This is a genomic window from Streptomyces olivochromogenes (assembly GCF_001514115.1).
GTDB classification, from domain to species: domain Bacteria; phylum Actinomycetota; class Actinomycetes; order Streptomycetales; family Streptomycetaceae; genus Streptomyces; species Streptomyces olivochromogenes.
Window position 1 is genome coordinate 223,190 of sequence record NZ_KQ948461.1, and the last position, 57,671, is coordinate 280,860.

Here is a 57,671-nt window from a genome sequence, read left to right on the forward strand (position 1 = left end):
CCGTCGGTGACGTCCAGCGGGCACTCGCGGAGCTCGCCCGCCTCGTCGGCGAGGTGCCGGTGATTCTCGTGGGTCATTCGATGGGCGGCCGGGCAGCTCTGCGCGTCGCGGCGGCGACACAGGTGGGGGGAGTGGTGGCGCTGGCGCCCTGGTGTCCTGAGGGCGAACCGGTGGCCCACCTCCAGGACAAGAAGGTGATCGCGCTCCACGGTGACCGCGACCGCGTCACCGATCCGTCGGAGTCGATCGCGTTCGTCCGCCGGGCCAGGGAGGCCGGCTCCCGCGCGGGTGTGCTGCTGGTCAAGGGCGGTGACCACGCCATGCTCCGACGGTACGGAACCTGGCACGGCGCCACGGGGGCGGCCGTCGCCGAACTGCTGCGGCCCACGGAGCCGCCCGGTGGACTGCTCGCCCGGGCGCTCTCGGAGGCCGACTCCGGCCTGCTCTGACCGGACCTGCCCGGAATCCGCACATCGGGACCGGACCGGGACCCGCGACGCCGGGACCCGTCGGAGTTGTCGACGCCCGGACCTGTCGGAGTCGTCAACTCCGGTACCGGGCGAGGCGCGAGGAGCGAAATTCCGGTGCGCCGACCGACGCGCGCTCCCTACACTCACCCCACAACGCGCGCTCACCGCACCTGCGGAACATCACGGCGCGCGTCCTGACGAGTGAGGGGAGCCGGGCCGTGCGTCACCGCACCGCTGTCGTCGTTCCCCCTTCGCGCTACGAGGTGATCCTCGTGTCTTCGGATTCCCGGTGCCGGCTGCGCGGCCGACACCGGTGGTCCGTGACGAACATCTGACCTCTCTCCGCCCGTCGCCGGGCAGATCGGCTCCGTACGCCCCCATGGGGATGCGCCGTGGCCAGAGGTCCCCGTACGGCCCGTGGCACGACCGCGGGCCGCTTCGTCCGGGAAATCGCGCCGCCCCATCCGGATCATTCCGAAAGGCCATGGGCCGTGCGTACCGACCTGCACCGTTACCTCGACACCCCGCTCGCCGCCGTCCGCAACCTGGGCATCCTCGCCCACGTCGACGCCGGGAAGACCACCCTCACCGAGCGGATCCTGTACCTCACCGGGACCACCCACAAGCGGGGTGAGGTCCATGACGGCACCACCGTCACCGACTTCGACCCCCAGGAACGCGATCGTGGCATCACCATCTTCGCCGCGGCCGTGAGCTGTGCCTGGGACGCGCACCGGATCAACCTGATCGACACCCCGGGCCACGTCGACTTCTCCGACGAGGTGGCGCGCTCCCTGCGGGTGCTCGACGGCGCCGTGGCGGTCTTCGACGCCGTCGCGGGAGTCGAACCGCAGAGCGAGGCGGTGTGGCGCCAGGCGGACCGGTACGGCGTGCCGAGGATCGCCTTCGTCAACAAGCTCGACCGTGCCGGTGCCGACCTCGACACCGCGGTCGAGTCGATCAGGGAGCGGCTGCATCCGGCCCCGCTGGTCGTCCAGTTGCCGATCGGATCGGAGGCCGGGTTCACCGGTGTGGTGGATCTGCCGCGCATGCGGTCACTGGTCTGGTCCGAAGGCCGCGAAACGGTCGAGGAAGGCCCGGTGCCCGAGGCACTGAGGGACGCCGCGGAAGGCCGCCGCCGACAACTGGAGGAAGCGGTGGCGGAACTCCACCCCGGCGCGCTCGAGGAGTTCTGCGCGGAAGGGACGCTCTCCGCGCGGACCCTGACCGCCGCGCTGCGCGACCTGACCCGTTCCGGCGACGGCGTGGTGGTGCTGTGCGGCTCGGCCTACCGCAATCGCGGGATCGAGCCACTGCTCGATGCCGTGGTGGCCTATCTGCCGTCGCCGCTCGACGTGCCCGCGGTACGCGGCACCCGGGACGGTGGGGAACAGGAGCGGTTCGCCGACCCGGCGGCGCCGTTCGCGGCACTGGTGTTCAAGGTGAACGGGACCGCCACGGGGCGGCTGACGTACCTGCGTGTCTATTCGGGCACGATCGGGAAGGGAGAGACGGTGTGGGACTCGGGCACGGGGCGCACCGAGCGCGTCGGCCGGATCCTGCGGGTGCAGGCCGACCGCCACGCCCCACTGGAGCGGGCGGTGGCGGGCGACATCGTCGCGGTGGTCGGGCTGAAGTCGGCCCGCGCCGGGTCGACCCTGTGCGCCCCCGGGGCTCCGTTGGTTCTCGAACCGCCGACCGTCGCCGATCCGGTCGTCTCGGTGGCCGTCGAGGCCGTCGGCAGCGCTGAGGCGGAGCTGTTGGTGTCCGCGTTGACGCGCCTGGCCGAGGAGGATCCCTCGCTGGTCGTGCGCACCGACCCGGAGACCGGCCAGCTGGTCCTGTCGGGCATGGGCGAACTGCATCTGGAGGTGGCGGTGGAGAAGATCCGGCTCGCCCACGGACTGGACGTCCGGGTCGGCCGGCCGAGGGTGGCCTACCGGGAGACGGTCGTCCGGGGAGTGTCGGGGCTGGTCCACCGGCACGTCAAACAGGACGGCGGCGCCGGTGAGTTCGCCCATGTCGTGCTCGACGTGGAGCCGCTGGAGGACGTCCCGGACGAGGGCGGTGAGGGCGCGACGCGCTTCGAGTTCCGCTCGACCGTCGTCGGCGGACGGGTGCCACAGGAGTACGTCCGGGCGCTGGAGGCCGGGTGCCGTGACGCGCTGGCCGACGGGCCGCTCGGCGGGCACCTGGTCACCGGGGTGCGTGTCGTCCTCACCGATGGAGCGACCCATCCGAAGGACTCTTCGGAGCGGGCGTTCCGGACGGCCGGCCGGTTCGCGCTGCGGGAGGCACTGCGCGCCTGCGCGATGGTTCTCCTGGAACCGGTGGCGGACGTCACGGTCACCGTGCCGGACGACGCCGTGGGCGGGGTCCTCGGTGACCTGGCGGCGCGACGCGGGCAGGTCTCGGGCTCCGTCGCGCGGGCGGGCGTCGTGGTGATCACCGCGACCGTGCCGCTGGTCGAGCTGTTCGGCTATGCGACCCGGCTGCGCAGCCGGACCCGGGGCCGGGGAGTCTTCACCGCCCGGCCCGCCGGGTACGCCCCGACACCGAGCACGGCGTCGACCGGGACTGCGGCCCGGTGACGCACAGGACGGTCCCGCCCGACTTCGGGCGGGACCGTCCCGCGGCGCCCCGGTCGAACACTGTCCTGTTCGAAGACTGTCCTGGTCGAACGCTGCCCGGGGCGGCTGCGTCGGACGACCGCGGCGCGTCAGGCGACCGCGGGGTCGAGCAGCCCGGTGCGAAGACGCTTGATGATGCGCGTGATCAGACGCGAGACGTGCATCTGCGAGATGCCGAGTTCCTCGCCGATCTGGGCCTGCGTGCGCTCCTCGACGAAACGCATGTGGATGATCCGGCGCTGACGTTCGTCCAGTTCGGCGATCAGCGGGGCCAGGGACTGGAAGTCCTCGACGAGTTCGAGCGAGGGATCGTCCTCGCCGATGAAGTCCGCGAGCACGGTGTCCCCGTCCGCGCCGTCGTCGGCCGTGAGCGCGGCGTCGAGAGACGAGGAGTTGTAGCCGTTGGAGGCCTTGCGCGCCTCGATGACCTCTTCCTCGGAGAGAGACATCAGCGCGGCCAGCTCACGCGTGGTCGGGGTGCGGCCGAGGCGGGTGCGCAGTTCCTCCGTCGCCTTGGCGAGTTCGATCCGCGCCTCCTGAAGACGGCGGGGCACGTGGACGGCCCAGCTGGTGTCGCGGAAGAAACGCTTGATCTCGCCGACGATGTACGGAACGGCGAAGGAGGTGAACTCGACCTCGCGGGTCAGCTCGAATCGGTCGATCGCCTTGATGAGCCCGATCGTGCCGACCTGGACGATGTCCTCCATCTCGTCCTGGTTGCGGCTGCGGAAGCGGGCCGCCGCGTACCGCACGAGGGAGAGGTTCATCTCTATGAGCGTGTTGCGGGCGTACTGGTAGTCGTGCGTGCCTTCCTCCAGCACGGCCAGCCGGTCGAAGAACTGACGCGACAACGCGCGCGCGTCCTTCGGGCTGATCTTCAGCGGCTCGTCGATCAGGGGGAGTACCTCCTCCTGCGCCGTCCCTGCCTGCTGTGCCGTGTTGGTTGCCTTCGCTGCCGTCACGGCTGCCATGCGGTCCACCCCAGTTCGTTCGAAGGAATTGAAGACAGGGCTCGTCTGCCCCGTCTCAAGCCAGTCATGCCACCCAAACTTTGAAACCCGCGGAACGCCTCTGTTGCGCGGCCCGCCGGACGTGGCGCCAGTAATACTTCTCGCCGAAGCCCTCTCCCGGATGCACACCGACGGCAACCGCCGCCGCCTACAGTGGGATCCGAGGTGAGCCAGTGGGAATGGAGCAAGGAGAAGACGGAGCGCGGTCGCCCCTCGTCCGAGACCGGGCGGAGCCGTTCGCGCACCCGGCGCTCCTGTACCGCTCCGAGCAGGAGTACGCGCAAGGCACGCTGCCGTTCGTGTCCGAGGGCCTCGCCACCGGCCTGCCCGTGGCGGTGGCGGCACCTCCGTCTCGACTTGAGCTGCTCAAGGCGGAACTCGGTCCGGCCGCCCACGAGGTCCGCTGGATCGACATGACACGGGCCGGCCGCAACCCCGGCCGGATCATCCCGGCCGTCCTGCGATCCTTCGCCGACGCCCACCCCGGACGCCCTGTGCGCATCATCGGAGAGCCGATCTGGTACAGCCGGACGCCGCTCGAGTACCCGGCCTGCGTCCAGCACGAAGCCCTCATCAACGCGGCGTTCCACGGACGCGAGGCGACCATCCTCTGCCCCTACGACGCCCGAACCCTCTCCGACGACGTGATCGCCGACGCGCACGCCACGCACCCCGTGGTGATCAGCGACGGGCGGCAGGCCGTCAGCCACGCCTACGATCCCGAACGCGTCCTCGCGCGCTACAACGAGACCTTGCCGTATCCGCCGGGAGCGGCCACGGTCCGCTTCACCGCCGGACTGCTGCCTGCCGTACGCGACATCGCGCTGCGCGAGGCACGGGAGCGGGGGATGGCGCCGCCCCGGCTGCAGGATCTGAACCTCGTGGTCGCGGAGTTGACGACCAACAGTGTGGTGCACGGAGGCGGTTCGGGGACGCTGCGGATCTGGGCCGAGAGCGAGCAGATCGTCTGCGAGGTGCGTGACGAGGGACACCTGACCGACCCCCTGGCCGGCCGCCGCCCGGTGCGCCCTGACCAACTCGGCGGACGGGGCCTGCTCCTCGTCCACTTCCTGTCCGACCTCGTACGCGTCCACACCGCCGCGTCCGGAACGACCGTGCGCAGCTATCTCGCCCGAAGATGACCGCGGCCGCTTGGCCCGGGGCCGGCCGTGCCCCTGGCTACGCGCCGCACTCGCTCCACTCTCCGTACTCGCTCTACTCGCCGCGGTGCCGCCAGTACCAGACCAGCACCGCGACGAGCCCGCAGAGATAGACCAGGGGCAGGACCAGGCCCGGGACACGGGCCGCGTTCACGCAGCGGCTCCGACGGGAGAACAGGCCGATACGGCCGGGGTGTGTGCCATTGCTGTCTGCTTTCGATGAGCCGCGGGCCGATGGGGGCGTGTGCGGCGACAGCAGCAGACTGATCAGCACGCGCGGCCCGGGTGGTGGGCTCCATGATGACGTGTCGGCAGGATTCCTGGGGGCACTCGGACTCCACCACCACTTCGGAAGAGGAGAGTTCATGCTCGGAATCGTTGCGGCGATCGTGCTGTTCATCGCGTTCTTGATCAATGCCGCGGACCTCTCGACGAACGACGTCTTCACGTCGACCAACGTCATGCTCATAGGGCTGACCCTGCTCGCCCTGCACGTCTCCGGCGTCGGCGGCGGCTGGGCGACCCGCGGCCGCAGGCGCTGACATCTCGGGTGGACGGTTCAGGAGGAACAGCATGACGATCGACACAATCTGGTCGTACGCACCGGGGTTCGGCAGCCCCGAGGCGCTGGACCTCACCGGCTACACCGTCGAGGCGAGCGACGGGACGATGGGGCACGTCGACCGACAGGCCGGCGATTGCGGTATGCGTCACCTGATCGTCGACACCGGTGTGTGGGTGTTCGGAAAGAGTGTTCTGGTACCTGTGGGTGTCGTTGCCGACATCGACACCCAGGCGCGGAAGGTGACAATGGCCCGGACCCGGGAGGAGATGACCTCGGCACCGGTCTTCCGGACCGACCGCGAGACCCTGGACCCCGCATACCTGGACCGGGTCGGCAGCTACTACCGAAGCCTGCCGCCCGGACAGCTCGCCTGATGTCGTCGTCCCCGAGCGGACGACATCGCAGCCCAAGGAGCCCGTGTGACCTACGAGGTCGGCGCGTTGCGCGCCCAGATCCCCGCCCTGCGGACCGGTATCGCGTATTTCGACGGTCCGGGCGGCACCCAGACGCCGGCGCCGGTCGGCGCGGCGATCGCCGACGCGCTCACCCGCCCGCTGTCGAACCGGGGGAGCGTCACGGTGGGAGAGGCGAACGCGGAGGCGCTCGTCGGGGAGTTCCGGCAGACCATGGCCGACCTGTTGGGCGGGGAACCCTCGGGAGTCGTCTTCGGCCGCAGCGCCACCCAACTCACGTACGACTTCTCCCGGGCGCTGGCCAAGGACTGGGCCCCCGGCGACGAGATCGTGGTGAGCCGTCTCGACCACGACGCCAACATCCGCCCCTGGGTCCAGGCCGCGGAGCGGACCGGCGCCCGGGTGCGATGGGCCGACTTCGATCCGGTCACCGGCGAACTCCCGCCCTCGGCCGTGGGCGAACTGCTCACCGAACGCACTCGGCTGGTCGCCGTCACCGCCGCCTCCAACCTGATCGGCACGCTCCCCGACGTCGCGGAGATCGCCCGCCTGGTCCACCGCACGAACGCCCTGCTCTACGTCGACGGCGTGCACTACACGGCGCACGCGTTCGTGGACCTCGCACGGCTCGGCGCCGACTTCTTCGTCTGCTCGCCGTACAAGTTCCTCGGCCCGCACCACGGCGTGCTCGCCGCCGCTCCGGCCCTGCTGGAGACACTGCGTCCCGACAAACTGCTGCCCTCCTCCGACGCGGTCCCGGAGCGTTTCGAGCTCGGGACGCTGCCCTACGAGCTCCTCGCCGGCACCCGCGCCGCCGTCGACCTGCTCGCCGGTCTCGGGACCGGTCCCGCGGACGACCGGCGCGCCCGGCTGCGGTCCGCGTTCGCGTCGATCGAGCGGCACGAGCGAGCGCTGCGGGACCGGATGGAGAACGGCATTGCCGCACTCGCGGGCGTCACGGTCCGCTCCCGGGCGGCCGACCGCACCCCCACCCTGCTCCTGACCTTCGACGACCGCGACACGGACGACGCCTACCGCTTCCTGGCGGCGCGGAGCGTGCACGCGCCCGCGGGAACGTTCTACGCGCTGGAGGCATCGCGCCACCTGGGCCTGGGCGACACCGGGGGCCTGCGCCTCGGACTGTCGCCCTACAACGACGAGGACGACGTGGAACGGCTGCTGGAGGCCCTGGCGGCATTCCTGAAGTCGTGACCCCCTAGGCGGCGGGTCCCCGGGACGCCGTGTTCGCGGGGGTCGACACCCGTACTCCGAGAGGGCGGGCGAGGCCGATCACGCCTTCGTCCAGGCGCTGCAGATGCCGCAGGACCCGGTCGGTCACGCGGTCGTGCCGGGGAAGGCCCGGCCGGTCCGTCTCCAGCATGGACGCGAGGCTGGGCCCGGTCTCGGCCACGCCTTCGGTGTCGTCGTCCTCGACGCGAGCGACCAGGACGTCGATGTTGTGCGCGATGCGCCGGCCGGCCCCCTTGAGCCGGGGATCGGCCGCGACGGTCTTGCTGTACGGCAGCAGATCGGCCGTCGCCGCCAGGGAACGCGCGTGGTACGCGCACGTCTCCAGGAGCGCCACGAGATAGCGCACGGTCTCCCGGCGGGCCCGCAGCGGGGTGATCGGATGGGTCAACGGCTGCGTGGAGGACCGTAGATCGTCCAGAGCCGTGTCGAGATCCCGCGCCTTGTCCAGCAGCTCGATCGCCGGGCCGCCGCTCAGCTGGTCGACCGCCGCACCGGTGACCTCCCCGAGCCGCTTCAGAACCGTGGCCAGCAGCTCGTCGGTACGGCGGTCCGTGTTCACCGGCAGCACCAGGGCGGCCGCGATGACACCGCAGGTGGCGCCGAGCGCCGTCTCCTCGATACGAAGGACGAGCACCCCGGTGCTGTAGGTGTGGAGCAGCGTGTACAGCAGGCCCAGCATCGCCGTGACGAAGAAGGACATCAGGGCGTACGACAGCGGCGCGGTGAAGAACATCGCGAAGATGAACAGCAGCACCAGGGCGAACGCGGTCCAGGTGTGGGAGCCGACCAGACTCGCCAGCAGGGCACCGGCGACGACGCCGAGGACGGTGCCGAGCAGCCGCCGGTACCCCTTGACCAGGATCTCTCCGGTGGACGCCGTGTTCAGGAAGACCACCCAGCAGGTCAGCACGGCCCAGTACCAGCGCTGACTGGAGAGAAACTCCCCACCGATGATGGCCAGGGCCGAACCCACCGACACCTGGACCGCGGTACGGGTCGTCGGCCGCTTCCACCCCGTGCGGTCGTGCGTGTCCTCCTCGTCCTCCTCGGCCCTGGCGATGGCGACGTCCTCGGCGTCCAACTCCTCACGGGAACGGGCCGTCGACGGTGTGTCGTCGGACTCGTCCTGGGGCCCGTCGAGGGCGAGCCGCAGTCCCAGGACGGAACGCCCCGTCTCCCCGATCCCGCGGAAGACGTCCTGGACGGCCGCCGAGGCCCGCGGCAGGTTCTCCTCGTCGCGGTAACCGAGCAGCCGGTTGCGCACCTGGGCCACCCCGGTGCCGCGGTCCTCGGCGACCGGGCGTAGGACGAGCAGGCGCAGCGCTTCGAGATCACGGCGCAGGGTGGCGGTGGTGCCGTCCTGCGCCGTGAGCCGGTCGCTCGCCGCGGGCACGGGCGCGTGCGGCAGATGCAGGGTGAGCGTGTCGGGGCGTTCCGCGCTGCGGGCGGTGAGGATGAGCACCCCGAGCCGTTCGGCGGCGATCTCGGCGTCGGCGATACGCCGCTGCACGAGCGCGGCGGTGGCGCTGTCGCTGGTCCCCTCCGCCAGCCGTCCCTGGATCATCATCGCGCTCTCGTGGAGTCGGGCGGTGTGCCGCCTGACCTCCTCCAGTGCCTTCTCCACCCGGTCCGGGCCGGCGTCCAGCAACTCGATCTGGGCGGAGACCAGTTGTGCCAGACGGGCCCGGAAGGCCGCGCGCAACCGACGCAGCACACGCTCGGGCGTCTCCGGCACGACGACGAAACGCACCAGCGCGCTGCACACGAACGCGACGACCAGGGTCCCGCACAGCCCCGGCAGACCGGAGACGCCGGCCCCGACGAACAGCGACACGAAGTAGACCTGGAACCCGATGAGACCCAGCGCCGTTCCGCGATCACCGAAGCGGCGGCTGTACACGGCGGCGAAGATCAGTGCCAGGAAGAAGAGGTCGCCCGCGACCACGTGGGTGCTGAGCAGTGCCCCCAGCGACATCGCGGCGAGTGCCACGACCAGCCCGAGCGCGAGCGTGACCGCCTGTTTGCGCTGCTGCTTCTCCTTGATGGCGAAGGTCGCGGCCATGGCCGAGATGGAACCGGCCACCAGCTGAGTCTTACCGGCGCCGAGCAGCGCCAGTACGGCGAGCGTGAGCGCGATGGCCCCCGCCGTCCGCAGCCCGGCCATGAGCCGCAGCAGTCCGGGGTCCGATGCCGCGAATCGGTCCCAGATCCTCGTCCGGCCCGGCCGTGTCGCTGTCCTCACGCTGTTGTTCTGCCTCGCTCTCCGCCATGATCAGCGGTTCCAGCATGGCACGTGTCGACGCCCGCGCGTCCTTCCCGGCGTCCGCGGCGACCCCGGGCTCAGTCGGCCTCGCTCAGCGCGGGCGTCAACTGCGCCCAGGGATTGGGCGGTACTCCCGTCACGGGACCGCAGACCGCCGCGCCGCGTTCGCGCGCGGTGCGCACGGCGAGCGGTACGAGCGCCTCGGGCACACCGTAGACGAGATGGCAGAACCGATCGGGCGGGTGCCGGGCGGTCCACGCCGGTCTGCTGAACGCCGACACATAGGTCGTCCAGTGCCCCTCGAAGGTCACCGTCAGGTCGGCGACGCGCGCGTACCCCGGCGCCGGGTGCACCCCGGGGTTGAGCACGACGGTCGTGGCGCCCAGCCGGCGTACGGCCCGCACCAGCCTTCGGCAGGCGGGCAGTTCGGCCGGGTCCGAGGTCACCCGGTCCAGGAAACAGCCGTCGGCCCCGTACCACTCGCTGTGCCGTACGACGTCCTTGGCGACCTCGGCCGTGGAACGCGCGCCGTAGTCGGTGTCCACGTAGCCGAGCAGGCGGGCGCCGGCCGCCCGCAGAGCTCCGGCCGCCGCCGTGAACGCCGGGTCGGGGCCCGGGCCCGGACCGTTCGCGGGATTGATCACCACCGCGTACGTACGGGCCGCGGCCGTGATCAGCCGGTGCCAGGCGCCCGGGTCCTCGGCCGGGTGGACGTACAGCGGAATGAGCAGGCTCACGGCGCCCGGCCGCCTTCCGGCCGGACGGACGTCGCCGCCCAGAGCCCGGCCAGCGACTCCTCCAGGGCGTACGACGGCCGCCAGTCCAGGCTGTCACCGGCGGCGGCGATGTCGGAACACTGCCACGACACCGCCCCCGAGCGCGCCGAGCCGTCGCCGCCGTCCTCCTCGATCCGCCCCAGGAACCCGGCGGTGCGGGCCAGTGTCCGTACGAGCTCGCGCACCGGGACGGCACGTCCGCCCCCGATGTTGAGGACGTGCGGCAGGGGCCCGGGCGACGTGGCCGCGAGCACCGCCGCCCGCGCCACATCTCGTACGTCCACGAAGTCGCGGTATGCCGACAGGTCACCGAGTCGGATCACCGCGTCCGGGTCCGGGCCGGCCGCGCGCAGCAGCCCGGCGATCCGGCCGGGCAGCCCGGTGGGCGGGGCGCCGGGCCCCACCGGGTTGCCCACGCGCAGGACCACCCCGTCGAGACCGGAGGCGGTCACGGCGAGCGTCCCGGCGAGTTTGGTGGCGCCGTAGGGGGTGACGGGACGGGTGGCCGACGCCTCGGTCACCCGGGTGTCAGGGGTGCCGGGGCCGTACTCGGCGGCCGAGCCCAGATGGACGAGGCGCGCCGAGGGCGCCGCCTCCCGCAGCGCCGCGCACAGGACGGCGGGGCCACGGGAGTTGACCTCCGCGAGGGTCACGGCGTCCCCGCCGGTCGAGCCCGCGCAGTTGATCACGGCATCGGGCGCCGCCGACGCCAGGGTCTTCGCCAGCCCGTCCGTACGGGCGGTGGCCAGGTCGATGTCCAGCTCCGCGCCGGACGAGCGACCGCCACCGAACACCCGGACGCCCGGCAGGGCGCGCAGGTGCTCGACGACGTGACCGCCCAGATAGCCGGTGAAGCCGAGGACGAGAATGCGCATGCGGTGGTCAGGCTCCCTTCAGCAGCATCGACTTGCGGGTGGTGAACTCGGCGTTGGCCCGGTCGTAGTCGTCGGGGCGGCCGATGTCGAGCCAGTACCCGTCGAAGTCGTAGGCGTGCGGGGGGTTGTGTGCTGTGAGCAGATCGAGCACCAACTCGTCGAAGCCCAGCGGCAGCCCGGGCGTGTAGTCGTCGAGGGTCGACCTGGACAGCCCGTAGACGCCCATGGAGACGCGGTAGTCCATGCTCGGTTTCTCGGTGAACGCGACGACCTTGCTCTGGTCGGTGGTCAGCACGCCGAAGTCTATGTGCACCTTGCGCGCGTAGGTCGCGATCGTCAGCGGGGCGGCCGAGTCCCGGTGCCGCTTCAGGACGTCGGCGTAGTCGAGGTCGGTCAGGACGTCTCCGTTCATCACGAGGAACGACTCGGGCAGCCGCTCGCGCATGGTGAGCAGCGGCCCCATGGTGCCCAAGGGGCTCTCCTCGGTGGCGTAGTCGACGGCCATGCCCCACTGGGAGCCGTCGCCGACGTAGGCGCGGATGATCTCGCCGAGGTGGCCGATGGCGAGCGTGCAGTGGGTGAAGCCCGCGGTGGCGAGCTGGCGCAGCACGATCTCCAGGATGGCGTGCTGGTCGCCGATGGGCACGAGCGGCTTGGGCAGCGCGGTGGTGTAGGGCCGCAGCCGGACGCCCTTGCCTCCCGCCAGGATCACTGCGTGCATAGGGGCTCCTCCTTCGTGGACGTGCCGGACGGGGTCAGATGTTGTAGACGCCGGTCTTGTACCGGGCGAGGTTGGCCGGGTCGCGGAAGAACTCCACGGTGTGCGCGAGCCCCTGCTCCAGGTCGTGGCCGGGACTCCAGCCGGTCGCCCCGCCGAGCCGGGTCGCGTCCGCGACCAGCCGCATGACCTCGGAGTTCGCGGGCCGGATGCGCTGTGCGTCCTCACATACGTCGATGGCCGTGTCCATCACCTTGCCGATCAGCGTGACCAGGTCACCGACGGAGATCTCGCTCCCGGTTCCGGCGTTGAAGGTGCGGCCGACCACCCGCTCGGCGGGCGCGGTGCCCACCGCGAGGAACGCCTGTGCGGTGTCCTTGACGTAGGTGAAGTCGCGGGTGGGCCTCAGATCGCCGAGGGTGATGGTGTGCGCGCCGGCCGCCACCTGCCCGATGACGCTCGGGATCACCGCGCGCATCGACTGGCGCGGCCCGAAGGTGTTGAACGGGCGCAGGGTCACCACCGGGGTGTCGAAGCTCGCGTGGTAGCTGTCGGCGAGCCGGTCCCCGCCCGCCTTCGAAGCGGCGTACGGGGACTGGGTGTTGATCGGGTGGTCCTCGGTGATCGGCACGGTCTGCGCCGTGCCGTAGGTCTCGCTCGTGGAGGTGTGCACCAGCCGGGGTGTGCCGAGGGCGCGCACCGCCTCCAGCACGTTGAGCGTTCCGGTGACATTGGTGTCCACGTAGCTGTGCGGTGCCTGGTACGAGTACGGGATCGCGATGAGGGCGGCCAAGTGGTAGGCGCAGTCGGCGCCTTCGAGGAGGCCCCGGACCGAGCCGGGGTCCCGGACGTCGCCGAGGACGATCTCCACCTGGTCGAGGACGTCGGTGGGCAGGGTCTCCAGCCAGCCGTAGGAGGCGAAGGAGTTGTACTGCGCCATGGCCCTCACGCGGTGTCCGGAGGCGACCAGCGCCTCGGTGAGGTGTGAGCCGATGAAACCCTCGGCTCCGGTGACGGCGGCGAGCGGTGCGGAGGTCAACGCGTGGTCCTTCCGGTCGGTTGCGCGTGTGATGTCCGTGCGTCGGGCGCGGCCCGGGGGCCGTTGTCGTGCGGTGGTGGTCCGGAGGTCAGGCATGCGGCGCGGGCCGCCCGAGCAGCCGTAGCGCGCACGCCGCGAGACACAGCGCGGCGGCGCCGCAGCACAGCGACAGCACCTCCGTGCCCGGTGGGAGATGGAACAGGGTGATCGCCGCGGCCCCGCCCGCGGCAGCGAGGCACACCCCGGCGGGCGTCCAGGCCACCCCGAACGCCTGGAGCAGCAGCGCGGTCCACAGGGTCGCCGCGAGCAGCAGCAGCGGGGTCGGCTCGGCATCGGTGAGCAGGGCCGCGGGCAGCAACGGCAGCAGGTAGGCGAACAGGCAGAGGGCGAGCACGCCGGCCGAACGCAGCAGGAACCCGGCCGGGGTGGCCGTCGCCCGCAGCGCCGCCACCGACAGGCCCCGGTAGCGGTACAGCAGCCACTCGGCCGGCCCCATGCTCACGGTCAGCACGATCACGGCGTACGGCTCCTGGCGGCCCTCCAGCAGCACCAGCGCCCCGGCGGCCAGACCGAACAGGCCGTACGGCAGCGACCGCAGCAGCCGGGGTCGGGTGCCGCCCGGGACGGGTACGGCCGCGAGGGTGCTCCGCAGGGCCCAGCCGGCCGCGGCGACCGTACCGAGCAGCGCCAACAGGGGCAGTCCGGCCCGCAGCGCGGTGCCCGGCTCCCACCACGGCAGCACCGCCGCGCCGGCGATCAACGGGGTGAGCGCGGCCAGCAGCAGCCGTTCCCGGCCCAGCACCAGCAGCACGCCGGCCGCCGCGAGGTACGCCGACTGCGCGGCCGCGACCAGGGCCGCCGGACCGGGTCCGGCGACCAACGCCCCGGCGGCCGTGGCCACCACGGCGCCCAGGGGCGCGCCCTTGAGGAGCGTGCGGCCGGCCTCCCGCCGCCCCGTGGTCATCCGCAGATAGGCCCGGTGCCCCAGCGCCTGGCCCCAGGCCCAGGAGACCAGCCCGGCCACGATGAGGACATGGGTGTGCCGATCGGCCTGCCACAGTCGCCCCGTGAGCAGGTAGGCCAGTCCCGGCAGCGCGAACAGCGCCCCGCGTAACGCGCACCGCACATGGTCAGGGCGCCATGGGTCGGCCGGCTTCGCGGGCTCGGGGAAGGTGCGCGGCACCCGTTCGAACAGGGTGGCGGCGAGCGAGAAGAGATGGGGGTGCCCGTAGCGCTCCTGGATGACCTCGGCGGTCAGTCCCTCCGACTCCAGCAGCGCCGCCACCTCGTACGGATGGACGGCGGGCCCGATGCGGTCGGCCAGCTCCGCGGCGAGCCGGTCGACCGCGTCCCGGTCCGGGCCGTGGTCCGGCAGGCGCAGGGCGAGCGTGCGGTCGTCGGCGAGCCGGAGGGCCAGCGTGTCCTGCTGCGGCCCGCCGGGTTGGAGCTCCATCGGCCCGCTCATCCGGCCAGGCTCCCCGACTGCGCGCCCGCCGCAGCGAGTTCCGCGTCGGCCGTGGCACGGTCGGCCGTCCACGGCTCGCGTGGTGTGATCCGGCCGAGCGCCGACAGCTCCAGGTAGATCGAGCGGAAGGTGTCGACGGTCTGGCGCAGGGTGAACTGCTCGATCACCCGCAGCCGCGCCGCCTCGCCCATCGCACGGCGGCGGTCGGGATCACCCAGCAGCTCCAGCGCCGCCGCGGCCATCGCGGCGGGATCGCGCGGCGGTACGACGAGACCCGTGTCGCCGACGGCCTCCCGTACCCCGCCCACGTCCGTGGAGACGGTCGCCCGTCCGCAGGACATGGCCTCGATCAGGGTGAAGGGGAAGCCCTCGCTGATGCTGGAGAGCATCACGACGTTGCCTGCGGCGTAGGCGTCCTTGATGTCGTCGACGCGACCCTCGAACGTGACCGCGTCCGCGTGGCCGAGTTCGGCGGCCAGCGCCTCGCACCGCTCCCGGTATGCCTCGCCGCCCCGCGGTGTGCCGCCGAACAACCGCAGCCGCAGCGTGGGGAGTTGGGCCTGGGCGAGGGCGAAGGCGCGGATGAGGGTCTCCAGGTCCTTGATCGGGTCGACGCGGCCGGCCCAGCTGAGGGTGGGCTCGGTCGGCTCGGGGCCGGCCGGCGGGAACGCGGCGGGGTCCACGCCGTTGTAGACGGTGCGGATCGACGCGGGGTCGGCGCCGCCCTGTTCCTCCCACAGCCGGTTGTAGCGGTTGCCCGGCGTGATCAGGGCGGCCCGCCGGTAGGTCTCCTCGGCCAGCAGCCGGAAGAAGCCCAGCACGACGGCCTTCACCGGCCAGCGGTAGGGGGCGGTGCGGTAGCCGAGATAGCGCTCGCGCAGATAGACGCCGTGTTCGGTCAGCAGCAGGGGTACGCCGTGCCGCTCCAGCGCGGCCAGGCCCGGCAGTGCGGCGACACCGCCGCTGACCGCGTGGGCCACTCCGTCCTCCGGCAGCGGTGCGGCCAGCGGTCGCAGCGCGTGTTCCAGCAGGGCGGTGGCGGTGAGCGCGTCGTGCAGGGTCGGCCGTGCCTCGCGCACGGCCAGTCCGGGCCGGTTCCAGACAGCGGTCAGGATGCCGATCGCCCGGTCCCCGCGCAGGAAGGGACTCAGCATGCCGTCCGCCGCGGCCCGCGCCATCTCGTACAGGGCGCTGCCGAACCTGTCCTCCGCGCAGGGATCGAGCAGGGCGGTGAGGAACTGCTCGTACGCGGTGGCGAGTTGATTGCGCCGACGCCCGCGGGGTGGCCGGCCTTCGGGTGCGGGCCCCCACATGGGGACCGCGACGACGCGCGAGACGTGCGGGGGGATGTCCCACACGATCGGTTCGCGTCCCGTACCGGTCACGGCGACGACGTCGAAGTCCATGTCGGGCATGCCGCCGACGAGCTGGTCGCACCAGACGCTGACGCCGCCGTGACTGTGCGGATAGGTACCTTCGGTGAGCAGTGTGACGCGCGTTGATTTGGGGCGTCGCGCGCCGTGGGGAACGTGCATCGATGTGCTCCACGGCCGAGTTGTGGGGTGGTCGTGCTGGTCCCGGCCACCGGTGGTGCGGCCCGGACCGGCTGTCGGTGCGCCGTTCAGTTGTCCGGGGTGTAGGGCACTTGCCGGGTCGCACCGGCCGGTACCCGGGTGCGCGGAGCGGTCCGGGTCGCCGCCGCCTTCCGCGACACGTCGACGGTCGCGCACAGCGACGGGGTGGTCGACGGCAGGGCGAACGCGAGCGGTGCGCCCGTCGACGCGGTCCAACCGGACACCTCACCGGCGTACGCGGAACCGAAGCCGGTGCTGCCGTCGGTGGTGCCCGTGGGCATGGTGGCCGTCACCGCGACGCCGCCGGGAGCCTGGACGGTCACCGTGTCGCCGATGCGGTAGGCGGTGACCTGACCGGCGGAGACCGCGGTCTTCCAGGCGGCGCGCCGCTGCAACTCGGTGCCGATGTCCTTCATCCGCAGGTTCACCACCGGGGTGTTGTCCGCGAACAGGGCGTCGTACCCGTCCAGCACACCGTCGAGGACCGGGTACGCGATGCGGTCCTCGGCCAGGTTCGACTGGTGGATGAAATGCGGCTTGGGGTCGTTGGAGAGAACGTGTCCGAGGTCGATCCTCGTCTCCAGCGGCACGATGTAGTCGGCGTAGCCCGTGCTGGTGTCCAGCGGCGCCGGCAGGCAGGTGGAGGTGTCGGGGTGGTCCTCGCAGATGCCGCTGCCGCCCTGGGCGCGGCTGGTGTAGATCCAGTTGTACTCGTCGACCTGCTCGGCCGCGCGGCCCGCGTTGTAGAAGACGTTCATCGGGTAGCGGGGGACGGTCGTGGCGGGACCGACCTGACGCTGGTCGGGCTCGCGGGAGTTGTCCGAGCCGAGCCAGGCCACGCCGTTGTCGGTGAGCGCGGGCGCCAGGTTGGGATTGTCGTCGGGCTGCTGCGGCAGCACCTTGAGCCCCGAGTGCTCTCCGGTGATCAACTCGCTGGTGTCCAGGGGCAGTCCGGCCGCCTGCCCCCAGGCGCGGTTGGTGGCGATCTCGTCGGAGATGGCGTTGCGGCTGACCCACTTGGTGCTGCCGTCGGCGTTGGTGGCGCACTTCCAGGGCACCACGGTGGTGTCCTGCTCGCAGCCGAGGAAGGCGTGCGTGTAGGTGTGGTTGATCCAGCGGAACTTGTCGCGGTCGGCGATCAGTTTGTCGGCCAGCAGGTCGACCCCGTTGTTGTCCGTACGCTGGTCCACGCTGCCGGCGCCGTTGAAGGCCAGGTCGAGGGTGAAGTTCCGGCTGCTCTCCCAGGCGGCGGCCTGGTCGACGTCCGCCGGGGTCATGCGGATCGGGTTGGTCACGCCCTCGCCCTGAGGGCAGTCGATGTCGCCGGGCGTGCAGTTGAGCTGGGTGTCCCAGCGGTCGTCGGCGGCGAAGACGTCGTCGACGTGCACGGCGAAGTAGTTGCGCGAGGCGCCGAGGTGCACGCCCCCGGTCATCCACTCCACGATGCCGCGGGCCAGCAGCCGGAACTGCTGCTGGTACTGGTTGTAGACGAACGTGACGACGAGCTCGCGCCGCCCGTCGTGCCGGTACTCGCCCACCAGGGAACCCCGCGTCGACTGCCCCGGTATCGGCGCGTCGACGTACGGGGTGAAGTCGGCCCCGGCGGCGGGCGTCGACAGATAGGCGTAACTCTCGCCCACCGTGGGGGAGTTGTCCTCGAACGGCACGGTGCCGTCCAGATAGCCGAAGGGCCCCGCCTTGCCGGCCGCCGTGACCTGGGCCCGCACGCCGTCGACGCTGCCTGAGTAGCCGCCGCTGACGGGGTACTGGAGCCCGGCCTCCGGACGCGCGTAGGTGTACGCGTCCACCTGGGGGATCGCGTACGTCTGCTCGTACGCGGCCAGCGCCGCCATCTCGGCGGAGCCCGCCGGGAACGGGTTGTCGTTGGGCAGGACGACGGCCTGGAACTTGGCGCGCGGACGACCGTCCACCGTGTCCGCCAGGAAGCCGGCGTCGATCACGGACCTTCCGGACTGCTGGAGGTCGACCTCGGTGTAGGGCGTGCCCGCGGCGTCCAGTTCGGCGGCGATGGCATCGGTCGAGGGGCCGCCGTCGCTCACGACCAGTACCCGCAGATCGATCCGGGGTGCGGTGTCCTCGGCGTGGGCCGTGCCGGCCGGCAGGCCGAGCGAGGCGATAAGCGCGCCCACTATGAGCACGGTTCTGCGTATGGTCCGCCTGGTCCGCTGCATGCGGCGAAGTCCCCTCCCCGGGCAGGGGTGGGTACAGCTCCTTCGGAGCGGACGCACCCCCTTGCGCGACGCCGTCGCCCCCCTCAGGTGCCGGTCGCCGACGCATCCGTCGCGTCACATAGTGGTGTCTGTGTGTAGCTTTCGTGGTCATGTTGCGAAACGTGACGGAAAAGCGCAGGCGTCTAATCGGTCATCAAGGTGTCCGGAACGCCGGTCCGTCGGTCGCCGCGGACTGTGGGGCGAGACTGCCCCATGGGCCCCGCGGACTGGTCGTGACCTGAGCCGGAGCGAATGCGGAGCGAGGGAGTCCGCCGCGTTGGGGCATGACCGGTCCAGGCAATGTGAACATCGTGTGTCCGGGCCGGAATTGATTCATCCGGACCCCGGAACGCCGGTGGCGGCCGACCCGCGCTCAGCGCGAACCGTCCGCCACCGGGGGCCTGTCGACCCCGTGGATGCCCCGTACCGGGGCCCGATCCGACGTGGTCACCGGCCTGCCGTCAGGAGCAGAGCACGCGGGTCTCGGGCGTGTAGACCGGACCGCCGTTGGAGTTGGCGCTGTCGCTGAACTCGGCGTAGAAGTACGAGTAGAAGCCGATGTTGCCGTTGCAGCCGGAGTCGGCGGCGATCTGCAGTGTCAGTGTGACGGTCCGGCTCTGACCGGGCGGGATGGTCGCGCCGTAGTTGGCGCCGAGGTTGGCGGGCCCGGTACCGGAACAGGGGGTGCTGCCGGCCGCCGTGGCCAGGCTGCAACCGCTGAAGCTGTACTTCAGGTCGGGGCGCTGTGTGGTCAGCCACGTGGGGTCGATCGTCTGGTAGATGAACCAGACGTCGTAGGTCCTGTTGTTGGTGATCGTCATCGACAGGTTCACCGTGCCGCCCGGGTGGGTGGTGGCGCTGTCGGTCGTGAACGTCAGGTCGGCCGGAGCCGGGTCGGCCGCGCTCGCGCTGGGGGCCAGACCGAACACGGCGAGGACAAGGGCGAAGACGGCGGCGAGACCGAGGCGTCTCATCAGAGTGGATCGCATGGCCCGGGAGGCTAGGCAAACCGCGAGCGCACCGTCTGCCCCAACCGGCCCGCCGGAAGGGGCGGTCGGCCGGAAGTGTACGTCTCGTGAAGGTGATGTGACCGGCCCATCACACCGCGCGATCACCCGCATCCGCCCATGACACCGAAGGTGTGGCCGGCCGGTCCGGGCGACCTTTCGCCACCGTGCGGTTTCACAGGGTGACGGAGCGCTATTGGCCAGTACCGTCCGGGCCGGGGAGCGCGGAACCGTTCCTCCCGCTCGTGAGGCGGAGACGTTCTCGGCCAACCCGTGAATTTCCGGCCCGGGGGCTGACCACGTCGAGCGTACGGCGGCCATGGCGCAGCAGAGCGTCACCGGCCGGCGTGGGAGAGATGTCTGCCCAAGCGGCGGACTCCGCGCTGGCGCGGGAGCATGGGGGTGACGTGTGCTCCTCGGTCGGTGCCCGTGGGAGAAAGCGGGAGAGGAGCGGGAGGAGCGGGAGAGGAGGAGGGGCGAGCCGGTGGCGTTGGTGTTCTCCGTCGTCTTCGCGGTGCTGGCCGCGGTCAGCAACGCGACCGCCACTGTCCTCCAGCGCCGCGCGGCACAGGACGTGCCGCTGTCCAAGGGCCTGCACGCCAGGCTGCTCATCGAGCTGCTGCACCGGCCGGTGTGGCTGGGCGGGATGGCCGCGGTCATGGCGGCGGCGTGCTTCCAGGCGCTGGCGCTGGTCAACGGAGCGCTGTCCGTCGTACAGCCGATCTTCGTCCTGGAACTGCCGTTCGCGCTGCTCATCGGCGGTCTGGTGCTACGGCGTCGGGTGACCCGGCGCGGGTGGATCGCCGTGGTGTGCATCGCCGTCGGGCTGGGTACCGGGCTGGCCGCGGCCGCCCCCTCGGTCGGGATCGACCGGCCCACCACCGGCGGGTGGATGCTGGCCATCGTGTGCTGCGTCGGCGTCATCGTGGCTGCCGTCGGTGTCGCGCTGCGGCGCCCCGCAGGACGCGCACGCGCGGCCTGCTTCGGCGCCGCGGCGGCCATCGGCTACGCACTCACCGCGGCCCTGATCAAGGACGCCACGCACGCCTGGGAGACGGGCGGCGTCACCGGGTTCTTCCTGGCCTGGCAGACCTACGCCTTCGCCGCCACCGGAGTGTGCGCGCTGTTCCTCCTGCAGAACGCCGTGCAGTCCGGCCCCCTCGTCGCTTCCCAGCCCGCGCTGACCCTCGGTGACGCCCTGGTCAGCCTCGTCCTGGGCGTCACCTTGTACGCGGAGCGGGTACGCACCGGCTGGTGGCTGATCCCCGAGACCGTCGGGGCCGCCCTGATCCTGTACGGAGCGATCCAGCTGGCCCGGATCCCGCTCACCCAGGTGCTCATCACGCAGCCGGCCGCGCCGGACCGCACCAGGGCATGAACCGGGGGAATCGACGGCCCGGCGGGGTTCAGGCCTGGAACTCGGTGAGATCGATGGCGTGAACACGCAGCGGATAGCCGTACACCGGGTGCGTCGTCTCGCGCTCCGGCGTCATACCGAGCTTGCGGATGACGTTCTCGGAGGCGTCGTCCCCCGCTCGGGTGATGCTGATGACACGGTCGAGGCCACGGTCCTGGAGTGCGAACTCCAACGTGGCCTGGGCGGCTTCGGAGGCGTACCCCTGACCCCAGAACGGTGAGCCGAGCCGCCAGCTGATGGCGACGGCGGGCAGTACCTCCGGCAGGAACTCGGGCACGGACAGGCCCACGAAGCCGGCCAGCTCGCCGGAGGCCAGCAGTTCGACGGCGAAGAGGCCGAATCCCTCCTCGTCCCATTCCTCCTCCCACTGTTCGATGGCCTCTGCCGTGTGGTCCAGGTCGCGGACGGAGCCGTCGTCGATCCAGTGCATGACCCGGGAGTCGGCATTGATGTCGGCCATCGGCACGAGGTCGTCGTCGGACCAGCGGCGAAGGAGGAGGCGGGGCGTGTGGATCTCGGTCATGGTGCCCATCCTGCCCGACGGGCGGCCTCGGGCCGACGGCGGCAGCGCCAACACCGTGCTGTCGGTGTTCGGCAGGGCCCTCAACGACCGGTGGGACGGGACAAGAGGTCGGTGACCAGTTCGTGGACCGCTTCCCGGGCTGTGGCGTGCAGTGCGCCGACGCTCGTGCGACGCAGGTCGTCGAGGACCTGTGCGTGGTCGGGGTCGGAACCGGCGTCGTACTCGGTACTCTCCGTGAGTACGTCGTACCCGTCGCGGACGGCGACGCGCAGGCGCGTTCCTCCGGCGCCGGCGGTGTGCAGAGCGGCGGCGACGACGAGCGGTGGCGGACCGCCCGCTTCGCCGGGCAGCTTGCGGTAGGAGCTGGTGATCGGATCGCGCCAGCGCAGGCCGAGCATCAGGTGGCCCTTGGCCAGTACCTCGGTCAGGTCGGTCTCGTAGACGCTGTCCGGATCCAGGACCACCGCGCGCGCCTCCAGTACGAGTGCGGCGGGCAGCAGACAGCGCAGGGTGCTCCCGACGATGTTGCCGCCGACGGTGGCCGTGCGGCGCACGGCTCCGGTCCCCACGGTGGCGGCCGCCCGGCGTAGGGCTTCGGGCACACGGTCGTCGATCCGGTTCAGTATCACGGCCCCGCCCAGCGTCTCGCGGCCGATCGTGTTGGCTTCCGGCAGGTCGCGCAGCGACATGGCCTGCTCGGGGAAGCCGTCCCGCTGCCAGGTGGCCCATATCAGGGTCGCCCCGCCTATGGGCACCGCCCCCTCGGCCATGCACTCCTGTGCTTCGGAAACGGACGTGGGCAGACGCAAGAGCACGGCAGCCGACCTGCTTTCTGGAAAATGAGCCGCTGAGTACGCACTGGAGTACGCACTGCCTCAGCCATATGACCGTCGACATGGCGCATTTTCCCCCGGCACACGGGGGCGCGTACAGGGCTCACCGCATCATCCGCTGCGCCTCGCCCGCGGTTCAGCCGCGCTCGCCGCCGAACACCCCCAGGATGCGCTCGGCGGCCAGCGTGGCCGTCAACTCCCCGTCCCGCACCTGCTGTTCGAGGCCCGGGGCGAGGGCGCGTACGGCCGCGTCGGCGTGCAGGCGGCCGAGGAGTTCGTCGCGGACCATCGTCCACGTCCAGTCCACCTGCTGGTCGCGGCGCTTGGCGGCGAGGCGGCCGGTGGATTCGAGGAGCGTGCGGTGCTGTTGGAGGCGCTCCCAGACCGAGTCCAGACCGGTCGACTCACGGGCACTGCAACTCAGGACCGGCGGGGTCCAGGCAGCGTCGGCGGGATGCATCAGCCGCAGCGCGCCCGCCAACTCCCGTGCCGCGCCCCGGGCGTCGCGCTCGTGCGGGCCGTCCGCCTTGTTGACGGCGATGACGTCCGCCAGTTCCAGGACGCCCTTCTTGATGCCCTGCAACTGGTCCCCGGTGCGGGCGAGGGTCAGGAGCAGGAAGGTGTCGACCATGTTCGCGACGGCGGTCTCGGACTGGCCGACGCCGACCGTCTCGACGAGGACGACGTCGTAACCGGCCGCCTCCATCACCACGATCGACTCCCGGGTCGCCTTCGCGACCCCGCCGAGCGTGCCGGCGGTGGGGGAGGGGCGCACGAACGCCGCAGGGTCGACGGCCAGACGTTCCATCCGCGTCTTGTCGCCCAGGATCGAACCGCCGGTCCGACTCGACGACGGATCGACGGCGAGCACCGCGACCCGGTACCCGAGCGAGGTGAGCAGCGTGCCGAACGCGTCGATGAACGTCGACTTGCCCACACCGGGTACGCCGCTGATGCCGATCCGCCGCGCCTTCCCGCTGTGCGGCAGCAGCTCGGTCAGCAACTCCTGCGCCAGGGCGCGGTGCTGGGGCTTCGTCGACTCCACGAGCGTGATGGCGCGTGCCACCAGCGCCCGCTTTCCTTCGAGTACGCCCTTCACATAGGTGTCGAGTTCGATCGCCATGGGGGTCAGAGGTCGTGGCCGAGGTCGGCGGACAGCCGCTGCACCAGGTCGTACGCCGCGTCCGGGATCACCGTCCCGGGCGGGAAGACGGCCGCCGCGCCCATCTCCAGGAGCGTGGGCACGTCCTGCGGCGGGATCACCCCGCCGACCACGACCATGATGTCCTCCCGGCCCTCCTCGGCGAGCGACTCCCGGAGCGCCGGTACGAGCGTGAGGTGCCCGGCGGCCAGCGAGGACACCCCGACGATGTGCACGTCCGCCTCGACGGCCTGGCGCGCCACCTCGCCCGGGGTCTGGAACAGCGGGCCGACGTCGACGTCGAAGCCGAGGTCGGCGAAGGCGGTCGCGATCACCTTCTGGCCGCGGTCGTGCCCGTCCTGGCCCATCTTGGCGACCAGGATGCGGGGCCGACGGCCCTCGGCCTCCTCGAAGGAGGACACCAGGGTGCGGGTGCGTTCGACGGACGGCGACTCGCCGGCTTCGGTGCGGTACACACCCGAGATCGTACGGATCTGGCTCGCGTGCCGCCCGTACACCTTCTCCAGGGCGTCGGAGATCTCGCCGACCGTGGCCTTCGCACGGGCCGCGTTCACCGCCAGCTCCAGGAGATTGCCAGTGCCTCCGGCAGCCCGGGTCAGGGCGTGCAGGGCGTCCTGGCAGGCCTGTTCGTCGCGCTCCGCGCGCAGCCGCCGCAGCTTCTCGATCTGCTGGGTGCGTACGGAGGAGTTGTCGACCTTGAGGACGTCGATCTGCTCGTCGGTCTCCACCCGGTACTTGTTCACGCCGATGACCGGCTGGCGTCCGGAGTCGATCCGGGCCTGGGTGCGGGCCGCGGCCTCCTCGATGCGCAGCTTGGGGATGCCCGCGTCGATGGCCTTGGCCATGCCGCCCGCCGCCTCGACCTCCTCGATGTGCTGCCAGGCCCGGCGGGCGAGGTCGTACGTCAGCTTCTCGACGTACGCGCTGCCGCCCCACGGGTCGATCGCCCGCGTCGTGCCCGACTCCTGCTGGATCAGCAGCTGGGTGTTGCGGGCGATGCGCGCCGAGAAGTCGGTGGGCAGGGCGAGCGCCTCGTCGAGGGCGTTGGTGTGCAGCGACTGGGTGTGCCCCTGCGTCGCCGCCATCGCCTCCACACATGTACGCGTGACGTTGTTGAACACGTCCTGCGCGGTCAGCGACCAGCCGGAGGTCTGCGAATGGGTGCGCAGAGAAAGGGACTTGGCGTTCTGCGGGTCGAACTGCTTGACCAGCTTGGCCCACAGCAGCCGCGCCGCCCGCATCTTGGCGATCTCCATGAAGAAGTTCATGCCGATCGCCCAGAAGAAGGAGAGCCGGGGCGCGAACGCGTCCACGTCCATCCCCGCCTCCCGCCCCGCCCGGATGTACTCCACCCCGTCGGCCAGCGTGTACGCCAGCTCCAGGTCGGCCGTCGCGCCCGCCTCCTGGATGTGGTAGCCGGAGATGGAGATGGAGTTGTAGCGCGGCATCCGCTGCGAGGTGAAGGCGAAGATGTCGGAGATGATCCGCATCGACGGCTTCGGCGGATAGATGTAGGTGTTGCGGACCATGAACTCCTTGAGGATGTCGTTCTGGATGGTCCCGGCCAACTTCTCGGGCGGCACGCCCTGTTCCTCGGCGGCCACGATGTAGAGCGCGAGTACGGGCAGTACCGCACCGTTCATCGTCATCGACACGGTCATCTTGTCCAGCGGGATGCCGTCGAAGAGCTGGCGCATGTCATAGATCGAGTCGATCGCCACGCCCGCCATGCCGACGTCACCGGTCACGCGCGGGTGGTCGCTGTCGTAGCCGCGGTGGGTGGGCAGGTCGAAGGCGACGGACAGGCCCTTCTGACCGGCCGCGAGGTTGCGCCGGTAGAAGGCGTTGGACTCCTCGGCCGTGGAGAAGCCCGCGTACTGACGGATCGTCCAGGGCTGGTTGACGTACATCGTCGGGTACGGGCCGCGCAGATACGGGGCGATGCCCGGGTAGGTGCCGAGGAAGTCCAGGCCGTCCAGATCCTGCCCGGTGTACAGCGGCTCGACCGCGATGCCCTCCGGGGTCTCCCACAGGAGATCGGCCCCGCCCGTGGCCTTCTTGACGGCGCTTCGCCACTCGTCGCCCCCGCTGTCCGCCTTCGGGACCCCCAGCTCGATCCCGGAGAAGTCGGGGATTCCCATCGCTGCCATCAGGACACTCCCATACGGTCGAGGGTGGCGGAGAGCACGGCGACGGCGTCGCACCCCGCGAAGACATAGGCGTCGACATCCGGGTACTGCCCGGGACGGCCCGCGAGGAACACATGCCCGGCGCCCGTTGCCTTCAGTGCCCCGGCGACCTCCGCGGCCCGCTCCTCGTACAGCGTGTCGCTGGAGCACAGACAGACCTCGGTGGCACCGCTGTCCTCGAAGGCGCCCTCGGTGACGGGCTCGATGCCACCCGCCTGGAACAGGTTCGAGGCGAAGGTGAGGCGTGCGGTGTGCGCGGCGGCCGGACCGAGGGCGGCCAGGAAGATCCGCGGCCGGGAACCGGTCGCCGCCAGGTGGGCGTCGGAGCGGGACCGCAGCGCCTCGAACGCCTCGTCGCGCCGCACCCGCGGCAGCCCGCCGGACGGTGGTACGGGGGCGGGAGCGCGTTCCACGAGGCGTTCGGCGAGGTTCGGGAACTCGCTGACTCCGGTGACGGGCTCGCGCCGCTTGGCGAGCTTCGCGCTGCGCGCCTCCCAGGTGCTGGCGAGGTCCTGGCCGAGCCGCCCGGAGCGCAGGGCCGCAGCCTGGCCACCCTCCCGCTCGATCCACTGGAAGAACTCCCAGCCCGCGTGGGCGAGTTCGTCCGTGAGCCGCTCCACGTACCAGGAGCCGCCCGCCGGATCGATCACCCGGGACAGATGTGACTCCTCGACCAGGATCGTCGAGGTGTTGCGGGCGATCCGCCGGGCGAACGCGTCCGGCAGACCCAGGGCGTGGTCGAAGGGCAGCACGGTGACGGCGTCGGCGCCGCCCACCCCGGCGGCCAGTGTCGCGACCGTCGTGCGCAGCATGTTCACCCACGGATCGCGGCGGGACATCATCACCGGCGAGGTCACCGCGTGCTGCACCTGCCCGACCGGAGCCCCGCAGACCTCGGTCACCCGCGCCCAGAGCCGGCGCGCGGCCCGCAACTTGGCGATGGTCAGGAACTGGTCGGCGGTGGCCGCGTACCGGAACTCCAACTGGGCGGCGGCCTGTTGCACGCTCAGGCCCGCCTCGGTCAGCTCCCGCAGATAGGCGACGCCGGTCGCCAGCGAACTGCCCAGCTCCTGCGCCGCCGAGCCGCCGGCCTCGTGGTACGGCAGCGCGTCCACGGTCAGCGCCCGCAGCCCCGGATACTCCTCGGCACACAGCCCCGCGAGGGCGGCGACGGGCGCGAAGTCGAACCCGCCGTCTCCCGTACGGGCCTCGTGGCCCAGCGGGTCGGCTCCCAGGTTGCCGCGCGCCGCCTCCTTGGCGACCCCGCGCTCCTGGTAGAGCCGTAGCAACTCGCGTGCGGCGGGCTCGACTTCACGTCCCGCGTCGAGGACGACGGGCGCCAGGTCGAGATAGACGCCGTCGAGGACCCGGCCGAGCGAGGACACCGGGATGCCGCCCGCACCGGCGACCAGCCAGAGCGAGGTGACGCCGTTCTCCAGGTCAGCGAGGACCGCCGCGCCGTCGGCGGCCGTGTGCTGCTGCCGTACGTCCCAGCCGCCGAGGGTGTTGCCCTCGGGGCGCCCGCCCCGTACGAAGGGAGCGAAACCGGGCAGGCCGGGATCGGGCGCGGAGTCGTCCGCGGTGTACAGGGGCCGGGCGCGAAGCCCGTCCTCCAGCGTCGTGGACAGGGCGTCTTCCGCTGCCGCGCCCGAGACTTCCTTGCCCGACTTGCGCAGGACGCCTTCAACCAGGCGTTGCCACTGCTCATGGGTCGCGTCAGGGAACTCGGCGGCCAGCGAGAGCCCGTCGTCAGGCAGGACCGTCATGCTCGGATGCTAGGCCAGATACGCAGGTGAGCAGCAGAGGACGCGGCTGTGACCTTGACCTCCCAGGGGTGGTCTTGATCAACAGGCGGGTTCGTACTACGGCAGCACAGGGATACCCGCGAGCCACTCCTGCGACCGCCGGGCCCCCGGTGCCGGAAGCTCCGGGGCGGGATCCGCGGAGCGTACGGCGACGACACCAGCCGCAGACGCACGAACTCCCCGACGACGCCGGGTGGGCGCGGCAGGTTCCTCAGCGGTCGGGGAGTGTTCCCAGAAACCGTATGTGGGGGTGGTCGCCGGGGCCTTCGCCCGTTCTGGTGACGGTGGCGCGTACGCCGTAGACGTCGGCGATCAGGGCCTCGGTGAGCGTCTCCGCCGGGGTGCCGCAGGCGACGACCCGGCCCTGCCCGAGGACGACGATCCGGTCGCAGTACATGGCCGCGAGGTTGAGGTCGTGCAGGGCGACGACGCTGGTGACGCGGAGTTCCGCGATCAGGGCCAGCAGGTCGAGCTGGTGCTGGATGTCGAGGTGGTTGGTGGGCTCGTCGAGGAGGAGTTCGCGTGGTTCCTGCGCGAGCGCGCGGGCGATCTGGACCCGTTGGCGTTCGCCGCCCGAGAGCGTGTGCCAGGAGCGGTCGGCCTTGTCGGTCAGGTCCGTACGCTCCAGCGCGGTGCGAACGGCCCTCTCGTCGGCCGGAGTCGGGGGCGACCAGGCGCGTCGGTGGGGGATGCGGCCGAGCCGTACGACGTCGAGCACGGTCAGGTCGAGCTGGGTGTCGACCTGCTGTTCGACGACGGCGACGCGTCGGGCGACGGCCCGGCGGCCGAGGTCGCCGAGCGGGTGCCCGTCGAGGGTCACGACGCCGGAGGCGGGAGCGAGGACACCGGCGAGCAGCCGCAGCAGGGTGGACTTGCCGGAGCCGTTGGGGCCCAGCAGACCGGTGAAGGATCCAGGAAGGGGCGTCAGGTCGACGCCGTCCAGGATCAGTCGGCCGGCGGCGGTGCGGGAGACACGGTGGGCGCCGAGCGTCATCGGTTCACCCTTCGGGTGCGGTACAGGATCAGCACGAAGCCGGGCACGCCGATCAGCGAGGTGACCACACCCACGGGCACCTCCTGCGGGTCGAGTGCGGTACGGGCGACGGTGTCGGCCCAGACCAGGAAGACCGCCCCGGCGAGCGCGGTCACCGGCAGCAGCCGGGCGTGTCCGGGGCCGCCGAGGGCGCGTGCGGCGTGCGGCAGGACGAGGCCCACGAAGCCGATCGCGCCGGCCACGCTGACGAGCGCGGCGGTCAGCAGCGCCGTGACGCACAGGAGCACCAGCCGGGTACGGGCCACGGAGACGCCGAGGGAGGCCGCGGCTTGTGGCCCGAACGCGAAGGCGTCGAGTGTGCGCGCGCGTCCGAGGCAGACCAGCAGGGCGATCGCGAGGACGGCCGCGCACAGCTGGACGTCGGTCCAGTCCGCCCCGCCGAGCGAGCCCAGCAGCCAGAACAGGACACCGCGGGTGGTCTCGGCGTCGGCCGCCGTCGTCACGACGAAGGAGGTGAGCGCGGAGAACAGCTGCATGGCGGCGACCCCGGCGAGCACCACCCGGTCGGTCGTACCGCCGAGGGTGTGGCTGAGCAGCAGCACCAGGGCGAAGGAGCACAGCGCGCCCACGAAGGCGCCCCCGGAGACGGACAGCACTCCACCGCCGGCGCCCAGCACGACGACCACGACGGCCCCCGTCGAGGCCCCGGAGGAGACGCCGAGGACGAAGGGGTCGGCGAGCGGGTTGCGCAGCAGGGACTGCATGACCGCCCCGCACACCGCGAGCCCGGCGCCGCAGACCGCGGCGAGCAGAGTGCGGGGCAGCCGCAGGTTCCACACGATGCCGTCGCGGATGGGGGTCAGCTCCGAGGTCCGGCCACCGAGGTGGGAGGCCACCGCGGACCAGACCTCCCCGACGCCTATGTCCGCGGGGCCGATGGTGATGGCCACCGCCACGGACGCGACGAGCACGGCGAGCCCGGCCGCCGCACGCACCACGGCGGAGGTCATGGCGGTGGTGGTCACCGGGCGAGCCCGTACCCGCGCAGCGCCGCGGCCACCTTCTCGACACCTTCGACCGTGCGGATGGCCGGATTCATCGCCTGCCCGCTGAGCAGCACGTACCGCTTGTTCTTCACGGCGTCCATGCTCTTGGTGGCCGGATTGGTCTCCAAAAACTCGATCTTCTTCGCGGCGGTCTCGGCGGTCTGCGACCTGCGGGTGAGGTCACCGATCACCAGGACGTCGGGATCGCGGTCGGCGACCGTCTCCCAGTTGATCTGGGGCCATTCCTGCTTCGTGTCGGCGAAGACGTTCTTCGCGCCGAGGGCGTTGGTGATGATGCCGGGGGCGCCGCAGCAGCCCGCCATGTACGGGGCTTCCTGGTTGGCGAACCAGTAGAGGACCGTGGTGTCGGACGCGTCGATCCCGGCAGTGGCCTTCGCCACCCGTGCCTTCAGGTCGGCGACGAGTGTGGCGCCGCGCTCCTCGACGCCGAAGACCTCGGCCAGGTCGCGTACTTCGCCGTAGACCGCCTCCATGGTCAGCGGCTCGGTGCGTACTCCGTCGCCGTCACCGCTGTTGTCCTTGCCCTCGCAGTCGGCGGGCGAGAGGTATGTGGGCACGCCCAGTTCCTCGAACTTCTCGCGCGGAGCCACACCGCCCTTGGCCAGGGTGGAGGCGAAGGAGGCGGCGACGAAGTCGGGTTCGGCGTCGAGGACCTTCTCGAAGGACGGGGCGTCGTCCGCGAGCCGTGGCACCCTCCCGTTGGCCTTCTCCAGGCCCTTCATGACCGGGTCGGTCCAGGTGGCGGTGCCCACCATGCGGTCGGCCAGGCCGAGGGACAGCATGATCTCGGTGGTGCCCTGGTTCAGGGACACGGCCCGCTTCGGCGCGGAGGCGATCGTGACCTTCCGGCCGCAGTTTTCGAGCGACACCGCACCGCTGGATTTCGGGGACTTGCCCCCGTCGGCGGACGAGCCGCCGCCACAAGCGGTCAGCAACAGGGCTCCGGAAAGGAGCAGGGCACAGCGGCGGGCTGGGCGCGCGACGGGCACGGGACATCCTCTGGCGTCGAGGGCCCAGGCGCGGGGCCCGTTCGTACGGTCCGCCAGCAGGTCTTCGGACTCGGGATCGGCCGGACGAGGCGCCTTCCCGGACTCCGGTCACATGTGACCGCCGTCCAGTGGCTTCGTGTTGCCCCGCCCGTCACCCTTACCGCTGCGCGTCAGTTCCGGATTCGCACCGGATTCCCTTGACTGGCCTCGGCAAATTATCACGCCCCCGTCAGCCGCGACTTCAGCGCGACGGTTAGCCTTGGCTGTGATCCAATTCCCCGTGCCCGGCCAAGGCTTGCGATGAGCGCCGTCGGTTCCTTCCCGCTCGGTGCCGCGACCACGCTCGCCGAACTCGCCGCGGATCCGCATCCGCGACTGGCGCGGCTCCGTGCCCACGAGCCCGTTTCCTGGCTGCCCGAGCTGGACGGCTGGCTGGTGACCCGGCGCGATCTCGCGCTGAACGTGATGCGGGACCCCGCGACCTTCACCGTCGACGACCCCCGGTTCTCCACCGCACAGGTCGTCGGCCCGAGCATGCTGTCCCTGGACGGTGACGAGCACGCCCGCCACCGGGAGCCCTTCACCGCTCCTTTCCGCCCCAGGGAAGTACGCGACGGCTTCGCCTCGTTCATCGAGCGGGAGACCGACCGGCTCATCACCGCGCTGGAACCGGCGGGCGCCGTCGAACTGCGACGCGCCTTCGCCGGCCCGCTCGCCGTCGCCGTCGTGACCGAGGCACTCGGGCTGGTCGGCACCACGGCGGACACGGTGCTCTCCTGGTACGACTCCATCGTGCGGTCGGTCTCGGACATCACCGCAGGACACGAGGCGGCACCCGCGGGCGCCGAGGCGTACGCGCGGCTGCGGGCCGCCGTCGAAGCCACCGTCGCCGACCCGGGCGCGGCTTCCCTCCTCGGCTCCGCCGCCGAGCGGCTGGAGCTGCCAGAAGTGGCCTCCAACGCCGCGGTGCTGATGTTCGGCGGGATAGAGACCACCGAGGCGATGATCACCAACGCGCTGCTGCACCTGCTGCGACACCCCGGCCAACTCGCCCTCGTCCGGGCCGACGACGGCCTGCTGGACGGTGCGATCGAGGAATCGCTGCGCCTGGAACCCGGAGCGGCGGTCGTGGACCGGTACGCCACCCGTGACACGGTCCTCGGCCCGGCCACGATCCGCCGGGGTGAACTGGTCACCGTCTCCCTGGCCGGCGCCAACCGCGACCCGGCCGTCTTCCCCGATCCCGATCGGTTCGACGTCCGCCGCGAGAACGCGCGTCTCCAGCTGGCCTTCGCGCACGGCCCGCACTACTGCCTCGCCGCGCACCTCGCCCGACTGGAGACCCGTATCGCCCTTCAGCGCCTGCTCGAACGCCTCCCCACCCTGCGCCTGGACCCAGCCCGTCCGGCCACCGCGCACGGGCTGGTCTTCCGCAAGCCGCCCACCCTGCATGTCCTGTGGGACAGCCCCGCCTGATCAGCGTGACACCGGGGTGCGGCGCAGGGATCTCAGGAAGGGCCGCAGGAGCCATCGCCGGGCGGGTACCTCCACGTACTCGTACAGGAGCCAGGCGAATGCCAGGGACACCGCGAAGGCGGTGATCGCGCCGATCGGCGACGGTTTGAACAGGTGCTGCCCCGCGCGCAGCACGAGCAGGTGGACCATGTAGAAGGCGAAGGAGAGTTCACCCAGCCGGACGAGGGCCGGATGCCTCCACAGGCTGGGCAGGCCGCGTACGTCGGCGAGGGCGGCCGCGGGGATCAGACAGGTGAAACCGACCAAGGTGCAGGCGACGCAGGCGTACGATCCGCCGACCTGGGAGACCAGGAAGTAGCCGATGATCGTCAGGGCCACCGACGCCTCCAGGCCGGGGCCGCGCCAGCGGCCGAGGAGCACCAGGCGGGCGACGGCGACTCCGAGGACGAACTCCGGCAGCCGGGCGGCGGGGAAGGAGTACAGGGTGCGGCCGACGCCCAGGTGCAGGTCCGCCCGGGTCAGGATGACCACGGTCAGGACGCTCGCGCCGGCGAGCGCGGTCGCGGTGAGGGCCCCGGCGTGCCGCAGCAGCAGGGCGAACGCGGGGAAGGTCGCGTAGAAGAACGCCTCGCACGCGAGCGACCAGCTGACGGGGTCGAGTGTCTGCCACCACGGGTGCCACCAGGAGTGGACGAGAAGCAGATTCGCCGCGCTGCCGGCCGGCTTGCCCATGCCCATGACGAACACCGCGATACAGGCCGTGACCAGGTGGACGGGGTAGAGGCGGGCGAAGCGGCGGCGCCAGAAGGCCGTGGGGCGGTCGTCGGACCGGGCGGACCAGCCGAGGACGAAGCCGGAGAGCAGGAAGAAGAAGGAGACCCCGGTGGAGCCCGCCCCGAAGCCCCAGTCGGCGAAGTGACGGGCCTGCCCGTTGAAGTAGCCCAGATTGCGGGTGTGCAGGCAGAAGACGAGAAGGGCCGCCACCCAGCGCAGACCGGTGAGGGAGGGCAGCGGACCCGGATGGGTCACCTCGCGGTGGTGAGTCTTCGATCGGACCGGCGATTCGGATTGCTCCGGCTCGGCGAAGGAAGACTTGCTCACGATGGGACCGCCTGTGTTGGTCAAGGAGAGGTGCTCGCTGGGGGACTGGGGTGTTGAACTGGGCATGTTTGGGGTGGTTGTCGTCGACGCGTGTTCCCCGAGGAGCCGGTAAGTATGCGTGTCGAATGGCCGTTCGATCTGGTGTTGGGCGTGGGCCGCCGTGCTGCCGTGTCAAGGTGTGAACGCCTGGTCGGACGCTGGGTCACCCTCCATCTGGCGGTGGACGGGACACCTTCGGGCAACGGGATGGCCGATGGACTGTGACACGCACGGGGACCCGCGCCGCGCATCGAAGTTATTTGACCGTTTCGCGGTATTCGTGCAGGTGTACGGCGATGCTCCCGCGTCTGCGGTGGGCGGCAGGCGCGGGAGCGTTCGGCCGGGCACTCAGCGCGAGGTGAGTTTCCACAGATGGTCGGCGGTGCCGTTGTCGTCCCACTGGAGGACCTGGGCGCCGGATGAGGTGCTCATGTCGGTGACGCCGAGCAGGAGGCCGCTGTTGTAGTTGGCGATCTTGTAGTAGCCGTTGTCGGCGGGGATCGGTTGCCAGAGGTGGTCGGCGGTGCCGTTGTCGCCCCAGATCAGGGCCGTACCTCCGGCGGCGGTGCTCATGCCGTTGACGCCGAGCAGCAGACCACTGGCCTGGTTCACGATCTTGTAGAGGCCCGCACCCGCCGACACGAGCGTCCAGTTCTGGTCGGTGCCGGTGGTCGAGGTGGCCTGGACGACGGCGGTGCCCTGTGCGGTGCCCGCGCTCTGTGTGTCCAGCGCGAGCCCGCTGTTCTTGTTGGTGATCTGATAGCGCCCGGCGAGCGAGGCGGACGTCCCGCTGGGCGTGACGACCAGGTGGTAGCCGTCTGACGCGTTCATCGCGACGGGGACGGTGATGGAGCCGTTGCTGACCGGACAGTCGCTCTCGGAGATGGTGTACGGGGCGGAGACGGCCGTGGTGCGGCCCTTGGACGGGGTGTACTCCAGCTTGACGTGGACCGTGCCGCCGAAGGCGGACAGGGAGCCGAGTCCGTTGACGGTGACGGCCGTCGAACCGGTGCCTCCGCCGAAGACCACGCTGATCTGCCGGCCGTCGCCGGTGAGCGAGGCGGCGCCGTCGATGCCGGTCTGCGCCGGGGGAGTGGTGGTGAGCATGGTCCCGGACATGTCGCCGTACCACTTGTAGAGCCAGTAGGAGCCGTTGGGCGATCCGCCGGTGTCGGTGAGGGTGTCGCCCAGGGTTCCGTAGTGGTTCCAGAAGGCGAGTTCCGCGTCGTGGACGCCCGCCCGCTCGAACTTGGCGACGTAGGCGACGAGGGCGCCGGGTATCCCCATCTCGCTGGGTGTCGCGTACTCCTCGATGGAGATCGGCCGCGGGCTGATGCCGAGGCCGCTCTCCAGGGAGCGGTAGGCGGAGACGTGCGCGGCGATGTCCTTGCTGCCCTGGAGCTCGTGCCAGGCGATGACGTCCGGGACGGTGCCACTGGCCTTGGCGTCGGTGAGGAACTGGCTCATCCAGCTCTGGTTCCACGCCGAGTGGCTGGGGCCCTGGATAGGAGTGGCGGCGTCCTTGGCGCGTACCTCCTTGTAGGTGCGTGCCCAACCCGCGTCGAAGGCACCGGCGTTGGCGGTGTCCCAGGTCCAGTCGGGCTCGTTCCACAGCTCGTACGCGCTGATGTTCCCGGCGCCGGAGGACTTGACCGAGGCGACCTGGGTGTCGACGGCGGACAACCAGTCGTTCCAGCTCACCCACTTGTAGGGGAAGTCGGGGTACCAGTCGGGCATCCGGATGACGACCTTCGCACCGGCCCTCGCGGCCTTGGGGGCGACGACCAGGGAGTCTCCGGCGGGGCTTGGCTCACCGTTGGGCAGCTGATGGCCGCCGGGTGCCATCTGGACGAAGGTGTTCGGCTTCAGCGGCTGGACGAGGCTGTCGGCCGGGGTGCTCGCGTCCGCGAGGCCGTAGAGGCTGCCCGTGGCGACATGGGTGACGGACCGCAGGGTCTGGGCGGCGTTCACGACCAGGGTCGTGGACGCGGTGGGGGCCGCCTGGGCAGGCGTGCCGGTGAGGGCGGTCGCGGCGGCGGCCAGGGCCGTCGCCAGGACGGCGGCGGCCGTGCGGTCGAACGGCCTTCTGGGCGTGCGTGGTCGAGATCTGGCAACAGGCATGGGTGGCGGCTCTCCTGACGGATGAGGAGGTGGATGGGCGGCTGACGTCCCGGTTGAGGAGGTGGATGGGCGGCTGACGTCCCGGTCAGTCCTTGACCGCGCCCGCGGTGACCCCGGCGGCCACGTACCGCTGCGCGAGGACGAGCAGGACGGCGGCGGGTACGGACGCGACGACGGCGGTGGCCATGATCGCGTTCCATTCCTGGTTGTTGTTGCCGATGTAGCGGTAGATGCCGAGGGTGATCGGGCGAAGGTCGCCGCCGCCGTCGAGGGTGTTGGCGAAGACGAAGTCGGACCAGGCCCACAGGAAGCTGAACAGCGAGACGGTGACCACGGCGTTGCGGCTCACCGGTAGGACGACGGACCAGAAGGTGCGCCAGCTACCCGCCCCGTCGATGCGCGCGGCGGCGGTGAGCTCGTCGGGGATGCCCGACATGAACGCCGTGAAGATCATGACGCCGAAGGGCACGGCGATGGTGGAGTCCGCGATGATCAGGCCCCACCAGGAGTTCAGCAGACCGAGGTTGAGGAAGACCCCGTAGAACCCCATCGCCATGACGATGCCGGGGATCATCTGGGCGACGAGGAGGGCGAGGCCCAAGATGCCGCCGCCGCGGGGGCGGAGTTTCGCCAGTGAGTAGCCGGCCGGTGCGGCGAGGACGAGGGTGGCGGCGACCGTGCCGAGGCCGATCAGCAGACTGGTGCCGAGGTAGGGCATCTGGTCGTGCAGCACGGCCCGGTAGCCCTCGAACGTGGGGTGCAGCGGGAACAGGTCGGGCGGGGACTTGCGCATGTCCTGCTGCGGGGTGAGGGACACGTTCAGCATCCAGTACACCGGGAACAGCATGATCCCGGTCAGCAGGAGTCCGACGGCGGTGTGACGGCGGGAACTCGCGGGGGACTTCACGCTTCCTGCCTCCTCTGGACGCGGATGTACAGCAGGCCGAAGACGAGGGCGATGAGGATGAGGATGTTGCCGACGGCGGCGCCGGGGCCGAAGTGCGGGAGCAGGGTGCCGAACGCGAGCTGGTACGACCAGGTCGCCAGCGTCGACGAGGAGTCGCCGGGACCCCCCTTGGTCATGATCCAGATCAGGTCGAACACCTTGAGCGTGTAGACCAGTCCGAGCAGCAGCGTGATCGCGGAGACCGGCCGCAGCAGGGGAAAGGTGATGCGCCGGAACTGCTGCCGGCCGCTCGCGCCGTCCAGCGAGGCGGCCTCGTACAGCTCCCCGGGGATGTTCTGCAGACCGCTGTAGAGGATGACGAGGTTGAAGGGGATGCCGATCCAGACGTTGGCGATGACGACCGAGGCGAGCGCCCAGTGCGGCGAGGTCAGCCAGTCGACGGGCGGGACGCCGACGAGGTGGAGGGCGTAATTGACCACGCCCGACTCGCTGTTCAGCATCCAGGACCAGGTCGACGCCGACACGATCAGCGGCAGCAGCCACGGGATGAGGAACAGCGCCCGCAGGGTGGTGGAGAGACGGAAATGCCGGTTGAAGAAGACCGCGAGCGCCAGCCCGGCCGCGTACTGGAGCGCGATCGACACGAAGGTGAACACCATCGTGTTGCGCAGCGCGGGCCCGAAGGTCGGGTCGTTCAGGACCTGGGAGAAGTTGTCCCAGCCCGAGAACGGCGCGTCGCCCGCCACGAACGAGCGGACCGTGTAGTCACGCAGACTCAGGTCGAGGTTGCGGTAGAGCGGATAGAGATAGAAGGCGGCGAGGTAGGCCACGAGCGGGGCGAGGAAGCCCAGCGCGGTCAGCCGGTCCCTGCCGCGCCGACGTCGTGGCGGCACGTCACACCGGTCGGCGCCGCCCGCCGCTCCGGACACGGCCGGGGACCGGTGGGGACGGCGGTCGACTCGGGCGATGGTCATGCGAACTCCTGGATGCGGGTGGCGATGTCCGGGACGCGGCCTGCGGTGCCGCGCTGTCAGCCCTCGTTCTGGCCGGCCGCGTCAGCCCTTGCTCTTGCCGGCGGCCGTCTGCGCGGCGTCGAGAGCTGCCTCGGGGCTCTTGCCACCGGACAGGGCCGCCTGTACGGCCGTCCACATCGGCTGCGAGATGGTGGGGTACTTCGTGCCGAGACCACCGCTGGTACGGCCACGCGCGGCGGCCACGGCCTCCACCCACGGCTTGAGCTTCGGGTTCGCCTCGACCTGCTGGGCCTGGACCGCCGCGGTGGGCGCGACGTACGTCAGGGCGGTGTCGCTGGCCAGCAGGCTCTCCGAGCTGGTCAGACAGGTGACGATCTTCTTGCTGACGTCGTAGCGCGCGGTGTCCTGCTGCACGGGTACGGTGACGAACTCGCCGCCGGTCGGCACCGGCGCCGAACCGCCGTTCCGCCCGGGGATGCTGACGACCCCGTACGGGAATCCGGCCTTCTCGGCGTTGGCGAGCTGCCAGGTGCCGTTCTCGCCGAAGGCGTAGTCGCCGGTGGCGAACTCCTGCCAGCTGGTGGTCTGGGTGTTGTTCAGGACGTCCTTGGGCGCGAGCCCCTCGTCGACCCACTGCTTCCACAGCGACAGCGCGGCCGCGCTCTTCGGCGAGTCGAGGTGGGTGAGGTCGCCGCCCGCGCCCCAGAACCACGGCAGGAACTGGAAGCTGCCCTCCTCCGTGCCGATCGCCGAGAAGGTGATGCCCTTCTTCCCGGCCGACTTGACCTTCTTCAGGGCGGCCGTGAGCGACGCCCAGTCCTTGATGGAGGCCGGGTCGACGTGGGCGGCGGTCAGGATCTTCTTGTTGTAGTAGAGGGCGAGCGTGTTCGCGCCGATCGGTACACCGTAGGAGGCGCCGTCGATGGTGCCCGCGCCGATGATGTTCTTCTGGATCGCGGACGTGTCCAGACCGAGGTCGTTCGTCTTGTTGAGGATCCCCGCCTCGACCAGTGTGGAGACGACCGGGTTGTCCACGAGCATCACGTCGGGCGCGTTGCCCTGCTGGGCGGCCAGCAGCGCCTTGTTGCCCAGGTCGGTGGTGTCGTAGCCGGTGCGCTTGATCTTGACGCCCGCCGAGGTACCGCACTGGGCGACGCGTTTGCCCCAGTTCGAGGAGGCGTCGAACTGCGGGTACGGGTCCCAGAAGGTGTACGTCGCCGACTTGCCGGTGGAGTCGGAGGAACCCGAACCGCCGCCCCCGCAGGCCGTGACGGAGGCGAGGGTGCCGACGGCGACACAGGCGGCGAGGAGAGTTCTGCGGGTGTTTCGCATTGCGGTGACCTCGTTGTCATGAGTGGTCGTGCGGGGTGACGGGGTGACGGGGTGACGGGGTGACGCGGTGACGCGGTGACGCGGTGACGGCGTGACGGGTGTGCGCGGATGCAGGGAGGAGGGAGAGGGCCGTGGAGGTCGGCCGGCGTCAGGAGGTGGGCAGCCAGACGCGCATGCTGCCGTCCTGCCGGTTGGCCCAGGCGTAGTAGGGGATCGCGGTGAGCTCGACGGACTCGCCCGAGGGTGCGACGGCCGGGCCCGCGTCGGCGGACCGGTAGGGCCACCAGCCGGTGTCCGGGACCGCGCGGCGACGGCCCGTGGCGACGACGGTGGTGACACCGCCGAGCAGATCGGGCCGCTGCCGCACGGCGAGCGGCCGCGCGGTGTCGATGACGACGTCGTCCAGACCGCCCCCGGGATGGTCCACCTGCTCCAGGCAGTACACGAGCGGGCCCCGCTCGATGGCCACACAGCCGCGGACCGCGTCGACCCGCGGGTCGGCCGCGGTGAGGCGGGGCTCCAGGCCGAGTTCGACGACCACCTGGTCGCCCGGCGCCCAGGTGCGCTCCAGGCGCAGCCAGCCGTCGGTGACGGGGGCGTCGGTCTGGTCGTACGTCCGGTCGCCGCATCGCACGCGGTACTCGTGGCACCACTGCGGGATGCGCAGGGACAGCGTCCAGGGCCGCTCCCACGGAGTCTCCTCGATGGTCAGGGACACCGCGCCGTGCCAGGGGTAGTCGGTCTCGGCGGACACGGTGACGGGCGTGCCGTCGAGGTCACCGCGGTAGCGGCCGGTGACGTACTGATGGATCTGCAGGCCCTGCCCCTCGGCGTCGGTCGAGGACAGGTAGTGCTGGAGTCCGGCCAGCAGCCGCATCACGTTCGGGGGGCAGCAGGCGCAGCGGAACCAGCGGGTACGGCGGGCCGACTGGTCGCCACCGGGGTCCGTGTGACCGTCACGGACCTGGAGCGGATTGACGTACAGCCAGCTTTCGCCGTCCAGCGAGACACCGGCGAGGAATCCGTTGTAGAGGGTGCGCTCGATCAGGTCGCTGTAGCGGGCCTCGCCGGTGAGCAGAGCCATGCGCCAGCTCCACTGGATCGAGGCGATGGCGGCGCAGGTCTCGCAGTAGGCGCGTTCGTTGGGCAGCTCGAACGGGTCACCGAAGTCCTCCTCGTCGTGGTGCGCCCCGAGACCACCGGTCAGATGGGTCTTGGCCGTGGTCATCGCCCGCCACAACCGCTCGGCGGCGGAGCGCAGTTCGGCGTCGCCCGTCTCGGTGGCCACGTCCGTCGCACCGGCCAGCAGATACAACTGGCGCACGGCGTGCCCCTCGACGGTGACCGCCTCGCGCAACGGCACGCGGTCCTGGCAGTACGCCTCGCCGCCGAGCAGGCCGTGGCCGTATCGGTCGACGAAGTAGCCGGCGAGATCCAGATAGCGTCGCTCGCCGGTCTCCCGGTACAGCTCGACCAGGGCGGTCTCCACCTCCGGATGGCCGTCGACGCCGTCGATCGGCCTGCCGCTGCCGGGAAGGCCGAAGACGGAGTCGAGGTGGTCGGCGAACCGTCGTGCCACGACGAGGAGTTCGTCGCGACCGGTCGCACGGTGATGGGCCACCGCCGCCTGGATCAGATGGCCCGCGCAGTACAACTCGTGTCCCCAGCGCAGGTCCTGGTAGCGCTCACCGTTCTTGCGGACCTGGAACCAGGTGTTGAGGTAGCCGTCGGACTGCTGGGCGTCGGCGACCAGGGCGATGATCCGCTCGACTTCGGCGGCGAGTTCACGCGGGCCGGGGCTGTTCTCCTCGCCGTCGGCCGGCGGCCCGCTGCGGGCGAGCTGCCAGGAGGCGGCTTCCAGCCACTTGTAGACGTCGGTGTCGACGAAGGGGTATCCGCCCTGGAACTCGCCCTGGGCCGTGCCGGCCGCCAGGCGCAGGTTGTGCAGGTTTCCCGCGGACTCCAGGAGAGCGGGGCCCTGCGGGATCGAGGTGTGCGCGTTGACCTCGCGGCGGGCGTGCCAGAAGCCGGTACGCACCTCCGCGGCTGCGGGGCGCAGCGCGGCGGGGGCGTCCGGGCCGAGCCGGACCGGGCCCACGGGGGCAGCGCCCTGTTCGGTGGAAGCCGAGACGTCGGTGGGGGAGGGCAGGGCGGAGTCTGTGCGGGGCATGGTTCTCCGAGAGAGGGGTGGAGGCGGGAGGGGCCGGGCTGCGGGGCAGGGCGCGACGGCCCCCGTGCTCAAGAGGCGGGAGGTTCTCGGAACTCGTTTGAGCAACCGTTTTTCCTGCCGAGAAGTAGAGGGCAGCGGGGTAGTCGGGTCAAGAGTCGCGGCAAGAGATTTTCCTGTTGCCCAGTGGCTGGCACTCACCCCCGGGAGGCTGCGACGATGGTCGGGTCATTGCCGCCCAGGAAAAGGTTTGCTCGTGACCGTTGCTCCAGGTTCCCGCTCCGCCGGCCCGGCGAAGCTCGCCGACGTCGCCGCCCTCGCGGGCGTCAGTGTGGGTACGGCGTCGAAGGCGCTGAACGGCGGCGGGCGGATGCGTCCCGAAACCCGTCAGCGGGTCCTTGACGCCGTCGACGCACTCGGGTTCCGGCCCAACCAGCACGCGCAGAGCCTGCACACCGGGCGGAGCTGGACCGTCGGGCTGATGACGACCGACGGCATCGGCCGCTTCAGCACTCCCGTACTGCTCGGCGCCGAGGACGCGCTCGGAGCCGGCAAGATCTCCGTCCTGCTGTGCGACACCCGCGGCGACGCGATCCGGGAACAGCACCACCTGCGCAACCTGATGGACCGCCGGGTGGACGGCATCATCGTCACCGGCCGCCGTACGGACCCCCGTCCGCCCCTGGACGGCATCGAGGCCGTCCCCATCGTCTACGCGCTCTCACCGTCGACCGACCCGGCCGACACCTCCGTGGTCTCCGACGACCGGGGCGGGGCCGTGCTGGCCGTCGAGCACCTGCTGGCCGCGGGCCGCACGCGCATCGCTCACATCACCGGCCCGGAACACCACGCGGCCGCCCGCGACCGGGCCCGGCACGCGGTCGAGCATCTGGGGCGGGCCTCCCTCGGACTCTCGACGGGACGGGTGCACCACGGGGAGTGGAGCGAGGCGTGGGGGCGCCGCGCCGCCGACGCGGTCCTGCGTACGGCACCGGACACGGACGGCTTCTTCTGCGGCAACGACCAGATCGCCCGGGGCGTGGCGGACGCGCTGCGCGAGCGGGGCGTCGACGTGCCCGGTGACATCGCGGTCGTCGGCTACGACAACTGGGACACCATGGCCCTGGCCAGCAGGCCGCCCCTCACGACGATCGACATGGACCTCACCGAGATCGGCCGGATCGCCGCCCTGCGACTCCTCGAGGCCATCGACGCCGACCCGGCACCGGGGGTGCACACCGTCCCGTGCCGACTGATCGTCCGCGAGTCCAGCTGAAGCGATCCGAATTCCAGGCGATCCGAATTCCAGGGTGTTGGGGGGACGGTGGAGGAACCGGAGTTCAGCGTCGTGCTGACCGGGATCGGCGGCCGGAGGATGGACGTCGTCCAGGCGGTTCGGTCGATCACCGGTCTGAGCGCGTGGCGGAGCGCGCGGCTGCTGGAATCCATCCCGGTCGTGGTCGTCGAGGACACATGGTTCGGGGCGGCCGTGGACGCTGTGGGACGTCTGACGGCGGTCGGCGCCGACGCGAGCCTGCTGTGCGGGTGGTGCGAGCGCGCGACAGTCCCCGGGACGGGGCCGGTGGACTCGGGACCGTGCGCGTCCCCCTTTTGGTCTTCGGCGGACTGCCCGGCCGGCCGTCCCAGGCGCTGACCGGGCCCGAAACGCGGGCTGGTGTTGATTCAGGTGTCCAGGAGTCGGGCCGCGCGAGGCAGGCACACCCGTGGGCTCGCCGCGTCGGCGGTATCTCCCAGGGGCCGCGGCGCGGGTGAGACCCCCCCGGCGGGGGAGAGCCGCGGGCGAGGTGTTCGCTCTTCGCCACCGAGCGGGGTACCCCCCCACGAGACGGCCGCCGCCGGCGTCGCCGCTGCTCTCGGCGGCGACGCCGCACATCTCCGCCGCCATCCCGTTCCCGTGACCCGATCCCGCAGTCGGCCGGGCGCAGCCGTCAGTCGCTTGCGTCGGATCAGTGACTGCTGCCCTGATCGCCACCCTCGGCGTGACCGAGCGGTCTCCCGAACGTCGCGTTCCAGCGTCCGGCACGACCGCTGAACTCGGTGACGGTCAGCGGCGGTACGTCGATCCGCCAGAACGCCGACTCCGGTGCCCCGAGTGCCCGAACGGCCGCGGCTCGTACGATTTCCGGCTCCACCACGGCGACGGTCCGGCCGGAGAACCGCGCGACCTCGTCCAGCCAGGCCGCGACCCGCTCGCACAACTGGTGCACCGACTCCCCACCGTGCGGTGCGGCGGTCGGGTCAGCCAGCCAGAGGGCGACGGCTTCCGGAGCGTCGGCGCTGACGTCGGCCAGCGTACGGCCGCGCCAACCACCCACGTCGAGCCCGGCCGGCGCGCTCTCGACAGTGCCGTCGAACCCCAACGCCGACGCGGTCTCCCGGCATCGCGCAGTGGGGGATACGAGTACCCGCTGTGCTGCCGGAAGGGAGCCCGCGGCCGATCGCGCACGCGCGGCGCCGGTGGCGTCCAGCGGGCATCCGTCGTCGAAGCGCGCCTCCCGCAGCGCCGCACTGATCGCGGGGGAGATCATCATCACGCGGCTCGTCATTCGCCCACCCTCATGTCCGACTTCCCGGTCCGCCCGGGCCGGTGGGACTCCGGACCACCGGGTGTGTCGTGGAGCGCGGCGAGGTGCTCCAGCAGCAGGCCTTCGCGGGTGGACCACGGGCATACCTCGACCGCCTTCGCCTCGCAGGCCTCCATGAGGGCCTCGGCGACCAGGGCTCCGGCCAGGGACTGCTCGGCGCGGTGCCGGGAGATGCCGGGGAGCTTGGCGCGGCGCGCCGGATTCGCGGCGGCCAGTACCGGGACGGAGGCATGCAACTGGGACAGGGCCAGCTTCCGTTGCGAGCGGTGTGCCTTGCCTCGGGCGGCGGCGAGCCGGGCGAGCTGCTCGAAGGTCTTGGAGCAGGCCAGCACGCGGGTACCCGGTTCCGCCCGCGGCAGATCGGGGACGGCTTCCAGCTTTCGACGCAGATACCGACGGATCTCGGTGAGCCCCTGTTTGGACGGGGCGATGCCGCCGGGCAGCCAGTCGCGGGTGATTCTGCGGGCGCCCAGGGGCAGGGAGTGGACGCTGTGCGGCTGGTCTCCGGTACCCGAGGCGATCTCCACGGTGCCGCCGCCGACGTCCAGGATCAGCAGCCGGCCGGCCGACGGGCCGACCCACTGGCGGGCGGCCACGTAGGCGAGCCGCGCCTCCTCTTCGCCGTCCAGCACGCTCAGGTGGGTGCCGGTTCTGCGCGCCACGCGCCTGATGACGTCGTCGCGGTTGGGTGCGTCCCGGATGACGGAGGTGGCGAACGCGAACATGTCGGTGCCGCGTAGTCGGGGGTCGGAGGCGATCGCCTGGGCGACGGCGCGCTCGACGCTCTCCACCCCGGCGTCGTCGAGTCGGCCCTTGCGGTCGAGCGTCTCGTGCAGTCGCAGCCGCACCTTGTGGGAGAACACCGGTTCCATCACATGGCCCGGCCGCGATCGCACCACCGTGAGCAGAGCGCTGTGGCACCCGACGTCGAGTACACCGGCCTGCCGCATCCCATCGCCTCCCCTGGTCTCGTTTCCCCCATGTCGGAACGGATCGACTGCGTCTCCCCGTCGTCCGACGGCCCCGTCACCGACGCGCCGGGACTTCCGGTCCACTGTGTGCACGTTCCCTCACCAACCGTGAACCCTACGTCCCGCTCGAATGAGACGGAGCCACGATCCACGCGAAGCCGGAGGGGAGGACCGACGGCCTCACGTCTCCTGCCGGGCGTCGATCTCGCTGATCAGGTTCTCGACACGGGCCTTGATCTCGTCCCGGATGGGGCGCACGGACTCCACACCCTTGCCTGCCGGGTCCTCCAGGGCCCAGTCGAGGTACCTCTTGCCGGGGAAGACCGGGCAGGCGTCGCCGCAGCCCATGGTGATCACGTAGTCGGACGCCCGGACGGCCTCGGTGGTGAGGAGCTTCGGCTGCCGGCCCGCGATGTCGACGCCGACCTCGCGCATGGCCTCGACCGCGGCCGGGTTGACCTGCTCGCCCGGCATCGAGCCCGCCGAGCGGACCTCGATCCGGTCGCCCGCGAGATGCGAAAGGAAGCCGGCCGCCATCTGTGAACGCCCGGCGTTGTGCACACAGACGAACAGCACGGAGGCGAGCGGAGTGGCAGACATCGGTACTTCTTTCGCGGTCAACGGGTCGTGCGGGGGTGAGTGTCGGCCCGGAGTGCGCGAACCCTGATCGGTGTCGGCCGGAACTCGTATCAGCCTCGGGTGATGTGACAGTATCAGTCCATGCTGACGTCAGCCGATGCTGATCTGATGCGGGTCCTGGCCGACCCGCTCAGGCTCCGGATCGTGACCCTCCTCGCGCGGGAGACGCTCTGCACCACGCACCTGATCGCGGAGACGGGTGCCAAGCAGACCAACCTCTCCAACCACCTGAAGGTGCTGCGCGAGTCCGGAATCGTGGAGACGGAGCCGTGCGGCCGGTTCGTCTACTACCGGCTCAGACCCGATGCCCTCGCCGCCCTCGCCGGTCGATTCGCCGACTTCGCCGAAACCGCGCGCACCACCGCCGAGAACAACACCAAGCGGTCCTGCCCCTGACCTGCCGTCAGTGTCTTTCCCCCGGTTCTCTTCCCCGGTTGCGGGGCGCTGAACGGACATGGGGTCAGGCCGCCCGGGACGCGCCGGCCAGCGCCTGGGAGTCGACGGCGTCCTCGCCGTACAGGTCCTGCACCCAGTTGGTCTGGTAGATGGTCTCCAGGTATCGCTCACCCAGATCCGGGGCGATGGCCACCGCGGTCAACTCCCGCCCCTCGTGCCGGGCCAGCCACTCCATCGCGCCGCTGACCACCGTGCCGGTGGACCCGCCGAACAGAAACCCGCGCCCGGCCAGCCGGTGACAGGCCCGGATGGTGTCGGTCTCCGCCACGCGCACGACATCGTCCACATAGGACTCGTCCAGCATCGGCGGCCGTCTGCTGGCGCCCAGGCCGGGAATCATCCGCCGACCGGCGTCGCCCCCGAACGTCACGGAGCCCACGCTGTCCACGGCCACGATGCGCACCGGGCGGTGCCATGCGCGGAAGTAGCGCGCGCAGCCCATCAGGGTCCCGGTGGTGCCGGCCCCGACGAACAGGACGTCCAGGTCCGGGAACTGCCGGGCGATGGCCGGTGCGGTCTTGCGGTAGTGGGCCATGCCGTTATTGGGGTTGGTGTACTGGTTGAGCCACACATAGCGGTCCTCGGAGGCGCACAGCGCGCGGACGTGGTCGATGCGCGCGCCGAGGAAGCCGCTGACGGGGTCGGGTTCGGTGATGACGTGGACCTGGCCTCCCAGGGCCTCCATCATCAGCCGGGTCGCCAGATTGCAGCGGGCGTCGGTCACGCACAGGAACTGGTAGCCCTTGGCGGCAGCGATCATGCTCAGGGCCACGCCCAGGTTGCCCGAGGACGACTCGACCAGAACCGAGTCCGGCGTCAGCAGGCCGTCGCGTTCGGCGGCCTCGACCATTTCGGTGGCGGCCTTGAGTTTGATCGAACCGGCGAAATTGAAGCCCTCGCACTTGAGGAACAGCGGGTGCCCGAAGATTCCCTCAAGGTCGACGAAGAGATCGTCCTCGTTGAAGTCCTGGGGGACGGATATGACGGGCATGGTCGTCTCCTTCACTGCGGGGGTGGGATTGTCTTCCGGTCTTCCTGCCGCTGATCCGTCCGGGTGCGGCCCGGAGAGGAATTCGGAGCGGCGAGTCGCGAGTCGCCGGAACGACTCCAGTACGCCCGAATCCGGACGCCCTGTCATGCCACCGAAATTCGGGACTTGACACGCGCTCTCTTCGTGAAAGAACGGCTGTGACCTGGCCTGTCGGGGCCGTTCAGCGCAATTCCCGGGCGATTTTCCCGCGGAGCGAGCGGGTCCCTGTGAGGCGTGGTCGTAAGCCTGCGCGACGCGCACGGAAAGCAGCGGATCGCGGGGCGGTGACAGGCAAAATGGCCGGGCTATCAAGACCCATGTGCTTCGTCAAGCCCCGAAATGCAGGGGCAGGACACGAAGCCCCCGGCCGGGCCTACTGGAGAGGCGCGGACATCGCGAATCCGTCCGTACCGACCGACGCTGAATGACACGTCATCGAGGAGCTCACGTGCTAGAGAAATCCGTGGAGGTCTTGACGGCCGAACCGGCCGCCATCCCACCCCTCCAGGACGGCGGGGACGCCGGTTCGGCGACCGACACCGAAAGGCTTCTGGCCGACGTGCTGGCCGGCGTCGTGCGCGTCGAGCAGGTGCCGGTCGACAGCCACTTCTTCAACGACCTGGGTGCCGATTCCCTGGTGATGGCCCAGTTCTGCGCTCGGGTCAGGAAGCGGGGGGACATGCCGGCGGTGTCGATGAAGGACATCTACCGTCACCCCACCATCCGGAGCCTGGCCACCGCGCTCGTCGACGCCGTTCCCACCCCCGCGCCCACCGCCGCCCCCGTTCCGTCCCCGTCCGCGGAGGCGCCGTCACCGGTGCGGACACCGACCGACGTACGGGCATCGGCCGAGGGGACGGCGCGGGCCGAGGCACGGGCGGCGGCTCGTACACGCCGCTACATCGTCTGTGGAGTGCTGCAGTTCCTGATCTTCCTGGGCTATTCCTGCCTTGTCGCCCTGGCCGCCGAGGAAGGTCATCAGTGGATCTCCGCGGGATCGGGCCTGTTCGACCTCTACCTGCGGTCTGTCCTGCTCGGCGGCGCGGGCTTCCTCGGCCTGTGCGCCTTCCCGATCGTGGTGAAGTGGACGCTCGTCGGCCGCTGGCGGTCCGGGGAGTTCCCCCTGTGGGGCATGGCCTACCTGCGTTTCTGGGTCGTCAAGACGCTGATCCGCACCAGCCCCGTGCGTCTGTTCGCCGGTTCACCGCTCTACGTGCTCTACCTCAGGGCGCTCGGGGCACGGATCGGCAAGGGCGTCACGATCCTCTCCCACACCATCCCGGTCTGCACCGACCTGCTCACCGTCGGTGAGGGCACGATCATCCGCAAGGACGTGCTGCTGTCCTGCTACCGCGCCCACTCCGGCGTGATCCAGACCGGCCCGGTCACCCTCGGCAGCGACGTGCTCGTCAGCGAGCACACGGTCCTCGACATCGAGACCTCGATGGGCGACGGCGCCCAGCTGGGCCACGCCTCCTCCCTGCACACCGGCCAGGTGGTGCCCGCCGGCGAACGCCGACACGGTTCCCCCGCGCAGCCGACCGAGGTGGACTACCGGAGGGTCGCCCCCGCCGACTGCCCCACCGCCAAAAGGACCGCGTACGGCGTCGTACAGCTGCTGAGCCTGCTGACGGTGTACCTGCCGCTGGCGCTGGGCGGCGTGACCGCCCTGCTCACGGGTCTCCCGCAGCTTCAGACGCTCCTGAACCCGCAGCCGATGACCAGCCCGGCGTTCTACGTCGATGCCCTCATCGCCTCCGTGGTCCTCCTCTTCGGATCCCTGCTCGCCGGCCTCCTCGTCGTGGTCACCGTGCCGCGTCTTCTGAGCCGGGCCGTCGAACCCGGCAAGGTCTATCCGCTGTACGGCTTCCACTACGGCATTCAGCGGGCGATCGCCGTGATGACCAACAGGAAGTCCCTCACCACGCTCTTCGGCGACAGTTCCGGCATCGTCCACTATCTGCGCTACCTCGGATACGACCTGTCCCGCGTCCAGCAGACCGGGTCGAACTTCGGCACCGAAGTGCAGCACGAGAATCCGTACCTGAGCTCGGTCGGCACCGGCACCATGATCGCCGACGGACTGTCCATCATGAACGCCGACTTCTCCAGCACGTCCTTCCGCGTGTCCCGCACGTCGATCGGACCGCACAACTTCCTCGGAAACCGCATCGCCTACCCCGCGCACGGCAGGACCGGAGACAACTGCCTGCTCGCGACGAAGGTCATGGTCCCCATCGACGGACCCGTGCGCGAAGGCGTGGGCCTGCTGGGCTCACCCAGCTTCGAGATCCCGCGCACGGTGATGCGCGACAACCGGTTCAACCACCTCGAGACCGGCGACGAACTGCGTCGCCGCCTGTCCGCAAAGAACAGGCACAATGCGGCGACCGCCGGCCTGTACCTGCTCGCCCGGCTGATCCACTTGTTCGTGATCACCCTCATCACCATGGTCGCGGTCGACCTCTACCCCTCGTTCGGCGCACCGGCGATCGCACTGGCCAGTGTCCTCACCCTCATGTACACCGTCGTCCACTTCGCGCTCGTCGAGCGGGCCTCCACCGGATTCAAGCCCCAGAAGCCGCTGTACTGCTCGATCTACGAACCCTCCTTCTGGCGCCACGAACGCTTCTGGAAGATGGCCTCGGTCCACTACATCCAGGCCTTCGACGGCACCCCGTTCAAGAACGTGATCTGGCGGCTGCTGGGGGCCCGGATCGGCAAGCGGGTCTTCGACGACGGCTGCTTCTTCCCGGAGCGCACCCTCGTCACCATCGGCGACGACAGCACGCTGAACGCGGGGACCGTGGTCCAGTGCCACTCGCAGGAGGACGGCGCCTTCAAGTCCGACCGCAGCGCCCTCGGCAACGGCTGCACCCTCGGGGTCGGCTCCTTCGTCCACTACGGCGTGACGATCGCGGACGGCGCCGCGCTGGCCCCCGACTCCTTCCTGATGAAGGGCGAGGAAATCCCCTCGCACGCCCAGTGGGGAGGCAACCCTGCCCGGGAGATGCCGGACCACAAGACCCAGGTCGAGGCCGGTAAGGAACCCCACGCCACCCAGGCCGCCCCGGCTCGCGGTCTCTGACACCGCGCACCGCCGACAAGCAGAGGAAAGATCCGATGACAACACATGTGAGTCCCAGTCGGACCGGCCGCGAATACTGGCGCGGCGTACTGACAGCCGGCGGCTTCACCCCCGCCCCACGATGGACCCTTCAGCCGGTGCCCGGCGTGGGGGAGTACGAGACACAGGTCCCCGACGACACCGTGACCGGGCTGCGCCGACTGTCGGCGGAGCTGGCGCTACCTCTGCCCTCGCTCCTGCTGACCGCGCACGCCAAGGTGCTCGCGGCCCTGTCCGGAGAGCGGGAGATCACCACCGGATACGTCGCCCGGGGCGGCAGCCCGCTGCTGTGCCGGCTCACCACCGCACCCGTCTCCTGGCGCGAGCTGCTGCACCACACCCACCAGGTCGCCACCGGACTGGCGGCACACCAGGACGTCCCGGCCGAGGACATCGAGGCTCTGAAGAGCGAACTGGGCCTGACCGGGCCGCTGTTCGAGACCGTCCTCGACCTCACCGAGGCCGACTTCGATCTCACCGAGACCGACTTCAACCCTACCGAGACCGTCCTCGGTCCCGTCGCGATCGACGGAGCCCTCACCGAGGACACCGCACTGCGGGTGGGGGTCCGTCACCACGACGGGCGGCTCGTACTGTGGCTGCGCTACCGCACCGACGCGCTCGACGCGGACGGCGCCGCCCGTATCGCCGGCTACCACCTGACCGCGCTCGCGCTGATCACCGCCGACCCCGATGCCGAGCACACACACCAGAGCCTGCTGTCCGCCGAGGAGTTGCGGTTCCAGCTCGACCGACTGGCCGGACCGGACCGGGAACTGCCCGATGCGCGGATGCACGAGCTGTTCGAGGACCGGGTGCGGACGCATCCGGACGCCGTCGCCGCCGTGCACGCCGACCGGCAGTGGACGTACGCGGAGCTCAACGCCCGGGCCAACCGGCTCGCCCGCGCCCTGGTAGCCCGCGGGCTCGCCCGCGAAGACGTCGTCGCGGTGGTGACCGAACGCAATCTGGACTGGCTGGCCGCCGTCATCGCGGTCTTCAAGGCCGGAGGCGCCTACCTCCCCATCGAGCCGCACTTCCCGGCCGCACGCATCGCCGCCACCCTCTCCCGCGCCGCATGCACGCTGGTGCTGACCGAACCCGGCAGCACCACCACCCTCGACCGGGCCCTCGAATCCCTTCCCGGAACCGAGCGGCTCCTCGTCGACACGGCCTACGCGGAAGACCACCCCGAAGGTGATCTCGGCATCCCGGTCACGCCCGACCAGCTCGCCTACATCTACTTCACCTCCGGCTCCACCGGTGAGCCCAAGGGCGCGATGTGCGAGCACGCGGGCATGCTCAACCACCTCTACGCCAAGATCGACGACCTCCAGGTCGGCGAGGGACACGTGGTCGCCCAGACCGCGCCCCAGTGCTTCGACATCTCCCTGTGGCAGTTGGTCTGCGCACTGCTGGTCGGCGGGCGGACCCTGCTGGTCGCACAGGACGTCATCCTCGACGTACCCCGCTTCCTCGACACCCTCACCGACGGCGAGGCCACCGTCCTCCAGGTCGTGCCCTCCTACCTCGAAGCCGTCCTGACGGAGCTCGAACAACGCCCCCGCCCGCTGCCCGACCTGCGGTACGTGTCGGTCACCGGCGAGGCACTGAAGAAGGAACTCGCCGAGCGCTGGTTCGCCGTCCAGCCCGGAATCAAGCTGGTCAACGCCTACGGGCTCACCGAGACCTCGGACGACACCAACCACGAGGTCATGGACCGGGCGCCGGAGCGCATCCTGCTCGGCCGCGCGGTCAACAACGTACGCGTCTACGTCGTCGACGAGCACCTCACCCCGGTGCCGCTCGGCGCCCCGGGCGTGATCGCGTTCTCCGGCGTCTGCGTCGGCCGCGGCTACGTCAACGACCCCGAACTCACCCGGGCCTCCTACCTGGTCGATCCGCACCGCGCAGGCACACGGCTCTACCTCGGCGGCGACCACGGCCGCTGGCACCCTTCGGGAAAGCTGGAGTTCCTCGGCCGCCGCGACGCCCAGGTCAAGATCCGCGGCTTCCGGATCGAGATCGGCGAGATCGAGAACACCCTGCTCCATCTCCCCGGTGTCCGCGACGGCGCGGTGGTGACGGTCGAACGCGCCGACCGGAGCAAGCACCTGGTCGCCTTCTACTCCGGCCCGAAGCCCCTGGACACCGGGACCCTCACCGACCGGCTCGCCGAGTCACTGCCCGAGTACATGGTCCCGTCGGCCTTCCACTGGCGCGAAAGCCTGCCGCTGACCGCCAACAGCAAGATCGACAAGAAGGCCCTGGCGGCACTCGCCGAAGAACCCGCCACCACCGACGACGAGCACCAGCCACCGGCCACACCGACCGAGCAGCGCCTGGCGGCCGCCTGGGCGAAGGTCCTCGGCGTCCCGCAGGACCGGATCGGACGCCGCGACCACTTCTTCGACCGCGGCGGCAGCTCCCTTTCGGCGGTGAAGCTCGCCATCGCCCTGGACCGCGCGGTGTCCCTCAAGGACGTCACCGCACACCCGGTCCTCACCGACCTCGCCGCTCTGGTCGACCACGGACCCCAACGCCACGCGACCCGCCACTGACCTCCGTCCGACCGACATCGAAAGGAACAGCACCATGCCGTACGCGCCCCCGGCGCCCCTCATCGAGGCGAACCTGCACCCCGGGCGTGTACTCCTCCTCGGCGTGCCGCCGAACCAGCCGATGTGCATCCCGCACGAACTGAGCTACACCCTCGGGCCCCCGGCCCATCCGCGAGTACCTCATCGACGTCTACGGCGCCGAAGGACTGCCCTTCAACACCCGTTTCGGAGGGCGCCGGGCCGCATGGCCGCCGACCGGTGAGGTGAGCGCCGTATGACCACCGACCACCGTCCGTTCCACCGCACTGGAGCCCGTCATGTCCCAGCCGCACCTCGTGCCGACCTTCGCAGTGATCTCCGGCGCCCAGGTCCAGCACGCCCTTCAGGACCGGGAGAAGCAGATCGTGGACCTGGTCGAGGCCACGTATCACCTGCACGCCGCCGGAGAGTCGGTCAACCCCCCGTCCTACTTCCTGCGCTTCCCCGACCGACCCACCGCCCGGATCATCGCGCTGCCCGCCTCGATCGGCGGACCGGCGCCCGTGGACGGCATCAAATGGATCTCCAGCTTTCCCGACAACGTCCAAGCCGGCATCCCCAGGGCCTCCGCGGTCCTGATCCTCAACGACCATGACACGGGCTACCCCTTCGCCTGCCTGGAAAGCTCCATCATCAGCGCCACCAGAACCGCCGCGTCGGCGGCGCTGGCCGCCGACCACCTCACCCGCAGCCGGCTGCGCCCCACCCGCATCGGGTTCATCGGCACGGGCCTGATCGCCCGCTACATCCACACCTTCCTGACCGCCCTGGGATGGTCCTTCGAGGAGACCGGCGTTCACGACCTGTCCGTCGACAGCGCCGCCGGTTTCCGCGATCACGTCCGACAGAGCGACGCCGCGGGACAGGTCACCGTGCACGAGAGTGCCGAGGCAGTCATCCGCTCCAGCGACCTCGTCGTCTTCGCCACCATCGCGGGCGAGCCGCACATCGGCGACCCGGCCTGGTTCGACCACAACCCCCTGGTCCTGCATGTGTCCCTGCGGGACCTCGCACCCGAGATCATCCTCGCCTCGGCGAACATCGTCGACGACGTCGACCACTGCCTCAAGGCCGACACGTCCCCCCATCTGGCCGAGCAGCTCACCGGCAACCGCGACTTCCTGCACGGAACACTCGCCGACGTCATGACCGGCCGAGTGACACCACCCACCGACCGGCCCCTGGTGTTCTCACCCTTCGGACTCGGTGTGCTCGATCTCGCCGTCGGCACATACGTCTACAAGGAGACAGCCCGTTCCGGGCACCTTCACGTCATCGAGGACTTCTTCCACGACCTGAGCCGACACGGCTGACCGGCGGAGCTCGTTTCACATGGAGCGAGGCACGCGTTCCCGCCCACGAGAGGTGTGCTCTCAGGGAGCGACGAGATCGGCCCACCGAGTGATTCCGCCGGAGTGGACACGTATGCCGTGCCGAGTCGCCAGCGCGTGGACGATCTCCTGGCCCCGGCCGTGCTCGTCCGGATCTATTCCGGGGGGCGACTGTCCGGCAGGAAGCGCGGATCCCGCGTCGGTGACCTCGACGCGCAGCGTGCTGAGCCCCTCGGCCCGCACCCAGGACAGCCGCAGCTCCGCCGGGGGCAGGGCGTGGACGATCGCGTTGGTGAGCAGCTCCGAGACCACCAGGAGACAGTCCTCGGCGATCTCGCAGGACACGTTCCAGTCGGCGAGGACCGCCTTCACGCGCCGGCGTACGGCCGAGACGACCTCGGCGACGTGGGGGAGCGGACCGACGTGTTCGACCGCCTCCCGAAGCATCGTATTGAGCTGTGCCGCCATGTCTTCTCCTCCGGTGAGCGCTGTCGGCAGGTCGCCGAGCCTCAGCGCGCGTTGCCGGGCCTGAGTGAACGGTAGGAAGCGAAGTGGGGACGGTCAATGAACGGCGGTCGCCATTACCGAACGCTCACCTTCACCTGGTGGTGCGGCGGTGGCCTGCACGTACAGCGAACCCTCCGTGGCGGTACTAGGCTCGCCTCATGGCCGGCCCAGTCCAGTCGATCGAACGGGCGGCGGCGATCTTGCGTCTGCTCGCTGGTGGGCCCCGTCGACTCGGGCTCGGCGAGGTGGCGGCCTCGCTCGGGCTGGCGAAGGGCACGGCGCACGGCATTCTCCGCACCCTCCAGCACGTGGATTTCGTGGAGCAGGACGCGTCGACCGGAAAGTACCAGCTCGGCGCGGCGCTGCTGCACCTCGGCACCAGCTACCTCGACATCAACGAGCTGCGGTCGCGCTCCATCAACTGGGCCGATGCCCTGGCCGCCCGTAGTGGGGAAGCGGTCCGCCTGGGCACCCCCTTCGAGGGCCAGGTCCTCGTGATCCACCACGTGTTCCGGCCGGACGACACCCTCCAGACCCTGGACGTGGGTTCGCTGCTGCCTCTGCACGCCTCCTCGCTGGGCAAGGTGCTGCTGGCGTACGGGACCGCGTCCCTCGAGTCGGCTTCGGAAGCCGGGCTGGAGGCCTACACCCGGCACACCCTGGTCGTACCGGAGAAAATCACCCGGGCGCTCGCCCAGGTCCGGGAAGTCGGCTGGGCCGCGGAGATCCAGGAAATGAGCATGGGAGAAGCCGCTATCGCCTCGCCGATCCGGGGGCACGGCGGCCTCGTCGTGGGTGCCGTCGGTCTCTCCGGCCCGGTCGAGAGGATCTGCGACAGCCACGGCCGTCCCCGGCCGAACCTGATCACCCTGCTCCGCGAGGCCGCACGGGCGATCTCCAGAGATCTGGGAGCAGCACGCTAGGAGAACCCCGGCTCCTCGACACATCGGAAGGCAGACCGGATCATGGTTGAACGGTATGTGATGTCCATCGATCAGGGCACCAACTCCACCCGATGCATTCTGTTCGACCACCACGGGCGGCTGGTGTCGGTCGTCCAGCGGGAGCATCAGCAGCACTTCCCCAAGCCCGGCTGGGTCGAGCACGACGCCGTCGAGATCTGGCGCAATCTGCGGCGCATCATGCCCGAGGCGCTTTCCGACGCCGGTGTCGGCGCGGGTGAGGTCGCCGCCATCGGTATCGCCAATCAGCGCGAGACGACGGTGCTGTGGGACCGGCGGACGGGTGCGCCGCTGGGCAGGGCGATCGTCTGGCAGGACACGCGTACGGCGCCGCTCGTCGAGGACCTGAGAAACCGGCCCGGGGACGAGTTCTTTCTCGAGCGTTGCGGTCTGCCCCCCTCGACCTACTTCTCGGCACCGCGGATCCGCTGGCTGTTCGACCATGTGAACGGACTGGATCAACGCGCCAAGGACGGCGAGGTGCTGTTCGGCACGATGGAGACCTGGCTGATCTGGAACCTCACCGGGGGCGCGGAAGGTGGCCTGCACATCACCGACGCCACCAATGCCAGTCGCACCATGCTGATGAACATCCGGGCCCTCACCTGGGACGAGGAGCTGCTGGAGTTCTTCGGGGTTCCCCGCCCCATGCTGCCCGAGATCCGGTCCTCGGCCGAGGGCTACGGGGATGCCCGCTCGGTCCTCCCGGGGGTCCGCATCACGGCGGCCCTCGGTGATCAGCAGGCCGCCCTGTTCGGCCAGACCTGCTTCACACCGGGTGAGGCGAAGTGCACGTACGGAACGGGCAGCTTTCTGCTGCTCAACACCGGTACCGATCTCGTGCGCTCCCGGCACGGACTCCTCACGACCGTCGCCTACAAGATCGGGGACCAGCCCCCGGTCTATGCCCTGGAGGGATCGATAGCCGTCACCGGCTCGCTGGTCCAGTGGTTCCGTGACCGTCTGGGACTGATCAACAGCGCGCCGGAGATCGAGACGCTCGCGCGGACGGTCGAGGACAACGGCGGTTGCTACATCGTCCCCGCGTTCTCGGGTCTCTTCGCACCCCACTGGCGCAGCGACGCACGCGGTGTCATCGTCGGTCTCACGTCCTACATCACCAAGGGACACCTGGCCCGAGCCGTCCTGGAGGCCACCGGCTGGCAGACGCGCGAAGTCGTCGACGCCATGAACGCCGACTTCTCGGTCCCGCTGAAGGAACTCAAGGTGGACGGCGGCATGACAGCGGACAACCTGCTCATGCAGTTCGTGGCCGATGTGCTCGATGTGCCCGTGGTGCGGCCCATGGTCGCCGAGACGGTCTCCCTCGGCGCGGCCTACGCCGCGGGGCTCGCCGCCGGCTACTGGCCGGACCTGGAAGTGCTGCGCCGCAACTGGCACCGGGCCGCCCAGTGGCTGCCGGACATGGACCCCGCGCGGCGGGACCTGGAATACGGCAACTGGCAGCGCGCCGTCGAGCGGTCGCTGGGGTGGATCAGACCGCCGAGGCCCAGGTGATTCCCGGGTGACGTCGGCCGCGCGCCGGAGTGCCCGTCGGTGGGTGGCCGGGAACGGCGCAACACCGCGCCGCCCGTACCCGCGGCGTGCGGGTACGGGCGGCGCGGTGTGTGCGGCCCGGGGTTGTTATACGGAGCTGCGCCGGATGCGGCGCAGGAGCACCAGGCCCGCGATCACGAGAACCCCTCCGGCCGCGGCCGGCCAGAGGTTCGTGCCGGTCTCGGCCAGATCGCCGGTGACCGCCTGAGGTTCGGTCTGCGACTGCGACTGTGACTGCGAACCTGCCTGCGGCGTGTCCTGCGCTGTCGCCTGCGTGGACGGGGCGCCCGCGCCCGCGGCCGGCGTCTGCGCGCGGTGGGTCGCTTCGCTGCCGTGGTTCTCGTGCGCGCCGCCCTGCGGTGCGGCGGCCGTGTCGCTCGCCGCGGCCGAGGGTGACGTGGCCGCCTTGGGCACGACGACAGTGTGGCCGCTGCCGCTGCCGCTGCCGGTGGTCTGGCCGCCGCGCGTCGGTTCGGTGGTGCCGGGCGTATTGGCCGGAGGCTGCGCGGTCTGCGTGTCCGTGGGGGTCGCGGAGGCCGTCGCGTCGTTGCCGCCGGACGAGGCGTCAGGACTCGGGGACGGCTCGTCCTGCGACGGCTCACCCGTACCGGCACCGCCGTTACCAGCACCGCCGTTACCAGCACCGCCGTTACCGGCGCCGCCGTCACCAGCACCGCCATTGCCACCGTCACCGCCGCCGGCCCCTCCGCCGGCACCGTCGCCGCACTGCCGCCCGGCGTTGATGCAGTCCACCATCTCCCGCATGAGGGACGCGTCGAAGACGTTGATGAAGTCGTCGTGGTCGGTGATCGCCTTGTGCACCTGCTCCGGGAACCCGTCCACGGCGTACGGGTTCTTCACCTGGCCGTTCTCGAGGGTCGGCGTCGGAACGTCGTAGATCAGGCGCATCGTCAGCTGCGGGATCGCCTTGAAGCCGCCCGCGCAGTTGCCGTTGGCGTCGGCGAAGGCGACGTGCGTGCGGTGGTTGGCGCTGTCGATGTTCTGACCGTCCCAGCAGCTCTGGAAGGCGAACGACCGCACCACGCTGCTGCCCTGGGGACAGATCGGGTACTTGTCCGTCAGCTGCACCTTGTCCTCGAAGCCGGTGCAGCTCCAGTGGGCGTTGGCGTTCGCGGGGCCGTTGGTGAACGCCTTCGCGTCGCCCGTGATGATGCGCAGGAACGTCGGCATCTCGACGACCTTGCTCTGCGGGTTGCCGACGAACTCGATCTGCGCCTGCTTGGCCTGCAGGACCTTCCCGACGTTGCCCTCCAGGCCGCCGCCGTTCTTGTCGGCGTCGAACTCCTGCGTACCGTCCTGCACTCGGAGCACCGGCCAGTAG

Annotated in this window: 46 protein-coding genes and 1 riboswitch (2 of these 47 running past the window's edge); of the genes, 16 read left to right on the forward strand and 30 right to left on the reverse strand. The window is 70.8% G+C overall.

Annotation, left to right across the window (positions count from 1 at the left end):
* Positions 1 to 449: the 3' portion of an alpha/beta hydrolase gene (locus tag AQJ27_RS28565; RefSeq protein WP_067374855.1), read on the forward strand. It extends 214 nt beyond the left edge of the window; the window shows 449 of its 663 coding nt (coding positions 215-663); the start codon falls outside the window, past its left edge; its stop codon occupies positions 447 to 449.
* Positions 450 to 961: 512 nt separating this feature from the next.
* Positions 962 to 3,061, forward strand: a complete 2,100-nt coding sequence (fusA, locus tag AQJ27_RS28570; RefSeq protein WP_067374858.1) for an elongation factor G — start codon at positions 962 to 964, stop codon at positions 3,059 to 3,061.
* 128 nt (positions 3,062 to 3,189) lie between these two features.
* Here fusA and AQJ27_RS28575 read toward each other — a convergent pair whose 3' ends face one another.
* A complete protein-coding gene (locus AQJ27_RS28575; RefSeq protein WP_079065333.1) occupies positions 3,190 to 4,071 on the reverse strand; it encodes an RNA polymerase sigma factor SigF in 882 nt (293 codons plus the stop codon).
* Between the two features lie 218 nt (positions 4,072 to 4,289).
* Here AQJ27_RS28575 and AQJ27_RS28580 point away from each other — a divergent pair, with 218 nt between their 5' ends.
* From AQJ27_RS28580 to AQJ27_RS28590, 4 genes are all read left to right on the forward strand, one after another.
* Positions 4,290 to 5,252: an anti-sigma factor RsbA family regulatory protein gene (locus AQJ27_RS28580; protein WP_079065318.1), complete on the forward strand. Its 963-nt coding sequence runs from the start codon at positions 4,290 to 4,292 to the stop codon at positions 5,250 to 5,252.
* Positions 5,253 to 5,635: 383 nt separating this feature from the next.
* Positions 5,636 to 5,812, forward strand: coding sequence for a hypothetical protein (locus AQJ27_RS57430; protein WP_096240217.1), 177 nt, complete (start codon positions 5,636 to 5,638; stop codon positions 5,810 to 5,812).
* Positions 5,813 to 5,843: 31 nt separating this feature from the next.
* A complete protein-coding gene (locus tag AQJ27_RS28585) occupies positions 5,844 to 6,209 on the forward strand; it encodes a hypothetical protein (protein WP_067374860.1) in 366 nt (121 codons plus the stop codon).
* 45 nt (positions 6,210 to 6,254) lie between these two features.
* Positions 6,255 to 7,460, forward strand: coding sequence for a cysteine desulfurase-like protein (locus AQJ27_RS28590; RefSeq protein ID WP_067374862.1), 1,206 nt, complete (start codon positions 6,255 to 6,257; stop codon positions 7,458 to 7,460).
* A 4-nt stretch (positions 7,461 to 7,464) separates the two neighbouring features.
* On the opposite strand, the gene AQJ27_RS28595 is transcribed toward AQJ27_RS28590, so the two are convergent.
* From AQJ27_RS28595 to AQJ27_RS28635, 9 genes are all read right to left on the reverse strand, one after another.
* On the reverse strand, positions 7,465 to 9,741 hold the full coding sequence (locus AQJ27_RS28595; RefSeq protein WP_067374864.1) for an FUSC family protein: 2,277 nt from the start codon (positions 9,739 to 9,741) through the stop codon (positions 7,465 to 7,467).
* 98 nt (positions 9,742 to 9,839) lie between these two features.
* Positions 9,840 to 10,499: a spherulation-specific family 4 protein gene (locus tag AQJ27_RS28600; RefSeq protein ID WP_067374866.1), complete on the reverse strand. Its 660-nt coding sequence runs from the start codon at positions 10,497 to 10,499 to the stop codon at positions 9,840 to 9,842.
* Entirely contained in the window at positions 10,496 to 11,413 is a 918-nt protein-coding gene (locus AQJ27_RS28605; RefSeq protein WP_067374868.1) for an NAD-dependent epimerase/dehydratase family protein, read from the reverse strand. Before AQJ27_RS28605 ends, AQJ27_RS28600 begins: the two co-directional genes overlap by 4 nt.
* A 7-nt stretch (positions 11,414 to 11,420) precedes the next feature.
* Entirely contained in the window at positions 11,421 to 12,134 is a 714-nt protein-coding gene (locus tag AQJ27_RS28610; RefSeq protein ID WP_067374870.1) for a nucleotidyltransferase family protein, read from the reverse strand.
* Positions 12,135 to 12,168: 34 nt separating this feature from the next.
* The gene (locus AQJ27_RS28615; protein WP_067374872.1) at positions 12,169 to 13,170 is read right to left on the reverse strand and encodes a GDP-mannose 4,6-dehydratase; all 1,002 of its coding nucleotides are present in this window, start codon (positions 13,168 to 13,170) and stop codon (positions 12,169 to 12,171) included.
* A gap of 88 nt (positions 13,171 to 13,258) precedes the next feature.
* On the reverse strand, positions 13,259 to 14,635 hold the full coding sequence (locus AQJ27_RS28620) for a hypothetical protein (protein ID WP_067374874.1): 1,377 nt from the start codon (positions 14,633 to 14,635) through the stop codon (positions 13,259 to 13,261).
* On the reverse strand, positions 14,632 to 16,170 hold the full coding sequence (gene pelF / locus AQJ27_RS28625) for a GT4 family glycosyltransferase PelF (RefSeq protein WP_067374876.1): 1,539 nt from the start codon (positions 16,168 to 16,170) through the stop codon (positions 14,632 to 14,634). Before pelF ends, AQJ27_RS28620 begins: the two co-directional genes overlap by 4 nt.
* A gap of 86 nt (positions 16,171 to 16,256) precedes the next feature.
* Positions 16,257 to 18,401: a hypothetical protein gene (locus AQJ27_RS28630; protein ID WP_067374878.1), complete on the reverse strand. Its 2,145-nt coding sequence runs from the start codon at positions 18,399 to 18,401 to the stop codon at positions 16,257 to 16,259.
* Positions 18,402 to 18,901: 500 nt separating this feature from the next.
* Positions 18,902 to 19,429 (reverse strand): hypothetical protein, encoded by a 528-nt coding sequence (locus AQJ27_RS28635; RefSeq protein WP_067374880.1) that lies wholly within the window; start codon positions 19,427 to 19,429, stop codon positions 18,902 to 18,904.
* Between the two features lie 502 nt (positions 19,430 to 19,931).
* Between AQJ27_RS28635 and AQJ27_RS28640 the strand changes: the two genes are divergently transcribed.
* The gene (locus tag AQJ27_RS28640; RefSeq protein WP_067374882.1) at positions 19,932 to 20,825 is read left to right on the forward strand and encodes a DMT family transporter; all 894 of its coding nucleotides are present in this window, start codon (positions 19,932 to 19,934) and stop codon (positions 20,823 to 20,825) included.
* Positions 20,826 to 20,853: 28 nt separating this feature from the next.
* Here AQJ27_RS28640 and AQJ27_RS28645 read toward each other — a convergent pair whose 3' ends face one another.
* The 8 genes from AQJ27_RS28645 to AQJ27_RS28680 form a co-directional block, all read right to left on the reverse strand.
* On the reverse strand, positions 20,854 to 21,387 hold the full coding sequence (locus AQJ27_RS28645) for a GNAT family N-acetyltransferase (protein ID WP_067374884.1): 534 nt from the start codon (positions 21,385 to 21,387) through the stop codon (positions 20,854 to 20,856).
* Between the two features lie 80 nt (positions 21,388 to 21,467).
* On the reverse strand, positions 21,468 to 22,202 hold the full coding sequence (locus AQJ27_RS28650) for an FAD binding domain-containing protein (RefSeq protein ID WP_067374886.1): 735 nt from the start codon (positions 22,200 to 22,202) through the stop codon (positions 21,468 to 21,470).
* A 154-nt stretch (positions 22,203 to 22,356) separates the two neighbouring features.
* Entirely contained in the window at positions 22,357 to 23,343 is a 987-nt protein-coding gene (gene meaB / locus AQJ27_RS28655) for a methylmalonyl Co-A mutase-associated GTPase MeaB (protein ID WP_067374888.1), read from the reverse strand.
* A gap of 5 nt (positions 23,344 to 23,348) precedes the next feature.
* Positions 23,349 to 25,523 (reverse strand): methylmalonyl-CoA mutase, encoded by a 2,175-nt coding sequence (gene scpA / locus AQJ27_RS28660; RefSeq protein WP_067374890.1) that lies wholly within the window; start codon positions 25,521 to 25,523, stop codon positions 23,349 to 23,351.
* Between the two features lie 8 nt (positions 25,524 to 25,531).
* A complete protein-coding gene (locus AQJ27_RS28665; RefSeq protein ID WP_067374892.1) occupies positions 25,532 to 27,337 on the reverse strand; it encodes a methylmalonyl-CoA mutase subunit beta in 1,806 nt (601 codons plus the stop codon).
* Positions 27,338 to 27,587: 250 nt separating this feature from the next.
* Complete coding sequence (locus AQJ27_RS28670; RefSeq protein WP_067374894.1) at positions 27,588 to 28,370, reverse strand: ABC transporter ATP-binding protein; 783 nt, start codon at positions 28,368 to 28,370, stop codon at positions 27,588 to 27,590.
* Positions 28,367 to 29,380, reverse strand: a complete 1,014-nt coding sequence (locus tag AQJ27_RS28675; protein WP_079065334.1) for a FecCD family ABC transporter permease — start codon at positions 29,378 to 29,380, stop codon at positions 28,367 to 28,369. Before AQJ27_RS28675 ends, AQJ27_RS28670 begins: the two co-directional genes overlap by 4 nt.
* Before the next feature lie 11 nt (positions 29,381 to 29,391).
* Positions 29,392 to 30,426, reverse strand: a complete 1,035-nt coding sequence (locus tag AQJ27_RS28680) for an ABC transporter substrate-binding protein (RefSeq protein WP_067374898.1) — start codon at positions 30,424 to 30,426, stop codon at positions 29,392 to 29,394.
* A 40-nt stretch (positions 30,427 to 30,466) separates the two neighbouring features.
* Positions 30,467 to 30,647, reverse strand: a riboswitch (cobalamin riboswitch).
* 79 nt (positions 30,648 to 30,726) lie between these two features.
* On the opposite strand from AQJ27_RS28680, the gene AQJ27_RS28685 reads away from it, so the two are divergent.
* The gene (locus AQJ27_RS28685; RefSeq protein WP_067374900.1) at positions 30,727 to 31,902 is read left to right on the forward strand and encodes a cytochrome P450; all 1,176 of its coding nucleotides are present in this window, start codon (positions 30,727 to 30,729) and stop codon (positions 31,900 to 31,902) included.
* On the opposite strand, the gene AQJ27_RS28690 is transcribed toward AQJ27_RS28685, so the two are convergent.
* The 6 genes from AQJ27_RS28690 to AQJ27_RS28715 form a co-directional block, all read right to left on the reverse strand.
* Positions 31,903 to 32,931, reverse strand: a complete 1,029-nt coding sequence (locus AQJ27_RS28690) for an acyltransferase family protein (RefSeq protein ID WP_067375103.1) — start codon at positions 32,929 to 32,931, stop codon at positions 31,903 to 31,905. It abuts the gene before it with no gap.
* A 459-nt stretch (positions 32,932 to 33,390) separates the two neighbouring features.
* Positions 33,391 to 35,163 carry an RICIN domain-containing protein gene (locus tag AQJ27_RS28695; RefSeq protein ID WP_067374902.1) on the reverse strand — a complete coding sequence of 591 codons (1,773 nt, stop codon included), beginning with the start codon at positions 35,161 to 35,163 and terminating at the stop codon, positions 33,391 to 33,393.
* A gap of 85 nt (positions 35,164 to 35,248) precedes the next feature.
* On the reverse strand, positions 35,249 to 36,010 hold the full coding sequence (locus AQJ27_RS28700) for a carbohydrate ABC transporter permease (RefSeq protein ID WP_096240229.1): 762 nt from the start codon (positions 36,008 to 36,010) through the stop codon (positions 35,249 to 35,251).
* A 56-nt stretch (positions 36,011 to 36,066) separates the two neighbouring features.
* Positions 36,067 to 37,044, reverse strand: a complete 978-nt coding sequence (locus AQJ27_RS28705; RefSeq protein ID WP_067374906.1) for a carbohydrate ABC transporter permease — start codon at positions 37,042 to 37,044, stop codon at positions 36,067 to 36,069.
* Positions 37,045 to 37,125: 81 nt separating this feature from the next.
* Positions 37,126 to 38,376 carry a sugar ABC transporter substrate-binding protein gene (locus AQJ27_RS28710; RefSeq protein WP_067374908.1) on the reverse strand — a complete coding sequence of 417 codons (1,251 nt, stop codon included), beginning with the start codon at positions 38,374 to 38,376 and terminating at the stop codon, positions 37,126 to 37,128.
* 148 nt (positions 38,377 to 38,524) lie between these two features.
* The gene (locus AQJ27_RS28715) at positions 38,525 to 40,546 is read right to left on the reverse strand and encodes a glycoside hydrolase family 127 protein (protein ID WP_067374910.1); all 2,022 of its coding nucleotides are present in this window, start codon (positions 40,544 to 40,546) and stop codon (positions 38,525 to 38,527) included.
* Between the two features lie 253 nt (positions 40,547 to 40,799).
* Between AQJ27_RS28715 and AQJ27_RS28720 the strand changes: the two genes are divergently transcribed.
* Entirely contained in the window at positions 40,800 to 41,819 is a 1,020-nt protein-coding gene (locus tag AQJ27_RS28720; protein ID WP_067375105.1) for a LacI family DNA-binding transcriptional regulator, read from the forward strand.
* Between the two features lie 48 nt (positions 41,820 to 41,867).
* Positions 41,868 to 42,197, forward strand: coding sequence for a ribosomal protein L7/L12 (locus tag AQJ27_RS28725; protein WP_079065320.1), 330 nt, complete (start codon positions 41,868 to 41,870; stop codon positions 42,195 to 42,197).
* 313 nt (positions 42,198 to 42,510) lie between these two features.
* Here AQJ27_RS28725 and AQJ27_RS28730 read toward each other — a convergent pair whose 3' ends face one another.
* The 3 genes from AQJ27_RS28730 to AQJ27_RS28740 all read right to left on the reverse strand — a co-directional run bounded on the left by AQJ27_RS28730 (position 42,511) and on the right by AQJ27_RS28740 (position 44,720).
* Positions 42,511 to 43,110, reverse strand: a complete 600-nt coding sequence (locus AQJ27_RS28730; RefSeq protein WP_067374912.1) for a histidine phosphatase family protein — start codon at positions 43,108 to 43,110, stop codon at positions 42,511 to 42,513.
* Positions 43,107 to 44,099: a Ppx/GppA phosphatase family protein gene (locus AQJ27_RS28735; protein WP_067374914.1), complete on the reverse strand. Its 993-nt coding sequence runs from the start codon at positions 44,097 to 44,099 to the stop codon at positions 43,107 to 43,109. Before AQJ27_RS28735 ends, AQJ27_RS28730 begins: the two co-directional genes overlap by 4 nt.
* 201 nt (positions 44,100 to 44,300) lie before the next feature.
* The gene (locus tag AQJ27_RS28740; RefSeq protein WP_067374916.1) at positions 44,301 to 44,720 is read right to left on the reverse strand and encodes an arsenate reductase ArsC; all 420 of its coding nucleotides are present in this window, start codon (positions 44,718 to 44,720) and stop codon (positions 44,301 to 44,303) included.
* A 120-nt stretch (positions 44,721 to 44,840) separates the two neighbouring features.
* Between AQJ27_RS28740 and AQJ27_RS28745 the strand changes: the two genes are divergently transcribed.
* Positions 44,841 to 45,155 carry an ArsR/SmtB family transcription factor gene (locus AQJ27_RS28745; protein WP_067374918.1) on the forward strand — a complete coding sequence of 105 codons (315 nt, stop codon included), beginning with the start codon at positions 44,841 to 44,843 and terminating at the stop codon, positions 45,153 to 45,155.
* 64 nt (positions 45,156 to 45,219) lie between these two features.
* On the opposite strand, the gene sbnA is transcribed toward AQJ27_RS28745, so the two are convergent.
* Entirely contained in the window at positions 45,220 to 46,206 is a 987-nt protein-coding gene (sbnA, locus tag AQJ27_RS28750; RefSeq protein ID WP_067375108.1) for a 2,3-diaminopropionate biosynthesis protein SbnA, read from the reverse strand.
* 487 nt (positions 46,207 to 46,693) lie between these two features.
* Here sbnA and AQJ27_RS28755 point away from each other — a divergent pair, with 487 nt between their 5' ends.
* From AQJ27_RS28755 to sbnB, 3 genes are all read left to right on the forward strand, one after another.
* A complete protein-coding gene (locus AQJ27_RS28755) occupies positions 46,694 to 49,333 on the forward strand; it encodes a Pls/PosA family non-ribosomal peptide synthetase (protein WP_235613724.1) in 2,640 nt (879 codons plus the stop codon).
* Between the two features lie 35 nt (positions 49,334 to 49,368).
* Positions 49,369 to 51,933: a non-ribosomal peptide synthetase gene (locus AQJ27_RS28760; protein WP_067374920.1), complete on the forward strand. Its 2,565-nt coding sequence runs from the start codon at positions 49,369 to 49,371 to the stop codon at positions 51,931 to 51,933.
* A 317-nt stretch (positions 51,934 to 52,250) separates the two neighbouring features.
* Complete coding sequence (sbnB, locus tag AQJ27_RS28765) at positions 52,251 to 53,285, forward strand: 2,3-diaminopropionate biosynthesis protein SbnB (protein ID WP_067374922.1); 1,035 nt, start codon at positions 52,251 to 52,253, stop codon at positions 53,283 to 53,285.
* A 60-nt stretch (positions 53,286 to 53,345) separates the two neighbouring features.
* Here sbnB and AQJ27_RS28770 read toward each other — a convergent pair whose 3' ends face one another.
* Positions 53,346 to 53,771, reverse strand: a complete 426-nt coding sequence (locus tag AQJ27_RS28770) for an ATP-binding protein (RefSeq protein WP_067374924.1) — start codon at positions 53,769 to 53,771, stop codon at positions 53,346 to 53,348.
* A 197-nt stretch (positions 53,772 to 53,968) separates the two neighbouring features.
* Between AQJ27_RS28770 and AQJ27_RS28775 the strand changes: the two genes are divergently transcribed.
* Positions 53,969 to 54,733, forward strand: coding sequence for an IclR family transcriptional regulator (locus AQJ27_RS28775; RefSeq protein ID WP_067374926.1), 765 nt, complete (start codon positions 53,969 to 53,971; stop codon positions 54,731 to 54,733).
* Between the two features lie 42 nt (positions 54,734 to 54,775).
* Positions 54,776 to 56,290, forward strand: a complete 1,515-nt coding sequence (gene glpK / locus AQJ27_RS28780) for a glycerol kinase GlpK (RefSeq protein WP_067374928.1) — start codon at positions 54,776 to 54,778, stop codon at positions 56,288 to 56,290.
* A gap of 126 nt (positions 56,291 to 56,416) precedes the next feature.
* Here the strand turns inward: glpK and AQJ27_RS28785 are convergent, their stop codons facing one another.
* A protein-coding gene (locus AQJ27_RS28785; protein ID WP_067374930.1) for a DUF1996 domain-containing protein crosses the window boundary here: on the reverse strand, positions 56,417 to 57,671 show its 3' portion. Its footprint extends 866 nt past the window's final position; only the last 1,255 of its 2,121 coding nucleotides appear in the window; the start codon falls outside the window, past its right edge; the stop codon is at positions 56,417 to 56,419.

What these genes read in the sequence shown, in the direction of transcription:
- meaB (WP_067374888.1), bottom strand. Translation starts at nt 23,343, where the DNA reads ATGGCGATCGAACTCGACACCTATGTGAAGGGCGTACTCGAAGGAAAG.
- AQJ27_RS28610 (WP_067374870.1), bottom strand. Translation starts at nt 12,134, where the DNA reads ATGCACGCAGTGATCCTGGCGGGAGGCAAGGGCGTCCGGCTGCGGCCC.
- AQJ27_RS28735 (WP_067374914.1), bottom strand. Translation starts at nt 44,099, where the DNA reads ATGCGGCAGGCCGGTGTACTCGACGTCGGGTGCCACAGCGCTCTGCTC.
- AQJ27_RS28705 (WP_067374906.1), bottom strand. Translation starts at nt 37,044, where the DNA reads ATGACCATCGCCCGAGTCGACCGCCGTCCCCACCGGTCCCCGGCCGTG.
- AQJ27_RS28605 (WP_067374868.1), bottom strand. Translation starts at nt 11,413, where the DNA reads ATGCGCATTCTCGTCCTCGGCTTCACCGGCTATCTGGGCGGTCACGTC.
- AQJ27_RS28635 (WP_067374880.1), bottom strand. Translation starts at nt 19,429, where the DNA reads ATGCGATCCACTCTGATGAGACGCCTCGGTCTCGCCGCCGTCTTCGCC.
- AQJ27_RS28730 (WP_067374912.1), bottom strand. Translation starts at nt 43,110, where the DNA reads ATGACGAGCCGCGTGATGATGATCTCCCCCGCGATCAGTGCGGCGCTG.
- pelF (WP_067374876.1), bottom strand. Translation starts at nt 16,170, where the DNA reads ATGCACGTTCCCCACGGCGCGCGACGCCCCAAATCAACGCGCGTCACA.
- sbnA (WP_067375108.1), bottom strand. Translation starts at nt 46,206, where the DNA reads ATGCCCGTCATATCCGTCCCCCAGGACTTCAACGAGGACGATCTCTTC.
- glpK (WP_067374928.1), top strand. Translation starts at nt 54,776, where the DNA reads ATGGTTGAACGGTATGTGATGTCCATCGATCAGGGCACCAACTCCACC.
- AQJ27_RS57430 (WP_096240217.1), top strand. Translation starts at nt 5,636, where the DNA reads ATGCTCGGAATCGTTGCGGCGATCGTGCTGTTCATCGCGTTCTTGATC.
- AQJ27_RS28575 (WP_079065333.1), bottom strand. Translation starts at nt 4,071, where the DNA reads ATGGCAGCCGTGACGGCAGCGAAGGCAACCAACACGGCACAGCAGGCA.
- AQJ27_RS28710 (WP_067374908.1), bottom strand. Translation starts at nt 38,376, where the DNA reads ATGCGAAACACCCGCAGAACTCTCCTCGCCGCCTGTGTCGCCGTCGGC.
- AQJ27_RS28580 (WP_079065318.1), top strand. Translation starts at nt 4,290, where the DNA reads ATGGAGCAAGGAGAAGACGGAGCGCGGTCGCCCCTCGTCCGAGACCGG.
- AQJ27_RS28770 (WP_067374924.1), bottom strand. Translation starts at nt 53,771, where the DNA reads ATGGCGGCACAGCTCAATACGATGCTTCGGGAGGCGGTCGAACACGTC.
- AQJ27_RS28645 (WP_067374884.1), bottom strand. Translation starts at nt 21,387, where the DNA reads ATGACCGAGATCCACACGCCCCGCCTCCTCCTTCGCCGCTGGTCCGAC.
- scpA (WP_067374890.1), bottom strand. Translation starts at nt 25,523, where the DNA reads ATGGGAATCCCCGACTTCTCCGGGATCGAGCTGGGGGTCCCGAAGGCG.
- sbnB (WP_067374922.1), top strand. Translation starts at nt 52,251, where the DNA reads ATGTCCCAGCCGCACCTCGTGCCGACCTTCGCAGTGATCTCCGGCGCC.
- AQJ27_RS28670 (WP_067374894.1), bottom strand. Translation starts at nt 28,370, where the DNA reads ATGACGCTCGGCGCCCACCGTGTCTCCCGCACCGCCGCCGGCCGACTG.
- AQJ27_RS28675 (WP_079065334.1), bottom strand. Translation starts at nt 29,380, where the DNA reads ATGACCTCCGCCGTGGTGCGTGCGGCGGCCGGGCTCGCCGTGCTCGTC.
- AQJ27_RS28665 (WP_067374892.1), bottom strand. Translation starts at nt 27,337, where the DNA reads ATGACGGTCCTGCCTGACGACGGGCTCTCGCTGGCCGCCGAGTTCCCT.
- AQJ27_RS28740 (WP_067374916.1), bottom strand. Translation starts at nt 44,720, where the DNA reads ATGTCTGCCACTCCGCTCGCCTCCGTGCTGTTCGTCTGTGTGCACAAC.
- AQJ27_RS28695 (WP_067374902.1), bottom strand. Translation starts at nt 35,163, where the DNA reads ATGCCTGTTGCCAGATCTCGACCACGCACGCCCAGAAGGCCGTTCGAC.
- AQJ27_RS28745 (WP_067374918.1), top strand. Translation starts at nt 44,841, where the DNA reads ATGCTGACGTCAGCCGATGCTGATCTGATGCGGGTCCTGGCCGACCCG.
- AQJ27_RS28685 (WP_067374900.1), top strand. Translation starts at nt 30,727, where the DNA reads ATGAGCGCCGTCGGTTCCTTCCCGCTCGGTGCCGCGACCACGCTCGCC.
- AQJ27_RS28620 (WP_067374874.1), bottom strand. Translation starts at nt 14,635, where the DNA reads ATGAGCGGGCCGATGGAGCTCCAACCCGGCGGGCCGCAGCAGGACACG.
- AQJ27_RS28585 (WP_067374860.1), top strand. Translation starts at nt 5,844, where the DNA reads ATGACGATCGACACAATCTGGTCGTACGCACCGGGGTTCGGCAGCCCC.
- AQJ27_RS28700 (WP_096240229.1), bottom strand. Translation starts at nt 36,010, where the DNA reads ATGCTGTTCCCGGTGTACTGGATGCTGAACGTGTCCCTCACCCCGCAG.
- AQJ27_RS28775 (WP_067374926.1), top strand. Translation starts at nt 53,969, where the DNA reads ATGGCCGGCCCAGTCCAGTCGATCGAACGGGCGGCGGCGATCTTGCGT.
- AQJ27_RS28630 (WP_067374878.1), bottom strand. Translation starts at nt 18,401, where the DNA reads ATGCAGCGGACCAGGCGGACCATACGCAGAACCGTGCTCATAGTGGGC.
- AQJ27_RS28715 (WP_067374910.1), bottom strand. Translation starts at nt 40,546, where the DNA reads ATGCCCCGCACAGACTCCGCCCTGCCCTCCCCCACCGACGTCTCGGCT.
- AQJ27_RS28760 (WP_067374920.1), top strand. Translation starts at nt 49,369, where the DNA reads ATGACAACACATGTGAGTCCCAGTCGGACCGGCCGCGAATACTGGCGC.